This window comes from Hyphomonas oceanitis (assembly GCF_036964545.1).
GTDB classification, from domain to species: Bacteria; Pseudomonadota; Alphaproteobacteria; order Caulobacterales; family Hyphomonadaceae; genus Hyphomonas; species Hyphomonas oceanitis.
In genome coordinates, this window is record NZ_JBALTL010000003.1 from 442,539 (window position 1) to 500,209 (window position 57,671).

A 57,671-nucleotide genomic window follows, 5' to 3' on the forward strand; every position below is an offset into this window, starting at 1 on the left:
AGAGGAAATAGTGAGCTTGCCACGGCGGCGTTCGCCACTGTCGCGGACTGTGCGGGCGGCAGCATCGCGCGAACGGTCGTTGCGATCATCCTTGCCCTTGCCACGTTTGCCACGACTAGCGGCTTCTTCTGCCGTCGGTTCCGGAACGGACGCGTCAGCGGCAGCATCCTGTTTGGAACGGCCGCGGGCTGGCTTGGCGTCGGCTGTCACAGGTGCGTCAGCTGCTGCGGCGGCAGCGGCTTCCTCAGCCTTGCGCGCCTCTTCTTCAGCTTTACGACGGGCTTCGGCTTCTTCGCGCTCACGCGCTTCAGTAGCCTTGCGCTCCTGTTCGGTGCGGAGGCGATCCTGGGCCGCTTCGACCTGAATGTTTTCCTTGGCGCGGTTGGCTTCTTCAGCCTTGCGCGCCAGAAGAACCTTCTGACGCGTCTTCAGTTCCTCGACTGTGATGCCCAGCTTTTTCGCCGTAGCGATCAGGCGCGCTTCAAGCGTGTCTGTTTTCTTGGCGGGTGCGTTGTCTGAAGGCGTGGGGCCTGAGCCGCCTGGGCCAACCGCCCGGCGCTTCTTGGTCTCAACCACAACCTGCTTCGAGCGACCATGGCTAAAGCTTTGCTTCACCGTACCGGCAGATTTGCGGGCCACGGTGAGCGGCTTGCGGCCACCCTGATTATTACCTGTATCGTTCGTTTCGCTCATACGTCCTACATATCACAATTTGAACCGAAGCGCCCATGCGTCCCGGCAAGTTTTCAAGACCGATCCTGATCCTTGAACCAGTTCAATTCGGGGGCTTCGCGAAAGCCGGTCAACCGGCGATAGGCCAGAGTCCACGTCTTCGCAATGGCTCCCTTGCGGACGAGACCGTGTATCACACGCTCCCGGCCAAAAGCCATGCCCAATTCCGCCGAGGTGAGAGCCCCAGCGACGTTCACGCTGCTATATAATGCTTTCGCGAGAAAATACACCTTGTTGCGCCCATCTTCTGCACCATCGGACGCCTCAAGCAGGATTCCGTGGGTTCTGTTGCGCAGTGCGTCCTTCACCTGGTCGTAACCAAGGATCACGCCCCCCGCCTTCTTCGCCATGCCGAGCACACTCTGGCAACGTTTCAGCAGAAGGCCTTCGACCTGATCAACCAGGCCATCGGGCACTTTTACCTGCATTTTGAAACCACGCGCGAAGGCGCCTTTGGTTGCCGCCAGCTCGATTGTCTGGCGATCAGCCTTCACCCAGACACCGCGGCCCGGAAGCTTTGAATTGATGTCAGGTGTGACGACCATGTCGGGCGATAGCACAAAGCGCACCATCTCCGTCTGCGCCAGACGCTCTCGCGTCACGGCGCACTGACGGACGGGGCCCTCCCCATCCGTCGTATCACCTGCAGTGCCGGCTAAGCGCGGATCACTCTTTCGGTGCGGCTTCGTCATCGCCGCCCTCCGCTGCCAGGGCGTCGAGATCAAACTCAAGCTCTTCAAGCGCGGCGTCTGCCGCATCTGCGCCGCCGAGATCGCCAAGGGCGAGCAGGGCGCGTTCTTCTTCGGTCAGGTCAGCCGTCGACGTTTCTTCAGGCTGCTGTGCAGCGATCAGTTGTTCGATGGCGTCCTGTTCGATCCAGCCAGCGATGACGCGGGCCTTCATAATGAACATCTGGGCGTCGTCCTTACGCATTTCGCCCTTCTTCAGGATGCCCTCGACCCAGACAGGCTTGCCATCAGGACCGGGCTCACGGAAGCCGGTGATGTCGTCGGGCACGAGGCCAGCGACGTCTTCAACAGTCTTCACGCCCTCCTGGCCGAGTTTCACGGCGAAGGCTGGCGTCATGCTGTCGAGTTCCATGACTTCGTCTTCAACGCCGAGTTCACGACGCTTGGCGTCGTTTTCAGCGGCGAGGCGATCGAGGAATTCGCGGGCGCGTTCCTGCAGCTCGGCTGCAACGTCCTCGTCGAAGCCTTCGATCTGGATGAAGTCTTCCGGTGCCACGAAGGCGATCTCTTCGACCGTTTCGAAACCTTCGGACGCAAGCAGTTGGGCCAGCGTTTCGTCGGCATCGAGGGCCTTCATGAAGAGGTCGGTCCGCTCCTGGAATTCGCGCTGGTAGCGCTCGGAGTCGGCAGACTCTGTCACGAGGTCGATCTGCCAGCCGGTGAGCTGGGAGGCGAGGCGCACGTTCTGGCCGCGGCGGCCAATGGCCAGCGGGAACTGGTCATCAGCGACGACGACTTCAACGCGGCGTTCCTCTTCGTCCAGCACCACTTTCGACACTTCGGCCGGCTGCAGGGCGTTCACGATGAAGGTCGCGTCGTCATAGTTCCACGGGATGATGTCGATTTTCTCGCCCGAGAGCTCGCCAACGACGGCCTGCACGCGCGCACCGCGCATACCGACACAGGCACCGACCGGATCGATCGAGCTGTCGTTCGAGATAACGCCGATTTTCGCACGGCTGCCCGGGTCGCGGGCGCAGGCACGGATATTGATGACGCCATCATACACTTCAGGTACTTCCTGAGCGAACAGCTTGACCATGAAGTCAGGCGCGGCGCGCGACAGGAAGATCTGCGGGCCCTTCACTTCGCGGCTGACCTTGTAGAGATAGGCGCGGACGCGGTCGTTTGGCTGGAAGTTCTCGCGCGGGATACCGTCATTGCGGCGGATGATGCCCTCTGCGCGGCCCAGGTCGACGATGATGTGGCCATATTCGACGCGCTTGACGATGCCGTTGATGATCTCGCCGACACGGTCCTTGTATTCATTATACTGGCGTTCGCGCTCGGCATCGCGCACCTTCTGCATGATCACCTGTTTGGCGGTCTGCGCGGCGACACGGCCGAAATCGAAGGGCGGGAGCTCTTCCTTCAGTTCGCTGCCGACTTCCAGTTCGGAATCGATGCGCTTGGCTTCCGAGAGGCGCAGTTCCTTGGATTCGTCTTCAAGGTCAGCATCAGCGACGACTGTTTGAATGCGCCAGAGCGTCTGTTCGCCCGTTGTCGCGTCGATCTTCGCGCGGATGTCATGCTCCTGGCCGTACTTGGCCTTGGCGGCCTTTTCGATGGCCTCCTGCATGGCTTCGACGACGATGCGCTGGTCGATCGATTTTTCCTCTGCGACTGCCTTGGCAATCTGCAGGATTTCCAGCCTGTTGGCTGAAACGCCGATTGTGTTCATGTGACGTCTCCCGTCTTCTCGTTTGTATCTGTGTCGTCTTCGGTTTCGTCGATCTCGAATTCCTCAAGACCGTCTTCGTCCATTTGCGGCGGCAGGCTGCCGTCAGCGCGGGCAGCCTCAATCAGCGCGTCGGTGAGGACGAGCGAGGCGCGGCTCATCTCATTTACATGGGCAACCAGTTTGGTCTCATCGTCCAGTTCGATATGCGCGCCGTCTTCGTCTTCACCCGTGATCGTGCCGGTAAAGCGGCGCCGGCCATCAAGCGGGCGTGCCAGTTCGATCCTGACTTCATGTCCCACCCAGCGGCCGAAATCCCCGGGCCGGGTCAGTGGGCGGTCAATGCCGGGCGTCGAGACTTCCAGCACATAGGCTTCCTTGATCGGATCGGCTTCCTCGAACACAGGGCTGAGAGCCCGCGAGAGTTTGGCGCAATCCTCGACACTGGTCGGGGCGCCGCCGGTCCGCTCGGTCATGATCTGCAGGCCCGGACGGCGTCCGCCCATGACGCGCAGGCGCACGATCTCAAGCCCGAGACGCTCGGCCACGGGGGCAGCGATCTCGAGAATACGGCGTTCCTGTTCGGTCAGGGCAATCATTGTATCAGGGCAAATCCGGGCAAAGAAAAACGGCGGCCCCGTTGCCGGAACCGCCGCCGATATTTTTCGACTTGAGGGCTATATAGAGGCGGATGTCCTGTATGTCGAGTGGCTAGTCCACTAACGGCCAGACAACAAAACGGCGGCCCTGTGGTCAGGACCGCCGTTGCAGATCGTCTGTCAGGACGAAATGACGCCTACAGGATCTTCAGATCCACTGCCGAAGTCTTGCCTCGGCGTTCGTCCTTGTAGAGTTCGTAGGAGATTGCCTGATCTTCGGCGAGAGTCCGCAGGCCGGAGCGCTCAACAGCCGAAATGTGGACGAATACGTCGGTGCCGCCATCGTCAGGCTTGATGAAGCCGAAGCCCTTCTGGTCGTTGAACCATTTCACTTTGCCAGTTGCCATTACTTTATTCCTTCGCGTTTAGCTAAAACGTCCAGGCACCCTCATGAACCTGATCCGCCTATCGAAACGGGTAGGAAGAAAGTCATAGCCGCCGGTCTGACGGGGTCTTGATATTCAGACCGACCGAATTCGATGGCGACATGAAACACACAAGTGCGACATTTCGTCAAGTAAATCCAGTTAGGGTTGCACGCGGAAGTCGAACCAGACCGGTTCGCAGTCGCCCAGTCGCTTGGCTTCATATCGTGTCGGCACATGATCGTCAGGCGCCGATCGCCAGTCTGCGGCGCGTTCTGCCTGCCATTCGAAGCCGCCATGCGCTAGGAATCGGCCGAGCGCTTCGTCAGCATAGCTTGCGACATCGGTTGCAAAACGCACTCGGGCGCCGGGCGACAGGATGCGGTGCAATGATTGCAGGAAGCCGGGCTGGACAAGGCGCCGCTTCTGCTGACGCTTCTTGGGCCAAGGGTCAGGAAAAAGGATGAAGACCTGATCCACAGACGCATCGGTGAGGCTATCGATGAGTGTGCGGGCATCATCCATCCAGAGTCGGACGTTGGCGAGGGAGTTGTCCTCAACGCCGACAAGCGCCTTGGCCATGCCTTCGATGAAGGGCTCGCAGCCGATGAAGCCTGTCTCAGGTGCGCGGCGGGCCTGTTCGATCAGGTGCTCTCCACCGCCGAAGCCTATCTCAAGGCAAACGGGCCCCGGCGTTGAAAATAGGGTGTGCGGGTCGAGCAGGCCCGGCGTGCCGACAGGAACGGTGAGGCGCGGCAACAGGCTGTCGATAAGCTCCTGCTGTCGGCCAGACAGCGGGCGGCCACCCTTGCGCCCAAATGTACGGATGGGGCGGGTGGAGGGATCTTGTGTGGGGGAGGTCATGATCCCCGCCTATTGCCCCAGCGTGCCGGGGCAATCAATCCTGTTGTTTGAACTCGAATGCAGAGGCTGCAGCGCGCACAGTGTTGAGCAGGGACTTGCGCAGCGACATGTCTTCTATCTTCTGGAATGCGGCAATGAGCTCAAGCATTTCCGAATTCATCACCGGGGCGTGAATGTCGTCACCATCCTCGGCAAACTGAGCATTCTCATGCTCGACAAAATTTTCCGCACCTTCGTAAAAATACGTTATCGGAACACCGAGTACGGAGGCTATTTCGAAGAGCCTGCCGGCCGAAATACGGTTAACGCCCTTCTCGTATTTTTGGACTTGCTGGAAGGTGAGGCTCAAAAGCTCGCCGAGCTTTTCCTGTGTGAGTTTCAGCTCCCGCCGACGCCAGCGCACCCGCTGGCCTACCACTCGATCAATTCCGCTCGGTAGTTTGTTCTCTGACATATCCCACCCGGAGTGCTTAGCGCTTGTATTTTCATGACACTTTAACGCCGCCAGCTTGCGAAAGCTAGACCTGCGAATAGACAGATGCTCAGCCAGAAGAGAATTATGCCGATGCGGTGTTGGTAAATTGTCTCTTCCGCAGGAACCGGCAAACGGCCGCGACCGTAAGCGGCACTCCAGCCTTCGGGTGCGCTGGCATAGGGCGTTCCGCGCAAAACTTCGCGGCCATAGCCATCAACAATTCCTGACGCCCCACGGCTGGCAACGCGTGCCATGGGCAGGCCGGTCTCGATCGCGCGGTAGCGATTCTGTGCATAATGCTGTGCCGGGCCCATTCCGCCCCCGAACCATGCGTCGTTGGAAATCAGCACCAACCAGTCGGCTCGACCATTCAGGTTCGCGTTGCGCGGGATAGAGGGAAAGAGGCCTTCGTAGCAGATCATGGCAACAAAAGGCGGGACGTTGTCTGCATAGATCACGGCAGGGCCAGGGCCCGGCTTGAAGCCATCCGTTGCCATGCGCTGCATGGCGCCGGGAAGGATACCGGAAATGTAGCGGCCGAATGGAATGACCTCGGCGGCGGCAAGTTCGCCAAAGGGGACAAGCCTGTGCTTGTCATAGAGTGCGAGGGGGCCGGAGCGCGCGGCGCTCTGGTCGATGACGGTCAGGCTGTTGAAATAATCGCGCGCGTCATCACCCGTTATTTCATAGCGCGTGGTCCCAGCTATGAGGACACGTGGCCCGAGGTAGGCATCGATGATGTCGATGGCGTTGGGGTCCTGCAGCAGGTTCACCGGGATAGCGCCTTCCGGCCAGAGGATGATGTCGCCCGGGGCGCCTTCCTCTGTCGTCATCATCTTGATGTATTCGTTGAGGATGGGGTCTGGCCCGACTTCCCATTTCTTGTCCTGTGGCACGCCGGAATCCATCAGCACGATTTGCGTGTCGGACAGCGGCGACGGCTCGGCAATCCGCTGCGCGCCCCATGCCCAGCCAAGGGCAACGAGTATGCCGGCGCCAAAGACAGGCATCATGCGCACGGCGAGGCCGCGCATATCGCGGGTGTCTACCAATGCGGCGGGGGCGGCCATTACGAAGACAGTGAGAAGGGTGAGCCAGTAGACACCGCCGACGGACGCGGCCTGCGAAAGCGCGCCGCCGGGGACCCAGGTAGTGCCAGGCAGGTTCCAGGGGAAGCCGCCGAACAAATGCCCGCGTACAAATTCAGCCAGCGAGAAGAAAAGGGCAAAAACGAAAACCCGCGAGGGCGAGGCTGACCAGAAAGCGCCTGCCATGGCGCCCGCTGCGCCCCAGATCAGGGCCATGCCGGCAGGCAGCAGGATCAGTGGCATCCACAGAAAGATCGCGAATTTTTCGGGCTCGACGAGGAAGGGCGCCGCCGTCCAGTGCATGCTGATCAGGAAGAAGCCGACCCCAAAGGCCCAGGTCCGCAGGAACACGGCCCTGCCCCAGCGCCTGTGACCTCGGGCGCCATCCAGCATCCAGACGAGACCAGTGAAGGAAATAACCAGTACGGCGCTGAAGTGAAAAGGTGCGAAGGCGACCGCCGAGAAAGCGCCCAGCAGGAAGGCTGTGCCGGCGGCGGCCCAGCCCGTCAGGCGCGCGAACGCCTCATGCAGGGGGCCAAGGGCGGTGAACCCGTGGCTGCGCACTCCGTCTTTCATGCTCTACTCCTGGGGAATTGGCTCTGCGCCAGTCTCCGGTGTGCGCAGGCGAAGGCGGCGTATGCGGCGCGCGTCTGCATCCATGACCTCGATTTCGACGCCGCTGGGATGGCGCAGGACCTCACCACGGACAGGTACCTTGCCCGCAAGCGCGAAGACAACCCCGCCAAGCGTGTCGATGTCCGTTTCCATGTCGGCGAGTTCAAGATCAATTCCGGTTTCCTCTGCGAAATCGTCGATTTCGGTGCGTGCATCGGCTTCCCAGACCCGCTGGCTCCGGCGCACGAACATGGGCTCCTCATCGTCGTGTTCGTCTTCGATGTCACCGACGATTTCTTCGACCAGGTCTTCAAGGGACACGAGGCCATCTGTGCCGCCGTATTCATCGACGACAAGACCAAGATGTATCCGCGTTGATTGCATCTTCACAAGCAGATCTGTCAGCTTCATCGAAGGCGGGACATAGAGCACTTCGCGGTGCAGGCGCTCAAGCGGCCGCTTGTTGATTTCGCCGCCTGTGGCGAGTTCCTTCACAACATCCTTGATGTGGACAAAGCCGATCGGATCATCGAGCGACTCCCGGAAGACGGGCAGTCGTGAGTGGGTCACTTCGGCGAAATACTTCAGAAGATCGGGAAACTCAGTGCCGACTTCGACAGCTTTTACTTCCGCGCGCGCCACCATGACGTCTTCAACGCGGAGCTGTTCGAACTCGACAATGCGCAGACGCATGTCGTGGGGTGTGACGGACGGTGTGCCGTCAGCGGAGTCGGAAGCTTGATGTTCGGCATCATGTCCCTTGCGGCCAAAGCCGAACATCTTGCGTAATCGCCCGCTAGGGACAGGATCTGAAGGGTCTGGGTCGCTCATCTAATTAGGTGCTTTAATCTGACTCATAGGGATTGGCTATGCCGAGTGAGGCAAGGGCCGCGATTTCGAGGGCTTCCATGATCTCGGCTTCGTCCGGCTGCATGTGATCATGCCCGAGCAGGTGGAGATAGCCATGGACAAGGAGGTGGGTGAGGTGGTCTGCGAGTGTTTTGCCCTGTGCGGCGGCATCGCGTGTGCTGATGCCATATCCGACGGCAATATCGCCGAGAAGCGGGCGATCCATCGGCAGGGCCGGGAAGGACAGGACGTCGGTCACCTTGTCGATGCCGCGGAAGTCCTTGTTGAGCTGTTGGAGCACAGCGTCGTCTGTCAGGAGAAGCGACACGGTGCCGTCAGCTCGTTCCACGCTGCGCCCGGCATCGAAGGCGCGCTGGCTCAGGGCTTCGAGGTTTCCGAGGGCGTCCCAGCCGTCATCTTCAACGATCAGGTCGATATCGATCATTGTGTGGGTCAGCCCTCTCCGGCGGCCGCGTAGGCATCGATGATGCGGCTGACCAGCCCGTGGCGGACAACGTCTGCAGCCGTGAGGTAATGCGCCTGAATGCCATCGACGCCTTCAAGGATGCGCAGGGCGTGTTTCATCCCCGATGGCTGGCTGCCCGGAAGGTCGACTTGTCCGGGATCGCCCGTCACCACCATGCGGCTGTCGCGGCCAAGGCGGGTCAGCACCATTTTCATCTGGGCGACGGACGTGTTCTGTGCCTCATCGACGATAACGAACGCATTCTTGAGCGTACGGCCGCGCATGAAGGCGAGTGGAGCAACCTCGATTTCACCGCGCGCCATGCGCCGTTCCATTTGCTCCTGTCCCATAAGGTCGCGCAGGGCGTCCCAGATCGGCAGCATGTAGGGGTCGACTTTTTCCTCAAGCGTACCCGGCAGGAAGCCGAGCTTCTCGCCCGCCTCAACGGCCGGGCGGGTTACGATCAGGCGCTGGCGCAGGCCCGTGGTGAGTTCTGCAACGCCTGCCGCGACGGCGAGGAATGTCTTGCCTGTGCCGGCCGGGCCGACGCCAAAGACGAGGGCATTGTCAGCATTTGCAAGCAGTTCGAGGTACTTGGCCTGACCGCGTGTCTGGGGCTTGATTGGCTTTTTAAGGCCGACCAATCCTCCAAATGTCTGGGCAGGGGTGAGGGCTGCTTCGAGGGCGCCTTCGACTTCCATGTCATTGGCCTCCGTGCCGCTGCGGATGCGGCGTTCGAGTTCGGCCAGCGTCGCCTCCGCGATGGAAACCCCTTCTGCGGTGCCGATCAGCAGGATGCCGCCGCCCTGGCTTTCGGCGCGCAGGCCGAAATCGGCCAGCTTGGTCTCAAGTATCTGGAGATGGCGATGGTGCGGGCCGCACAGGTCCCGCAGCCGCTCGGCATTGCGGACTTCGTAGATGCGGCTGATCGGTGCCTCGGGCGAGGCGGGCTTACGGCGCTTGACGGTCACGCGGCGTCCTCTCGGACCGACACGCATTGGCCGGTCAGTGAATTCATGCTGGAATCGATCATGCGCACAGAGGCGATCTGGCCGATCATGCTTTCCGGTCCTTCGAAGTGGACGGCCTGCTGATAGGGCGAGCGGCCATGGATCTGGCCTGGGCGTCGTCCCTTGCCGGTGACAAGTACGTCCATTGTCCGACCGATGCATGAGGCATTGAAGGCCGTTTGCTGGTCACGCAGCAGGGATTGAAGGGCCTGCAAGCGGGCATCCTTCACGTCTTCCGGCACCTGGCCGAACATCTCGGCGGCCGGCGTGCCGGGGCGCTTGGAGTATTTGAATGAATAGGCCGTGGCGAAGCCTGTCTGTCGGATGAGGTCCATCGTTGCTTCGAAATCGTCATCGGTCTCGCCCGGAAAACCGACGATGAAATCGGAGGCGAGGCCTATGTCCGGCCGGGCCGCGCGTACTTTGCGTATGATCTCGTGGAAATCGGCTGCTGTGTGGCCACGGTTCATGGCCTTGAGAATGCGATCGGAGCCGGACTGCACGGGCAGGTGCAGGAAAGGCATCATGGCGGACGTGTCGCCGTGGGCAGCGATCAGGTCGTCATCCATATCGCGCGGGTGGCTTGTTGAGTAACGGATGCGGTCAATGCCGCCGATCTTGGCAATGTGGCGGCAAAGCTGGCCAAGCGTCCAGTCAGCCACGCCTTCAAGGACAGGAGCTGCGCCGTGGAAGGCGTTCACGTTCTGGCCGAGAAGGGTGATTTCGCGAACGCCCTGCGCCGCAAGGCCGCGCGCCTCGGCAACGATATCATCGACACTGCGCGAGAGCTCGGCGCCGCGTGTGTAGGGCACGACACAGAACGTGCAGAACTTGTCGCAGCCTTCCTGCACCGAGAGGAAAGCGGCGGGACCATCCACTTCACGGGCTTTCGGCAGGGCGTCGAACTTTTCGAGCGTCTCGAACTCGGTTTCCAGGCGGTCACCAACGGCGCGGCTGACGCGGGCGATCATTTCCGGCAGCTTGTGATAGGCCTGTGGGCCCAGCACGAGGTCAACTGCCGGCTGGCGGCGGATAAGCTCTTCGCCTTCGGCCTGGGCGACGCAACCTGCTACGGCAATCGTCATCCGGCCGCCGGAGGCCTCTTTCATCTTCTTCAGCTGGCCAAGTTCGGAATAGACCTTTTCGGTCGCCTTTTCGCGGATGTGGCAGGTGTTGAGGACGACAAGGTCGGCGTCTTCGGGCCCATCAACCGGCGCATAGCCGAGGGGGCGCAAGACATCACGCATGCGTTCGGAATCATATACGTTCATCTGGCAGCCATAGGTCCGGATAAAGAGACCTTTGGCGGGCTTTGCGGTGTCGGTTGAATTCATCCGCGGGCTTATGCCTCAAAAGCGCCCGTTCTGCCAGAACCTTGTGCGGCTGTTGGGGAATGGCAGTTGGGCCCGGTTGGCAAAGTGACTAAAGCTTCACATGAGGGCAAACGTGGCTAGGGTGGCGCCAGTTTAATCAAACAGGGAGGCCGGGGAGGCCCATGGAAAATCTGATTCACTCGCTCAACGGGCTGGTATGGGGCATTCCGATGCTGACCCTGCTGCTCGGAACAGGTCTGTATCTGACGATCGGCCTGCGTTTCCTGTCGGTGACGCGGCTACCTTACGCCTTCAAACAGCTGTTCAAGAAGCCTGACAGCAATGACGAAGGTGATGTGACCCCGTTCGGCGCCCTGATGACGGCGCTGTCGTCCACAATCGGCACCGGCAATATTGCCGGCGTTGCCGCGGCCATCGCCATTGGCGGCCCGGGCGCGGTATTCTGGATGTGGATGACGGCCATTGTGGGCACGGCGACCAAGTATTCCGAAGGCGTGCTGGCCGTGAAGTTCCGGGAAATTGATGCAGAGGGGCGCCATGTCGGCGGGCCGATGTATTACATCAAGAACGGTATGGGTTCGAAATGGATCTGGCTGGGCGGCGTGTTTGCCACCCTTGGCGTTCTCGCAAGCTGGGGCACGGGCGCGTCGATCCAGTCGAACTCCATCGCTGATGCCCTCAATTCCACTTATGGCATCACCCCTATCATCTCTGCCGTCGCCCTGTCGGTCGGCGCTGCGGCGGTTATTCTCGGTGGTATCCAGCGGATTGCCAGCGTTGCCAGTAAGCTGGTGCCCATTATGGCCTTATCCTATCTGGCCGGTGGTCTGCTGGTTGTTGCGCTGAATATTGAAGCCGTTCCGGCTGCTTTTGGTCAAATATTCCGGGGTGCATTCGGGTTTGACAGTGCTGGCACCGGTATTTCGATCGGCCTCCTGATGCTGGCGATGCAGAAAGGTGTTGCCCGGGGTATTTTCTCCAACGAAGCAGGCCAGGGGTCTGCGCCGATCGCGCATGCTGCGGCCAAGAACCATGATCCTGTCGATCAGGGCATTATCGCGATGCTGGGTACGATCATCGATACGCTGATCGTTTGCTCGATTACGGCGCTGGTTATCCTGACCTCCGGTGTTCTGGGTGTGGATTGCATGCCGACGGCTGCAACCGCCCATGACATACTGGCCAATGGACAGGCCGCCGGCTGTGATACAGGTGCGCCGCTGACCGTGGCGGCCTTTGATGCCTCCTTGCCGGGGATTGGCCAGCACATCGTTGCCATCGGGCTCACCGTGTTCGGTTTCACGACCATTCTCGGCTGGAGCTATTATGGTGAGCGCTGCTGCGAATACCTGTTCGGCGAAAAGTCGATCCTGCCGTTTCGTATCAGCTGGATTATCGTCGTGTTCTTCGGCGCTGCCGCGCTGATGTTCGAAGGCGAAGTCAAGAACCTTGTGAACCTTTTCTGGCTCGTGGCGGACACTTTGACAGGGATGATGGCTGCGCCGAACCTTGTCGCGCTGGTTGTTCTGAGCCCGATCGTGTTCAAGCTGACGAAGGATTATTTCGCGGCGAAGAAGAATGCGGCTGACGAGGATTCTGCAATCCCGCCAGCAGAATAGGCCGAATCTTCGAGGCAAGTCAGGCCCCGCTCCCGTTCGCCGGGGGCGGGGCTTTTTCTTGCGCGGCATGTCCAAACTCTCGCCTCAGGTGAATAGGAGGGTTCCGTGAGAGGAGGATTTCTGGCTTAATATGCCATGACGTGTGGGGACACAGACGATGATACGCAAATTCGCTCTTAGCCTGTTGGCCGCCATGACCTGCCTGTCAGGTCTTGCCATCGCTCAGCCGCGCATCGCGTTGGTGATCGGCAATTCCGACTATCGCCAGTCAGGCTGGGACCTGCCCAATCCGGTCAAGGATGCCGATCTGATTTCGCAGACATTGCAGCAGATCGGCTTTGAAGTGGTGGAAGTGAAGAATGCCACGGAAGACGAAATGGAAGTCGCCTTCCAGGATTATGGCGAGCGCCTGAAAGCGGCCGGGACCGACGCGATCGGTGTGTTTTATTATGCGGGTCATGGGGTTCAGTCGGAGGGGCTGAACTATCTGGTCCCTGTCGACGCCAATGCGCGCACTGAGCAGGACCTCTGGCGGCAGGCGCCACGCCTCGGCGATGCCCTGCAATACATAAACAGCGCGGGCAATTCGGTGAATTTCGTCATCCTCGACGCCTGCCGCAATAACCCGCTGCCCAGCGCGACCAGGGACCTCTCAGGCGGCCTCGCGCCTGTCGGACGCGCACGAGGACTGTTGATCGCCTATGCGACGGAGCCGGGCTTTACAGCCTTTGATGGGGAAAACCAGCATAGCCCCTTTACCGAAGCTCTGGCGGCCGTGCTGCCGACGGATGGGCTGATTGCGGAACAGGTTTTCAAGCGTGTTGCCGACCGTGTGAGCACGGCAACGGAGGGCGCCCAGACCCCGTTCTACAATAGCGGCCTGACGGGCGAGGACATCTGTTTTGCCCAATGCATGGCAGGTACCGGCATCTCCAGCGCCGAGCAGACCGTGTTCGACCTCGCTCAAAGCCCCTGCGAATACGCCGCTTTCCTTGACCAGTATCCAGCAAGTCCACTGGCTGCGCTCGCCCGTGAGCGGGCCGCAACCTGCAATGCAACCGACGGAAGCGATGGACGGGACTTGGCTGAAAGTACGCCCGGTGCGCCGGTTTACACGCCCACAGTCGTTGCCAGCGGATCTGACATAAGCGCGTCGCTCGCCTGTATCGCGGATCATGCCAAGGCGGACATGTGCAAGCCGGATGACTGGAGCAGCGTCTACGAGGACTGTAAGACCTATGAACATGCCCTGCTGGATGATGGCGGGCTGTCGCGAACGGTGAGTGAGGGCATGTGTACGGCCAAGGGCTGGCCGGCGATCATGAAGCGTTACACATGGGAAGCGCAGAACGAGGCGGCTTTCGCCCAGAAATATGCGGCACAGCCAAATGACTTCCGCTCATCCATCACCTGCCTTGATGCCTATGCCCGCACCGATCGCTGTACTGACCGGCGCTGGAGCGAAATATACGGAACGTGCCGCACATATGACCATGAGCGGCTGAATGACGGGGTTCTGCAGGCGGCGGTAAAAGCGGGGCAATGTTCCGGGAAAGACTGGGGAACGCTGCAGATCCGGTTGGGCGCCGTGAGTGGCTTGCTCGAGCAGAAGTCGGTCGTTCCCTATGTGCAGGAGCAGATGAAGTCGAAACTGCCTTATCAGCAGGAACAGCAGCAGCAGGCCCCGCTGCCAGAGCTGGATATGGGGAAATCTTATATCCAGAAAAAGAAAAACTGAGGCACGGCGGCGCGCCCCGGCGTGCCCGAAAGAATGCCCGTAAAAACCCCGGATAGTCTACGAAATAGTCCGAACCTTGGCCCAGAATGAGAAAAACCCCGGCCATAAGGCCGGGGCAATCCCACTCTACGCATCATAAAAGACCCGTCGGTCTTACATGAAGCCTTTGAATTTGTCCTTGAAGCGCGACACGCGGCCACCGCGGTCGAGCATCTTGCCGTCGCCGCCAGTCCACGCCGGATGCGACTTGGAGTCAATATCCAGAACCAGCTTGTCGCCTTCGGCGCCATAGGTGGAACGGGTCTGATATTCGGTGCCATCGGTCATCACAACGGTAACGAAGTGATAATCGGGATGCCCTTCTTTTTTCATAGCCTGGGCCTCTCTATGTAGCCTGGTGTAACGGGTTGAATTCGCACGAGGTGCGCTGGCATGTCTCAGCCATTTTTCGAAGCCCGGCGTGTAACTGAAACAGGACCGCCCTGCAAGGGGGGGCTTGCATTTGAATCCGAAGCGCCCGGCGCAGAAAGACTTCCCCATGGCTGACTCAGAGACCCGCCTCGTTGAGGATCGGCGTACCACGTTGCCTGACGGGGGCGAAGCGCTGGGTCGGCCGAAGGCGCGCAGCCTGAAGCCCCTGACCCTGCTGCTGCCCTATTTCCGGAAACACTGGATCACGGTCATGATTGCCGGGGTTTTCCTGATCCTGGCGGCGGCCTCGAGCCTGTTGATCCCCGTTCTGCTGGGCCGGGCGGCGGATGCAGGCCAATCCGCCGAAGGCAACGTCCAGAAACTACTGGAGCTGATCAACAAGGCGTTTTTCTGGGTGTTCCTCGCAGCGATTGGCTCCGGGATGCTTGGGGCCGTGCGGTTCTACTTTGTGTCGCGCTTCGGCGAGCGGGTGGCGGCGGACCTGCGCCGGGACCTCTATGCCCACCTCCTGAAGCTGTCGCCAGCCTACCATTCCAAGATGCGCTCAGGCGAAGCCGTGTCGCGCCTGACGGCGGACATCACCCTGATCGAGACCTTCCTTGGCACATCGGCCTCGATGGCGGCCCGGACGCTGCTGACCACGACAGGCGCGCTGGTGATGATGATGGTGGTGAACTGGAAGCTTGGCCTGACTTTGCTGGCCATGCTGCCGGTGGCGATCCTGCCAGTGCTCGGGATTGGCCGGATCATACGGAAAATGTCGAACCGGGCGCAGTCGCGCCTCTCCGATGCCGGTGCTGAGGCAGCCGAGGCGCTGGACGCGATCGAGCTGGTTCAGGCCTATGGGCGCGAGGACGGGCGCCTTGCCTCGTTCACGACGGCTGTGGAGGCAACCTTCGCGGCGGCCATGAAGCGGATCGGGGCGCGGGCCCTGATGATCGTGATGGTTTCTGTCCTGCTGTTTGGCGGCTTTGTGGGGGTGCTCTGGCTTGGAGCGCGCGGCGTGGCGACGGGAGAGATGACGTTCGGCAATCTCGCGTCGATGGTCATGTATGCGCTTTATGCGGGATCCGGCATCGGCATGCTGGCGGAAGTCTATGGGGAAGTGATGCGCGCGGCGGGCGCGGCCGACCGGGCCGCCGAAGTGCTGAACACCGATATCGAGATTGCGGCGCCGGACCATCCCGTGGCGCTGCCAGCGAACGTGACCGGCGCGCTTACTTTCGATCATGTGACATTCCGCTATGGGGAGGAGACACTCTCGGCGCTCGAGGATTTCTCGCTGACCGTGAAGCCGGGTGAGTTTGTTGCGCTGGTGGGCCCGAGCGGGGCCGGCAAAACGAGTGTGTTCCGCCTCGCGCTGCGCCTGTTCGATCCGCAAAAGGGGAAAGTGTCGCTGGATGGTGTGGCGTCGGTGTCGGCTGACCCGAGCGACTGGCGCCACCAGTTTGCCTATGCGCCGCAGGAATCGGCGCTGTTTACCGGCACGGCGGGCGAGAACATTGCCTTTGGCACAGACAATCCGGATGCGGCGCTGCTGGAGCATGCCGCGCGGATGGCCGAGGCGATGGACTTCCTGAATGCCAAGGAAGGCCTCGCGACAGACCTTGGCCAGAAGGGGCGGAGCCTCTCAGGCGGCCAGCGCCAGCGCGTGGCCCTGGCGCGGGCCTTGGTGCGGGATGCGCCTGTCCTGTTGCTGGACGAGGCGACAAGCGCGCTCGATTCCGAGAGCGAGGCGGCTGTGCGCCGCGCGATTGCCAATGCTGCCGAGGGCCGCACGACGCTTGTCATCGCGCACCGCCTGTCGACGGTGCGCCGCGCCGACAGGATCGTGGTGATGGAGCAGGGCCGGATCGTGGAAGAGGGCACGCATGACGAACTGGTTGCCAAGGGCGGGCTCTATGCGCGCCTCGCGGAACTGCAGTTCGCCAGCGAGCAGGCCTGAAGCCGGTTCAGGCACTGCACCGGTTCCGGTTCTAACAATACTTGGACGACATCGTCGTTTCGTACCGCTCAATTGGTGGCATGCCTGCCATAGCCCTTCGCTCATTTAGATGTTCGGCATCAAATGACGGTCGAGCTTTCCACTGGCCTTTGGCAACACAACTGCCCTGTGTGCCGAACTGCTGCAATGAGCCCTCTTTGATGGCGATCCGGTCTGTCAGCATCGCCACATTTTGTGGGTCCGTTTCCCCGTGCACCATACGAGCACGCAGGTCTGCAAGAACCTGTTGCTGCCAGGTTTCGTTGCCCGAGTGCTGAATCAGCAAGAAGGCTGCAGCATCAGCGGTCTCGCCATAGGTTCTGATGGTGAACCAGCCGACGTGCTGCATGGCCTTTCGGAGCCAAGCATCATTGTTTGCTGAAATGGTGTCGGCGTATGCCCTGAACTTTTCGTAGGGTATGCCAAGGATGATGATGTCGTCGGTTTGTTGCCCGATTGCTGGAACGAGAAGCTGGGCAACATACGCGTCGATAAAGGCGCGCTCATACAAGTCACATTGGAATGGCAAAGCGCCATCGCAGTCCGCGTGCACTTTGAAATAATATTCCCAAGCCGTATCAAGTTCGCCATCCATTTGAGACGGTACTCTCAATGCCTCCAGTGCACTGGCGTAGGCGTCCGCAGGTTCGCTAGTCATTGGGACCGTCGCCGCGCAGGCTGTGAGCCAAGCTATGGCCATTGATATAGCCAGTATCTGCGCACACTTCATATCGACCCCTTCCTATCTGGTGGCGTGTGCCTGTGCCTGACATTCGCGAGCGAGCAGGCTTAGCCTTTACGCATCTTTTTGACCTTGCCATCAATGGTGAAGGCAAAGGCGAGCGACAGGATCAGCGGGACCCAGATCGGCAGTTCGCCGAGGCCGGGTGTTTGCAGGGCCGCCGCGAGGTGATCGTCAACGCACCACCATAATAGCCATAACCACATACAGATACTCCTTCTTCCGTACGCCCTTAGGGTATGGGATCTATTCCGGGAATTATAGGGGTGGAAGGCTTTATGCGCCGCCCCTGCCTTCGCAGGGGACACGGGAACCTGGGTTCGTGGAGTTACCAGTTGAGCCGTTCGTAGAGATCGGCCCCGTCCGGGTTATCTTCTTCGATCTGCCGCAGCTTCCAGTCGCGCTTCCATTTCTTCATCTGCCATTCGCGTTGTTTGGCAGCGTCGCGGCTTTCAAACTCTGCATACCAGACCAGCTTCTTGCAGGCATGGTCCCGGCTCCAGCCCGGCAGTAGTCCATGGCGATGTTCGTGTGCGCGCCGGGATATGTCGTCCGTATGGCCGATATAGAGCGCTCCCGTCGTGGGGTTCATCACCATGTAGACATAGAACGCCACCCGGCCCTCCAAATCACACGTGCACTATTCACCGTGTCCCCTGCGAAGGCAGGGGCGGCTTCCCTTTAGTTTATTCAGCCGCCTGTAAAACCGGGTTCTCGGACTTGGCCGTTGCGCGTTCCGGTTCAAAGGCCAGTACGCCATCGTCAACGCGGCCATAGCGCAGGTTCATCATGTCGGCTGTGTAGCTCTGGTGGAGCTTCCAGGGGGCTTCCTTGTGCTGGCGGGGGAACTTGTCCATCACGCGCTGGAAATAGCCGGACGAGAAATCGACGAACGGGTCGGTCTCATCGGGGAAGGCATCCAGTTTTGCCGTGACCGAGGCATAGTTGTTGCGGTCCATATAGTTGATCAGGCGGCAGACATATTCCGATGTCAGGTCAGCCTTCAGCGTCCACGACGCATTGGTATAGCCAAACGTGATCGCCAAGTTTGGCACGTTGGAGACCATGACGCCCTTGTAGTTGAGCAGGGAACCCGGCGCGGCTTTCACGCCATCGACGCTGACATCAATGCCGTTCATGTATTGAAGATTGAGGCCCGTGGCGGTCACGATAATGTCTGCCTCCAGCGTTTCGCCGGATTTGAGCTCAATGCCATTCTCGGTGAAGCGGGCGATGTGGTCGGTGGCGACGGAAACCTTGCCGGCCTTCAGGGCTGTGAAGAGATCAGAATCCGGCACGAGGCAGAGGCGCTGTTCCCATGGATTATAGGACGGCGTGAAATGTTTCTCGACGTCATAGTCCGGCCCCAGCTCTTCGCGGACCATGCCGAGCAGGCGTTCGCGGGCTTTTTCCGGATGGGCGCGGGTCTGGCGGAAGAAGAATTGCTGGAACAGCACGTTGCGCCAGCGGATGAGGCCATAGGCCCAGCTATCGGGCAGGAATTTGCGCAGCTTGTTGGCGAACGTGTCGACGGCGGGGCGCGACACGACATAGGTGGGTGAGCGCTGCAGCATGGTGACATGGGCGGCCTTGTCGGTCATCGCCGGAAGCAGCGTCATGGCGGTCGCGCCGGAGCCGATGATGACGACCTTCTTGCCGGAATAGTCCAGGTCTTCCGGCCAGTGCTGCGGATGGACGACCTGGCCCTTGAAGCTGGCTTCACCCGGGAATTCCGGCTTGTAGCCCTGATCGTAATTGTAATAGCCGCCGCATAGGAAGAGGAAGCCGCAGGTGATCTGCTCGCGCGCGCCTGACGCGGTTTCCAGGGTCACATGCCAGAATTGATCGGCGCTGGACCAGTCGGCTGCGACGACCTTGGTGTCGAACTGGATCTGGTCAGTGATGCCGTATTCGTCAGCGGTCTGGCGGACATATTTGCGGATCGACGGGCCGTCGGCAATGGCCTTGGATTCCGTCCACGGTTTGAAATTGTAGCCCAGCGTGTGCATGTCGCTGTCCGAGCGGATGCCGGGATAGCGGAACAGATCCCACGTGCCGCCAATGGCGCTGCGCTGTTCGATAATCCGATAGGATTTATCCGGGCAGCGCTTGGTCAGGTGTACGGCGGCGCCAATGCCGGAAAGGCCGGCGCCGATGATGAGAATGTCTGTATCTGTCTGGGTCATGCCCGGAATGATACAATGACAGTGTCGATGCCACAAGAATAGATGACGCGAGTGTCACCTATATTCGCGTGCTATTTGATGGCGGCGGCCTTGCCGAAGGCGTCGGCGTGACGGATCTGCTTGCGCACAGCGGGGAGGATGTCCTCGTTGCCCGCGACGATCGAGCCGGTTTTGAGCACGTCGCCGCCGTCGATTTCCTCAACATAACCGCCCGCTTCGCGCACGAGGACGATGCCGGCTGCGATGTCCCATGGTTTGAGGTCGCGCTCCCAGAAGCCGTCAAAGCGGCCAGCGGCAACCCATGCGAGGTCCAGCGCGGCGGAGCCATAGCGGCGAATACCGGCGCAAACGGGCGTCATGGCAGCAATCTCGCGGGCAAAGCCGATATGGGCGGCTTCGGACTTGCCGATCCACGGCGTGCCGGTGGCGACGACGCTTTCGCTGAGCTTGCGGCGAGCGGCCACGCGCAGCTTGCGCTGTTCGAGCCAGGCGCCGCGGCCGGTTTCGGCCCAGAATATCTCGTTCTTGGCAACGTCGAACACGACGCCGCACAGCAGCTGGCCTTCACGCTCAAGCGCGATGGAGACCGAATAGTGCGGCTGGCCGTGCAGAAAGTTCAGCGTGCCGTCGAGCGGGTCGACAATGAAGCGGTTGGACTTGTCCGTGCCTTCGATGATGCCGCGCTCTTCCATGACGAAGCCATAGCCGGGGCGGGCCTTGGAGAGCTGGGCGTAGATGATCTCTTCGGCGCGGTGGTCTGCATTGGAGACGAAGTCGCCCGGGCCCTTCTTGGAAACCTGAAGGTTCTCGACCTCGCCGAAATCACGCGCAAGCGCCCGGCCAGCGGCGCGAGCAGCAGTGATCATGACGGAACCGACGGCGGAGGGTTTTGACATAGGAGGTCCTGACTAGTCTGCGCGGCGCAGATAGGTGCTGTCGGCGGTCTGCACGACGATCCGCTCCCCGACGCCCACGAAAGGCGGGACGAGGACGCGGATGCCGCCTTCGCACATGGCAGGCTTGAAGCTGTTGGCGGCCGTCTGGCCTTTGACGACCGGTTCGGTCTCGAGGATTTCGATGATGACCTGCTCTGGCAGCGCAACGCCGATCGGGCGCTCGCCGTAGAATTCGATCGTGACCATCATGCCGTCCTGCAGGAACGCGCCCTGGTCGCCGATGAAGTCCCGCTCGATCATGATCTGTTCGTAGGTTTCGGTATCCATGAACGTGAACGCATTGTCGTCAGCGAACAGGTACTGGAAGTCTTTCTGCTCGAGGCGGACGCGCTCGACCGTCTCACTGGAGCGGAAGCGCGTGTTGGACTTGGAGCCGTTGAACAGGTTGCGCAGTTCAACCTGGTTGAAGGCGCCGCCCTTGCCGGGCTTGACGGCCATGGTCTTGATCGCGCGCCATACGGTGCCTTCATACTCGATCACGTTGCCTGGCTTGATTTCATTACCATTGATCTTGGCCATTGAAGTCGTCCTAATTGGGGTTTGGCGCGGCGTAAGCCTTTGCCGCGCGAGGGTCAAGCGGCGGGGTGTTAACGCGAATGCAGGCTGTCCAGCAAGGCGTTGAAGGCAAATACAGCTGCGGCGGCGCCCTCCGGATGGTTCCAGACGCCGGATGAGACGGCGAGGAAGTCGGCGCCGGCGGTGACAAGCGGGGCGGCATTATCGACCGTGATGCCACCAATCGCGACGCAGGGCAGTTCCATTGTCTCCTGCCAGAACTCGAGGAGCTCCAGCTCTGCGGGCACCGTGCCAGCCTTGGTCTCGGTGGGATAGAAGGCGCCAAAGGCGACATAATCAGCGCCCTGTTCACCGGCGGCCATCGCCGCGTGACGACTGTTCTTGGCGGTCGCACCGAGGATCATGTCGCTGCCGACGATCTCGCGGGCCTTTTTGATGGGCATGTCTTCCGGGCCGACATGGACGCCGTCGGCGCCAAGCTCAACGGCCAGTTCCGGGCTGTCATTGATGATGATGGCGGTGCCATAGGCTTGCGCCATGGCCATCACGGTCTCGGTTACTTCGCGCGTGGCGGCCACATCGATGAGGCCGCCGTCGCCTTTGAGGCGAATCTGGAGGCTGGCGACATCGCCTGCTTCGAGCGCGCCTTCGAGAATGGCAGCGAACTCCGCCACATCGCTGATGCGGGGTGGGGTGATGAGATAGAGACGGGTGCGCTCGCGCGGAGGGATCTTTTCAGCCATGGGCGGGCTCTCTAGCCCAAGCGGGGCAGGGAAGGAAGGCGGCTTTACCGGTTACTTCGGCCCGATGCGCTTTGTACTCGCCGGATTGCGGGCGAGCGCCGCGCCCTTGCGCATCGGGCGGGGCTCGAGCTCGCCCTTGCAGTTCGGGCAGACGCCGTCGAGCGGACCATCGGTGCATTCATCGCAGAAGGTACACTCGAACGAGCAGATGAAGGCGCCGACTTCATCTGGTGGAAGGTCTGCGTCGCAGCGTTCACAATTGGGGCGCATCTCGAGCATGGCAGGCCTATTTCTTCTTTTTCATCGGCTTGCCGGACTGGGCGGCGTCGATCAGCTTTTTCTCGTAGGCTTCTGGCGTCCAGTCGCGGCCGAGGAAATCATGAACCAGTTCGGCGGCAGGTTTTGACGAGCCGGGCGCCAGGACATTGTCGCGATAGCGGGCGGCGGTGTCCGGGTCGCGCAGGCCGTTCTTTTCGAACTCGGTGAACATGTCCGTCGAGATCGCGAGCGACCATTGATAGGTGTAGTATATCGCCGAATAGCCATCGAGATGGCCGAAGCTGGCATAGCGGTGGACATCCGGAAGAGCCTCGAACGGGCTGAGGGCGGACTGTCGCTCATTCCAGATTTCGTCGAAATCGACTTCATCCGGCGGCCGGTTGTAATAGTTGAGCGATACGCCCGCATAGATGAGCTGGCGCAGCGTGCCGAGGCCTGTGCCGAAGTCACGGGCGGCGTTCATTTTTGCGACCAGTTCACGCGGGATGGTTTCACCATCTGCATTCACGGCGAACTTGGCAAGCGTGTCATAATCCCAGACCCAGTTCTCCAGCATCTGCGACGGAGCCTCGATGAAATCCCATTCGAGATTGCCCATGGTGAGGTTGGCAAAGTCTGGTTGTCCGGAGAACATGCCGTGGATGAGGTGACCGAACTCGTGGAGGAAGGTCTCGACCTGACGGTGTTCCATCAGGCCGGTCGTGTGATCGCCTGCCGGAAAGTTGCACATCAGTGCGCCGACCGGCACGCCGTCCGAGGTCGGGCCGAAGCGGATCGGGAAGGCGGCGGCGTGCTTGTACTTGCCGTCGCGGGGATGCATGTCGAGGAAGAAGCGACCGATCAGCTCGCCGTTCCGGTACATCTCGTGGGCGGTGACACTTTCGTCCCAGAGGGGGGCATTGGCCCAGTCGCGTATCTCGACGCCGAACAGGTCCTGCACCAGCGAGAAGATCCCGCTGCGAACATTGTCATAGGCGAAATACTGGCGGACTTCCTGGCTGTCGAGCGCATAGTCCGATTGGCGGATCTGCTCGGCGAGGTAGCTGCTGCTCCATTCAGGTACGCTGTCGGCATCGGGCTGCGTCTCAACGAGCTTGGCGAGAAGGCGCTGGTATTCGATGCCGGCGGCATCCGTTGCGGCGGTTTCGACACGCGACAGGAAGGCTTCGGCGACTTCCGGCGAACCGGTCATCTTGTCTTCGGTGACATAGGCGGCCCAGTTCGGATAGCCGAGCAGGGTGGCGAGCTCGTAGCGCTTCTCGAGGAGTTTGCGGAGCGGGGCGACGTTTTCAGGATAAGCGCGGTCGCTGTCGACCTGGCGCAGTTGCTTGCGCAGCGCTTCATTCGGCGAATAGCTGTAGATGGGGCCGGTATCGGGATAGTCGGTGGTGATCGTGATCTGACCGTTTTCGTCGGGCTGGTGCGCGTCGATATAGTCCTGCGGCATGCCCATCAGGGCATCGACGGATTCCAGAACGACCTTGCCCTGGATCTCGCGGAGGTTCTTGCTGAATTCAGTGCTGATCTCAGCCAGTTCGGCATTGATGGCGCGGACTTTGTCACGCGTCTGCTCATCCTTGTCGATGCCTGAGCGGCGATAGTCGCGCAGTGTCCGCGCGAGCAGGAATTGTTCACGCTCATTCAGCGCTTCGGTATCAATGGAAGACAGGCGTTCGTAGACGGGCCGCGACAGGGAGAGGCGCGTCAGGACATCGGACGTGCGTTGCTGGCAGGTGTCGCCCGCTTCCCGTATGGCCGGGTCGGGATTGGCTTCAGCCATGACCGATGCTTCGCCATAGCCGACCGACATGGCGAGGTTTGTCAGCGTGTCGAGGAAATAGATATCTGAGGCGCCCGCGACGCTGTCACGGCCCTCAAGGTCTGCGATCATCTTGTTGGCAAGGTCGAGGGCATTGTTGCAGCGAACGGTGAAAATATCGGCGCTGGCAGGGGCCAGAACGAGATCGGCCATCATCGTCTTGGCGTCGGCGGCGAGCAGGTTTTCAGCTGGGGCGTCAGGCGCTGGTGCTTCGGCCTTCTTGGCGGGTGAGCAGGCGGCGGCGGCCATCAGGAGGGCTGCGGCGGAAGCGGCGATCTTCAGGTGTTTCATCTGGCGGTGTCCCTCGTCATGCGGCGAAGATTGTCCCGTGGGGCGTCGCCTCGCTAAGGTGGCAACTTGTCTTGCCGGAGTGCTGGTGTCCAGCCCGGGGGGTGAAACAAAAAAGGCGGCCCGGAGGCCGCCCTTTTCAAAGCTATCCAGCGAAGGTTCAGCCGGCTTTTGACGCCTGAAAAATACCGTCAATCGTGGCGGCGAGCGTGCGATCAAAGTCTGCATCGCTTTGCTTGGCCGAGAGACCTTCGGTGAGGGCGCGGGAGAAGCTGGCAATCATGCCGGTGTTTGACGAGAGCTTGTCGTTTGCCTCTTCGCGGCTGTAGCCGCCTGAGAGCGCAACGACGCGCATCACGCGTGGGTGCTGGCAGAGCGATTGATACTGGTTGGCTTTCTCGGGAAGGGAGAGCTTGAGCATGACCTGCTTGTCAGCGGCGAGCGCATCGAGCTGCTTGGTGATTTCGGCAAGCAGGATGTCTTCAGCTTCGGCCTTGTCGGCGATCGTGATCGTGACTTCAGGCTCGATGATCGGCATCAGGCCGTGGCCGAGGATCTGGCGGCCAACATCAAACTGCTGCGCGACGACGGCGGCGATACCGACCGGGTTTGCGGCGTTGATGACCGAGCGCATCTTGGTGCCAAAAATGCCCTTTGTGACGGCATGCTCGAGCAGGTGGTCGAGCTCCGGCATCGGCTTCATGAGCTGGACGCCGTCGGCTTCGTCGGCGAGGCCCTTGTCGACTTTCAGGAAGGGAACAACGCTGCGCTCGTTCCAGAGATATTCAGCTGTTGGCACGCCGTCGATTTCGCCATCCATCGTGCGTTCGAACAGGATCGCGCCCATGACCTTCTCACCTGTGAAGGCGGGGGACTTGATGATGCGGGCGCGCATCTCGTGGATCTTGCCGAACATTTCTTCGTCATTGGCGTATTCGCTCTCCTCGACGCCATAGAGGCGTAGAGCCTTTGGCGTGGAGCCGCCCGACTGATCGAGCGCGGCGATAAAGCCGTCCTTGTGGGCGGCCTGTTCGGCCATCTGTGTCTTATCCATGTTCAATACCGCGTCAAAACTCATTGTCTGGGGACCTGCTTGGTTGTTTGCAGGCAGTTGCTTTCAAGTACCGTGCCCAAATGTGGCGTCAACAGGACCGGCTGTGCATCTGTCTGAACCGGGGAAATCGCTGCATTTGCGGGGATTTCGGCGCTTTTGGCACAAGGCGGGGCAGGCAACGCGCTGCAAATCGGAATGGACACCGACCAATTCCGGCACAGTCCGATTTCGGGGAAATCGAACGGCGCTGAAATGTGATCGCTATCATTTGGAGGGCCCTGCGCGATTTGCCGCAGGGTGTGCCAATCAGGCTCAGCCTTTCAGGGCATCCACACCGGGGAGGGGCTTGCCTTCCATCCATTCCAGGAAGGCGCCACCAGCGGTCGATACGAACGTGAAATCGTCTGCGACACCCGCATGGTTGAGCGCTGCGACCGTGTCGCCGCCGCCGGCAACGGCGACCAGCTTGCCGGCGGCGGCGAGCTTGGCGGCCGTCTGGGCAGCTGCGACGGTGGCCGTATCGAACGGGGTCATCTCGAAAGCACCGAGCGGGCCGTTCCAGACGAGCGTCTTGGCGGTTTCCATGGCGGCGCCGAGGGCCGCGACGGTTTGCGGTCCGGCGTCGAGGATCATTTCGTCGGCGGCAACGTCATCCAGGCCGCAGGTGCGGTTGGCGGCATTGGCGGCGAACTCTTTTGCCACGACGAGGTCTACGGGCAGGAGGATCTCACAGTCATTGGCCTTGGCGATGGTTTCGATTTCGCGGGCCGTGTCGGCGAGATCATGCTCGCAGAGCGACTTGCCGACCGACAGGCCGCGCGCCGCGAGGAACGTGTTGGCCATGCCGCCGCCGATGGCGAGCATGTCGACCTGGGTCACGAGGTTTTTGAGGAGGTCGATCTTGGAAGAGACCTTGGCGCCGCCAACAACGGCCAGCACGGGCTTCTCCGGATTGCCGAGCGCCTTGTCGAGCGCATCAAGTTCGCGCTCCATAGCTGCGCCAGCATAGGCGGGCATGATCTCGGCGAGCACGGCGGTCGAGACATGGCGGCGGTGGGCGGCGGAGAAGGCGTCGTTGACGTAGATGTCACCGAGCGCGGCGATTTCCTTTGCCAGGTCCATGTCACCCTTTTCCTCACCGGGGAGGAAGCGGGTGTTTTCCAGCAGGATCACGCCGGCCGGTGGCAGGTCGGCAATCGCCGCCTTCACATGGTCGCCCCGACAGTCAGCGACGAAGCTGACATTGGAGCCGAGCACCTTGGAAAAGGCGCCGGCGATGGGCGCAAGGCTCATCTCGGCCACGCGCTGGCCCTTCGGGCGACCAAAGTGTGCAAGCAGCACAACCTTGGCGCCGTGGGTGCGCAGCGTCTGGACCGTTTCCACGGCAGAACGCAGGCGGGTCTCATCGGTGACAAGGCCCTTGTCCATCGGCACGTTGAAATCAACGCGCACGAGGGCGGTCTTGCCAGTGAGGTCGCCGGCGTCGGCGATGCGTTTGAAGGTCATCGCCTGCAGGCTCCTAAAGGAATTTCGCCATCACGAGCGCGGTGTCGCTCATGCGGGTCGCGAAACCCCATTCATTGTCATACCAGGTGAGGATCGAGACGAAATTGCCGTCCATGACCTTGGTCTGGTCGAGGTGGAAGATCGACGAGCGGTTGTCGTGGATGAAGTCGCACGAGACGTTCGGCTGGTCGGTGAAGCCGAGAACGCCTTTCATCGGGCCCTCATTGGCCGCAGCGATGATCGCATTGTTGATCTCTTCCGGCGTCGTCTTGCGCTTGGCGACAAATTTCAGGTCGACAACAGAGACGTTCGGGGTCGGCACGCGGACCGAAATACCGTCCAGCTTGCCTTTCAGCTCCGGCAGCACGAGGCCGACGGCCTTGGCGGCGCCGGTGGAGGTCGGGATCATCGAGAGCGCTGCAGCGCGGCCCCGATAGAGATCCTTGTGCATCTGGTCGAGCGACGGCTGGTCGTTGGTGTAGGAGTGGATCGTGGTCATCATGCCTTTTTCGATGCCGACCAGGTCGTTGAGGACCTTGGCGACAGGGGAGAGGCAGTTCGTGGTGCACGACGCGTTGGAGACGACCATGTCATCCTTGGTCAGCGTGTCGTGGTTCACGCCGAAGACGATGGTCTTGTCGGCATTGGTCGCTGGTGCGGACACGAGAACGCGCTTGGCGCCTGCAGCAAGGTGGGCAGAGGCCTTTTCCTTGTCGGCGAAGATGCCGGTGCATTCCATCGCGATGTCGATGTCGAGTTCGCGGTGTGGCAGGTCTTTCGGATCGCGGATGGCGGTCACGAGGATCGGCTTGCCATTGATGACGATCTTGTCGCCGTCGACCTGAACGTCTGCCGGGAAGCGGCCGTGGACGGAGTCGAAGCGCAGAAGGTGAGCGTTCGTAGCAACGGGGCCGAGGTCGTTGATGGCGACGACTTCAATGTCCTTGCGGTCATGCTCGATGATGGAGCGGAGGACGAGACGTCCGATGCGACCGAAGCCATTGATTGCAACACGTATTGCCATTTTAATTTTTCTCCTCAGGCGGGATATAAGCTGCGACTTTGCAGGCCCTTTACGATGCTGAGGCCCGCCCGTCCACCCGGATGACCTGCGGTATCGAGCCGCAAAACCAGGTATTCCGGGGCGTCTTTCAGCCAGAGCCGGTATTGGGAGGCGCGGCTTGCAAGTTCCGTGCAAAATTTGCATGGACTTGCACGGAGGCGCCTGTAATGCCTGAAGGCCTGCTTTGAGAGGTTCGAGGGTGACGGGAGACGTTCCAGACGCGAATATTCCGACTCTGGTGCCGGCAAGCCCTGCCGGCCGAACGCTGGGCGACTGGGTGCTGTTCTGGTTGCTCAGCCTGATCTGGGCCAGTGCTTACCTTTTCACGCGCATAGCGGTCGACAAGGGCCATGCTGACGCGGGCCTGCCACCGGAATGGGTGATCTCGGCGCGCCTGACCATTGGGGCCGTGGCCTTGTGGTGTGTGATGCTGGCGACGCGCCAGCGCCCGCCGCCTTTCTCTGACCGTCGCCGCTGGGGCGCCATTATCGGGATGGGGCTGGTTGGCTCGGTCGTGCCCTTCTTCCTCATCACGACGGCGCAGGAAGTGGTCAATTCAAGCCTTGCCGCGCTCTATACATCGGCCGTTCCGATTTTCGTGGCGATTGGCGCGCATTTCATGTTTCGCGACGAGCGGATGACGGCTGGCTCCCTGCTGGGCGTGCTAATCGGCTTTGCCGGTGTGGCCTGCCTGTTCGGGCCCGAGGCCATGAAGGGGCTCGGTTCGGCCACGGCGCTGGCGCAACTGATGCTGATGGGCGCAACAATGGCCTACGCGATGTCGAGCCTGATTGCACGAGGCGCGCCGGTCATGCGGGCGATACCGTTTGCAACGGCTTTCGTGACGGTCGCGGCGGTTGTCTCGTGGCCGCTGGTGTTCCTTGTTGATCCGGGTGAGGTGAATGCGGGCTGGTCGAACTGGCTCGCCGTGGCGGGGCTGGGGCTCGGGCCGACCGCGTTCGCACAGGCGCTTTACATGCTGTTGATCGCGCGCACGTCGGCGACGTTTCTGTCTCTGACAGGATATTCCATTCCGGTCGTGGCGGCCATTCTGGGCTACTTGCTGTTCGGCGAGACGCAGAGCTGGAATGCCCTTGCGGGCTTCGCGCTCATCCTCGGCGGCGTCTGGCTTGCCCGCAATGGCGGTGGCGGGCGGCGCGCGACCTAGAGGCCGAGGCTTTCGAGGATCGTCTCTGTATCTGCGCCAAGACAGGGCGGATCAATCCGGGTGCTGGCGGGGCTGTCAGAGAATTTGACCGGATGCTTCATTGAGCGATAGGCGCCTGCGACGGCGTGGATGCGCTCCTCGAAGAAGCCGACCTGTTGCAGGTGCGGGTCTGTCAGCACCGCTTCCATCGTGTTGTAGCGCATGGCCGGGATGTTCGCGGCGTCCAGCAGGACGAGCCATTCATCGGTTGTCTTGGTGGCGGCCACTTCCTCGATGAGGGCATAGAGTTCGGTCACATGCTCGGTGCGGGCGGCATAGGTCGAGAAGCGCGGGTCCTGGAAAACATCCGGGCGGCCACCGATGGTGAAGAACTGTTCCCATTGCTGATCGGAATAGGGGACGAGGCCGATATAGCCGTCCCTGGTGGGGTAGGGCTTGCGGTTGGCATTGATCGAGCGGGTGTAGGCGAGGCGGCCATTGCCCGGAATGAAGGTCTCTCCGTAGAGGTTTTCCACCATGTTGAAGAAGGTAAAGCTCTCGAGCATTGGCACCTGAACGAACTGGCCCCTTCCCGTACGTTCCCGGTGAAACAGCGCGGCAAGCGTTGCATAGGTCGCGAACAATCCGACCGTCTTGTCGGCGACGAGGGAGGGGGCGTATTCAGGCGCGCCGCCGGAGCGCATGGCATTGAGTGCGGCAAAGCCGGAAGCACCCTGGATCAGGTCGTCATAGGCCTGTCGGTGCTCATATTCGCCGCCGACACCGAAGCCCGCGCAGTGGACGTAGATGATGTCCGGATTGATCGCCTTGACGGCCTCATAGCCGAAGCCGAGACGGTCCATGCCTGCGAGGCGGACATTGTGGAAGAAGACGTCGGCGTCTTTCAGAAGTGCCGTGAGGGCGGCCTTTCCGGCGTCTGTCTGGGCGTCGAGGACGATGGAGCGTTTGTTGCGATTTAGCGCGGTGTAGATGGGGCCGAGGTCGCCTGTGGGGGAGGCGCCGGCATAGCGCATCATGTCGCCCGCCTTGCCCTTCTGGCCCGCTTCGACCTTGACCACGTCGGCGCCGAGATCACCGAAGATCAGCGTGGCGAACGGGCCAAGGACGACCGAGCTCATGTCGACAATCTTGATGCCTGAGAGGGGACCTTTTGGGACTTCATGGGTCATTGCGGGGAACTCTTGGGGTATTCCCGGACCGTTCCGGGGTTATTCCGGGTGACCGTAAGGGGGCGCGCGGGGGGCAACAAGGCCGAACGCAGGGTCAGGGCGCGAGGGCGAGGCGGGCGGCTTCAAGATGCGCGAGCTTTGCTTCGAAGGCGGACCAGTCATCCTCGGCGGCGATCGGCTCCCAGAGGGATTCGACATCCTCTATCAGCAGGGTGACGGGGGCGGCGGCCTGGAAATAGGGGAGGGCGAGCCGGGCCGGATGGGTGGCCTCGCGCGCGGCAATCAAATCGCGGACAGGGGCGAAGCTTTCCGTCTGATAGAGCGCAGCCTGGGGCGAGGCTTTCATGCGGGCCGCGCTGGCCTCGCCGGCATAGAGATCGAAGAAGGTCTGGGGCCAGGCGGCGCCGCTGGTCGTCATCCAGCCATAGAAGGTCTGGAGGTAGGTGAGGTCGGTGCGCAGGTCGCCGGAGCCGTTCAGCCCAAGCAGGTGGTGGGTGTGGGCGGCGAAGGATTGCTGGTAGGCGGCTTCATAGGGCGCAAGGCCCCTGGCGAGGTCTTCGGCGTCTGCAAGTGGCAGGAGCGCGGAGGCGAGCTGTTGCAGCGCCCATGCGCCTTGCGTTGGCTGGCGGCCGAAACTGTAGAGACCGTTCTGGTCGAAATAGGCGGCGGTGAAGTTGGGGTCTGACACGGGCAGGAAGCGCCACGGGCCGAAATCGAAGGTCTCGCCGGTGACGTTGAAATTGTCGGTGTTCATGACGCCGTGCACGAAGCCGGCGGCCATCCACTGGCCGATCATGGCGGCGGTGGCGCGCGTGATGGCGGTGAGGAGGTTCACGGCCTTTGTGGCCATCTCCGGTGCGTCGGCGTCCGGGTGGAACTCGGCAATGCAATAGTCGACGAGGCGGGCGAGGCCTTCGCTGTCGTCGAGATAGGCGCAGCGCTGGAATGTGCCGAAGCGGATATGGCTTTCCGAGAGGCGCACGAGAACGCTGCCCCGGGTGGGCGATGGCTCGTCATTGCGCGCGAGTTGTTCGCCGGTTTCGACCAGGCTGAAGGCCTTGGATGTGTGGACGCCGAGCGCTTCCAGATAGGTTGCGGCGAGGATCTCGCGCACGCCGCCCTTGAGCGTCAGGCGGCCGTCGCCCTGGCGTGACCAGGGCGTCTGGCCGGACCCCTTGGTGCCGAGATCGAAGAGGTCCCCGGCGGCATTCCGCACCTGTGCGTAGAGGAATCCGCGCCCATCTCCCAACTGGGGGTTGTAGGTTCCGAACTGGTGACCGTGATAGCGCATCGCCAATGGGCGCTGCAGATTGCCGGGCAGGGGCTCGAATCGGGCGAAGTGGTTTACCCATGCGGCATCATCGAGATCGCCCAGACCGACGGTTTCCGACCAGCGACGGTTGCGAAAGCGCAACACATGATCGGGAAAATGTGCCGGTTCTACCGCATCTGCGAAATGATCTGCCAGCGCAAGAAAGGGAACGGAGGGAGGTGGTTCGCGCAACATCCATTCATTTTTGGCATGATTTCAGGCTCTTGCGCAACAGGTTTGCTGTAATGCATGGCTGAATTGCAATATTGCGGTGCAGCATAGGTCGGCCCTATCGCCGCGGAAAGATGAAGCTAAGGTTAGAGGCCAGTGAGGGAGGTATCCGGGAAACATAACCCGGAGCACATCACAGGTATAAACGGAGGAAACCAAATGAAATTTACCACACGATTGGTGCTGGGGGCGTCTGCCCTTGCGCTCATGACGGCCCTGCCCGCCTTTGCGCAAGAAGAAGCAGATGAAGGCACACGGAAATTAAGCACGGTTACGGTGACCGGTTCGTTCATCCAGGGCACGCCGGAAGACGCCGCCCTGCCGGTCGACGTGCTGACAGCCGGCGACCTGAAACTCGAAGGCCAGCCTTCGATCACGGAACTGATCCGCAACCTCGGCCCGTCTTCGGGCGTGGACGGACAAACCAACCAGTTCTCGTCGAACGGCCTTGAGGGCACATCCAACATCAACCTGCGCGGCCTTGGCCCGGCACGGACACTGGTGTTGATCAACGGCCACCGCCAGACTTACCATCCCTATTCGATCGGTGAGCAGGCACAGTTGTTCGTTGATACGAACAATATTCCGGCCGCCGCCATCGGGCGGATCGAAGTGCTGAAGGATGGTGCTGCGGCGCTTTACGGTTCTGACGCCATTGCCGGCGTTGTGAACTTCATCACCAACCGCGATCTCGACGGCTTCGAAGTCGGCGGCTCGTTCTCGAGCTTTGACGGGTCGGACGGTGACTATGACCTTTCGGCCGCCTATGGCCTGCAAGGCTCGAACTTCAGCTGGGTGACATCGGTTGGCTACAACAAGCGCAGCGAAGTTCTGCTTAACGAGAAAGACTGGGCCGTCCTGCCTTATGCGGAAAACCCCGTGGGGGGCTGGTCTGCGCTGTCGAACCCAGGCCGTTATGTTCCACTCAGTGCCGGTGGAGTTCCCTTGGCCGCGAATGTGAATGACAATGGCTGCGATGAGGTCGGCGGCACTTATGCCACGGCGCTTAACTCGTGCCAGTTCAACTTCACCCAATTCGACAATCTTGTGGAGGAAGAGGAGCGGTATCAGATCTTCTCCGAATACAACCGTCGTTTGGGGAATGGCGCCGAACTGCATTTCGAATTGCTCTATGCCCACACGGACGTGCCAAGCTGGAAGACATCACCTTCCTACCCGCCACAAGTCTTGACGAATCAGGTCCTGCTCGGAAACCATCCGGGCTTCCAGCAGTACGTGGCCGATAATCCGGGGGCGTTTCCGACGGGCACGGCCGCAGCATTGTTTATCGGGCGGTCCTTTGGTTATGGCGGATTCCCTGGCACAGGCGGCGCACAAGAAGGCTATCGCACCAGCGATACCTGGCGCGGTTCGGGCTCCTATGTCGGCGACTTCGACAATGGTGTTCATTATGACGCCGCGCTCAGCTACTCGACCACGGAAGCCGAACGCCTGACGAATGACACATATATTGTGGGTCTTACTTCAGCCTTGCGTGGATTTGGTGTGTGTACGGATCCAAATACCGGTTTCGACCCGGCCACCGGAACACGGCCCTATGCGCCGGGCTATACTGGCGCGCTCACTGCCGGGGCAGGGGGATGCGAATACTACAACCCGTTCTCGAATGCCATTCCAGCAAGTGCTGTGACGGGCGAGCCAAACCCGAATTACGTGCCGGGCCTCGAAAACACAGCTACGCTGGCAGACTGGATGACGGATCCTAGCCTGACAGTTGCCACAACAGACCTCATGGTCTTCGATGGCGTTCTTTCCGGTCAGAGCAATGTGCAGGCTGCTGGCGGCAGCGTCGGTTGGGCTGCAGGTGTTCAGGTTCGCCGCGAAAGCTATAAAGTCGAACCCTCGCCGCTGACAGACCTGACCGTCACGCCCGGACCCGGTGGAACGGGCCCTTACTCGTTCCTTGCCGGCACGGTACCGGCAGACGAAGACCAGACCATCTTTGCTGTCTTCGGCGAACTTCAGGTGCCACTCTATGACACCCTGAACATGCAGTTTGCCGTTCGCTACGAAGACTACGGCGGTGACATCGGCTCGACCTTCGACCCGAAAGTGGCGGCCAAATGGGACGTGACGGACAATTTCGCCCTGCGCGGTTCGGCCCAGACCTCGTTCAAGGGGCCAACGCTGAACCAGCTGGGTGGCGTGGGTACGACGCTGCAGTTCATCTCGGCTGCATCGGCGTTCAAGGCAGTTGATACGTTTGGCAATGCGGCCCTCAAGCCGGAATCAGCGTTCAGCTTCAACTTTGGCGGCATCTATGAAGTGAACAACTTCTTCGCCTCGCTCGACTATTACAATTTCGACTTCTCGGATCCGGTCATCGTGGAAGAGCAGTCGAACATTGTGAACGCGGCGGTTGCAGCCATCAATGCTGGCGATTTCGAGAACCCGATCCTGACACGTATCACGTTCAACGATCCGGCCGCTGTGCCTGCAGCAAGCCAGATCTCGCGTGTCCGGACGAATATCACCAACGGTCCGGATATCCAGACATCCGGTGTCGACCTGCGCCTGCAGCATAGCTGGGACATGTCGAACAATGCCGAGCTCTCGGTGGGTGCCGATGGCACGTACATCATCGAGTACAAGGTAGACCCTTACTTCGTTGAAGGTCTGCCAATCGGCGGCGGTGATTATGTCGGTCAGTTCAACCGGGGCAACTTCATCCGGTCCATGCCGCAGTGGAAAGCGAACCTGTTTGCGAACTATGCACTCGGCGAGCACAACTTCCGCGTCGTGATGCGTCACATCGACAGCTACAAGGACGAACGTGCCGCGGCTGCCCGTGGCGGCGTTGGCGAGAAGATCGACAGCCAGACGACATTCGATCTGTTCTATAACCTGCAGACTGAAATGATCGGTGGTTTCGAGCTTGGCCTGTCAGTGGTCAACGTGACGGACGAAGACCCGCCATTCGCGGCCTTCGATGTCAACTACGATCCTTATACGCACAACCCGTTCGGTCGTACGTTCAAGATCAGCCTGACCAAGCGGTTCGGCGGTTCGGGCAACTAAGCCGGACCAACATCTCCAGAATAAAAAAGGGCGGCCCAAGGGCCGCCCTTTCCATTTGGACTTATGAGCGCCGAAGCGATCAGTAGGAGTAGGTCAGCTCGACGCCAACGAGACGGCCCTTCTTGAGCGGCGAGAATGTGCCGCCGGCAGGGTAGTCCTGGTAAGGCAGGTTGACGCCGGTCGAGTTCGTGCCTGGGAATGGCAGCTGCGTGTCGTTGCCAACCTGAACTTCGTCGAGCAGGTTCTTGCCGTAGAGCGAAGCCGAGAGGCCGTCGATTGGCGTTTCCCATGTCAGGTTCACATCGACCATTTCGGCGGCCTGGACCCAGCCATAGTTGCTGTCGGTGTAGGCGATCTTGTCACGGTACTGGTAGTTGGCCGTAACCACGATCGCGCCGTTGGAGCGAAGATCGAAGTCCTTGATGATGCCGAAGCCGTACGTCAAGTCAGGCACACGTGGCATGTCGAGATTGAGGTCCTTGCTGTCGATCACGCCGTCGCCGGTAAGGTCGAAGAACACGTCGTCATATTTCGCGTCCATCATGCCGACATTGAACGTGCCGAGCAGGGAGTCCGTGAAGGCAAGGCGGCCGTCAACTTCGATACCGAAGATCGAGCCGTCAGCCGTGTTGATGATGTTCTGCACGGAACCCGAGTCACCCGCCGTGTTCACTTCACGCTGTATGTTCTTGATGTCGGTGAAGAAGGTCGCGCCGTTCACCTGGATGCGGCCGTCATCGCTCTGGGCCTTGAAGCCGAGTTCGTAGGAGTTGACTTCTTCTTCGTCAAAACCAAGGTCGCCGGTCGCGTTTACGAACTGCTGGAAGATCGGCAGGTCGGTGATGCGGAAGTTATAGCCGCCCGAACGGAAGCCCTTGGTGTACAGAGCATATGACTGGACATTGTCGGACCAGAAGTATTGCAGGCCGAGTTTTGGTGTCCAGTTTGACCAATCGTTGGAGTCGCTGAAGCCATTATCTTCAGTTCCGCCCAGCAGCGCGTTTGTGCCGTTCACATCACATGTTCCGTCAACGACGCTACATGGGAAGCGCGGCCGGATGTAGATGACATCAGCCGACTTCTCTTCGGTCGAGTAACGCAGGCCAACGGTGGCCACCAGCTTGTCGGTGATCGAGTAGTCGACGTTTGCGAACGCACCGAAGACCGTGTGCTCCATGCTGCCGCCGCCGTAGAAGCCCCATGGGATGGAGGCCGGAAGTGTGGCCGGACGTGTGTCCGGAAGGTTGCGGATCTCGGTATAGTCAAGCGTCTGCTCGAAATAGTAGAGACCTGTGGTGACGTCTGCTTTGCCGAACGTGCCGGCGTAGCGCAGTTCGTCCGAGAACTGTTCCTGCGCGATTTCGGCATCGGAGTGGAACTGCGTCTTGGCGCTCGCATCAATGTCGCCGCTAGAGACGCCGTCATATTTGCGATAGCCGAAGATGTTCGTGATCACGCCATTGCCGAAGTTGACATCGAGATCGGTCTTGAGCGAACCGAGCGTCGTTTGGCTTTCGGCGAGGCCTGGATTGTCGATCGCGAAGTCGAACGAGTAGCGATCATAATTGGCCCGGTTCTGGCCGGATGGGCCGTCGCCGCGCGAGTCCGAATATTCGAGCTTGCCGAGGAAGGTCAGCGAGTCGGTCGGCATGTATTCCAGGGCGCCGCGATAGGTCGTGGCCTGAAGTTCGCCATGATTGTCGCCATTGTACAGGTTCTTGAAATAGCCTGCGTCGGAATTGTAGGCGATGCCGAACTTACCGTTCAGCTTGCCTTCGATCAGCGGGCCCGAAATGGTGCCCTGGATGGTCGAGTTGGCGCCGCCGCGATCACCGTCGACCGGGCCGTCTACATTGGCGCGGACTTTGTAGTGGAATTCGTCGGTTGGGTTGCCAGTGTTGACGACAACAGCGCCGCCGGTCGTGTTGCGACCGAAGAGAAGGCCTTGCGGGCCGCGCAGCACTTCGATGCTGTCGATATCGAACAGGTCGACGACAACGCCGCTGTTGATGCCGAGATAGACGCCGTCAATGAAGACGCCGACGGCTGGGTCGATCGAAGGGATGGACGAGTTCACGCCAAGGCCGCGAATAGCGAAGTTGGCTGTACCGCGGGATGTGCCCACGTCGTCAAGCGAGACGTTCGGCGCCGAGTAGCTCAGGCTTTCGAGCGTGGTGACGTTCAGCGCATCCAGCGTGTCGCTGTTGAAGGCCGAAACGGCAACCGGCACGTCCTGGACGTTTTCAACATTCGCTTTTTTGGTGGCTGTAACGGTGACGGTGCCAAGGACGCGGGAAACGGCGTTTTCGCGTGTTGATTCGGCGTCCTGATCCTGTGCAACGGCCGCACCGGCGGCAAATACAATTGCAGATGCTGACAGGGCCAGCATGTTTCTGAATTTCATTCTGTGTTTCCTCTAGATTATATTTACTGCAACCCGAGGACTCTGGGAGGTGGGCGCAAGCACTGCATATGACGCCGCGAGACCCTCACAAAAGGTGTATACACCGCTGCCATGCAATTTATTGGATGACCGTCTCAAATATGCAACGGTGAGTTTAGAAATTCTAATGAATGGGCGGGTTAAACTGCTCCCAAAGCCCTGCCAGCGACATGGCCGGCATCGCGTATGGCCAGACGAACCGTGTCCGACAGGGCCGTCATGTTCATGAAACCATGCACCATGCCCGCATGTTCGCGCACGGTTACAGGCACGCCGAAACTGGCCATTTTGTCAGCATAGGCAAGGCCTTCATCCTTCAGCGGATCCCAGCCACAGAGCACGAAATGCGCTGGCGGCAGGCCTTTGAAGGCGTCCGGACCGGCAAAAAGGGGCGAAACACGCACGTCCATTCGCTGGCTCTCGTCCGTAATGTAGCTGTCCCGGAAATACTCGAACAGGTTGGCGGATATGAAGAAGCCGCCCTCCTGAAAGCTCATTTTCTTGGTGCGGATGTCAACGAATTGAACGAGCGGGTAGAGCAGGAGCTGGAATGCGGGCTTCGGGCCGCCGGTACGGTTCATTTCCTGCGCCAGATAGGCAGATAGATTGCCGCCCGCGCTGTCGCCACTGACAGCGAGACGGTCCGGATCAAGCCCAAGCTGTTCGGCATGGGTGATGATCCAGTTCCACGCGGCGAGCGCATCCTCATGTGCAGCAGGAAATGTGTGTTCGGGGGCGAGCCGGTAGTCGATGGCGATCACCCGGCTGCGGGCACCTTCAGCGAGCCGTTTGCAGACCATGTCATGGCTGTCGAGATCTCCCAGCATGAAGCCGCCGCCATGGAAGAAGACAATCCCGGGGCCCGGGGGGAGGCCAGCGCCGAGCGGGGTATAGAGGCGGGCCTTGAGCGTGCCGGCGGCGCCTTCGACCTTCACGTGGGAAATATCGGCCATTTCCGGAGCATCGCGCTCGATCGCGCGACTGGCGACGTGGAATTGCTGGCGCAGCTTGTCGGTCGAGCTCTTCCAGTCAAGGTGAGTCAGATCCGGCATCTGGAACCGGTCAAGGAATTGGCGGAAGGATTCGTCGAGCGTCATGGCGGCAAGATGGGTCTGAAACGGGGTCTTGTGAAGGCAGAATTGGCGGGGAGGAGAGCGTTTCCTGAAAATCGTGGAAGCGTGTTCCGGTGACGTGCCCAACCGCCGGTCTGGACAGCCTTAATAATGGGTCAGACCGGCGAGGTCTGCATTGCCTTCAGCCAGTTGCCGGACCAGATCCGCGAAGACGCGTCCCTTGGTATCCTGGGGGAGGGTCTTCAGCGCCGTCATGGCTGTCGCGCCGAGTTCACACATGTCGAGCTTGCGCCTGAGTTCATCCGGATTTCCGCTTGTCTGGGCAGCCATCAGAAGCGGCATGACCTGTGGGTCTGACAGCATGGACATGGCAACGCCCTCGAGCGCCGCCTTGTCAGCGTGCGTAACGGGCCCATGGCTGACCGGGTTGCGCGCCGCATCGTCGGCGGCCAGAAGGAGACCGGCCATCAGTTCGAAACCGTAATCCTGGAGCGGTGCCTCAAGACGCGCAAAATTCTGTTCAAGCGCAGCAGGGTTGCGCAGGGCGCTTTCATCCAGATCGGCATACTGGTTGCCGTCACACCATATGTTGCCGGCCCGTGAGGCCGCTTTCAGGCGATCCCGCGTCATGACCAGGATGTCGTCGACATGGCGTGTGTCTGCGTGGGAGAGGTCGCTGGCCCGTTCCTTCAGAAGCGCGGCGCCATGCGACAGAACGATATTGGCTTCATTGATGCCTTTCGGTCCGCGGGACTTGCCCAGGCGCGACTGGAGGCTGGCCGAGGCAGACGGATCAATACGGGCAAGTGTCTCGAAATAGTATGTCGCAGGCTTTGAGGAGAAGCTGCCAAGTGCAACCGGCGCTCCAGTTTCGGCGATAGCGACAATGTCCTGTGGCGCATCGCCCTTGCCGGGAGAGTGGGGAAAGTTGAGCACGGCGAGGAATGCGCCGCCCACGACTGCGACGACGACGCCTGCGAACATGGCGTTGCTGCTGATCGCAGGGCCTTTGCCGCCGCGGGCATCGAACGTCATAGGGCGTCCCTCCACAAGTGAAGGGCACCTTAGCTTGAAATGCCTGACAGGGCTTTAAGACGCGGGCGGACTAAAGCTGGACGACACCGTCTGCCAGTGGCTCCGAATAGATGCGGGAGACCAGGTCGGCGCGTCGGTCGATCACCAGGCGCTGGTTCACATAGCCCTTGTCGGTGATTTCACCTGCGTCGATCGATGGCGGCTCGGTCAGCACGAGAAGCCGTTTGAGGCGGCGTGAGGAGCCTGGCTCGCCGGCATTGAAGGCCCTGGCCTTGTGCGCGATCTCATCCGTAAACGTCTTCATGGCGCGCGCCTTGTCGCCTCCCGCTATCTTCACATACTGTTCCATGACGGCCTGGGAGGGCCAGACCATCACGGCAGCATAGTCCTTGTCCTGACCGGCGATGACGGCGTCGAAGATGAGCGGGGAGCAGGCTGCGACGAAGTCCGGGCGCAATGTGCCAACGCTGACCCATGTGCCGGAAGAGAGCTTGAAGTCTTCGCCGACGCGGCCGTCAAAGACGAGGCCTTTCTCGGGATGGTTCTCGTCCACGAAGGTGACGGCGTCGCCAAGGCAATAATAACCTTCCTCGTCGAACACTTCGGCATTCTTCGCGGGGCTGTTGAGGTAGCCGGGCATGACCGAGGGGCCCTTGACGCGTACTTCCAGCTTGGCGCCATTGGGCACAAGCTTGAGCGTCATGCCGGGAAGCGGCAGGCCAATCAGGCCGACACGTTCGGCTTCCCAGTGGACCACCGTGATGCCCTGCGTTTCGGTGGCACCGTACATGGTGATGATGGGGATGCGCCGACCGGTGGCCTTGATGGCGAGGGCCTGCAAGCGATCATAGAGATCGTCCGACAGCGTTGCGCCGCCATAGCCGATAGACCGCATGTTCTTGAAGAAGGCGGCGAGCAGCGTGTCGTCCGCCTCCATGGCGTCGGCCAGCATCGCAAGCGCGATAGGCGCCGTGCCGAAGGAGGAGGGCGAGCAATCGCGAATGTTGTCAATCGTGCGCTGGAAGAGGGCAGGGGTCGGCTTGCCGTCGTCGATCCAGAAGGTGGCGCCATTCCAGATCGCGCCGTTGAAGTTCACATTGGAGCCGGAGATGTGGTTCCAGGGCAGCCAGTCGAGCACGTTCGGGATCAGGTCCGGATCATATTCAGGGTCGCGCGCATCGTCGCGGAGGCCTTCCTGTCCGCCAATCATGGCGCACATGGCGCCTTGCGTGGTCGGCACGGGTTTCGGCATGCCGGTGGAGCCGGAGGTGAAGAGGTATTTCGCGATGGATCCGTCGTCGAGTTTGGCCATGGCGCTGGCGACGGCATCCGTTGGCTCGGTCGCGACGAGGTCGTCATAGTTGCGCACGCTATTCTCGCCCGCCGGTTCGGCGGAGAAGATGTGGCAAGCATCGGCATTGAGCGCGCTGATGGCTTTGCGGAAGGGCTCGTATTGTTCGGCGAAGATGACTGCAGGCTTTACGGCGGCGAAGCAGTGCTTCAGCTTCTCATAGTCGGTGGACATCAGCGAATAGGGGACTGAGATCGGTGCGGCAGGCGCGCCGATTTTTTGCGCCGCCAGGATGACCATGGCGGCGCGCGTCGAGTTGCCCGACAGGATCATGACCGGCGCGTCGGGGCCTGCGCCCATGTCTAGGAAGGCCTGGGCAAGGCTGTCAGTGATCGACTTGGCTTCGCCATAGGTGAGCGTCTGCCATTCGCCGGTGGCCGGGTTTTTTTCTCTCAGGAAGGGGCGATCGGGGTGTTCTACGGCGCGCTCGTCGAGGCAATGCGGCACCGTTTTGGGGCGGTCGCCAGGGGCCTGGCGCGGCGTGACATAGATGGTGCCGCCCTCAGCGCGGGTCATCTCGATGTCCGGCGCCTTCATCGGCAACAGGCGAAATGGCGGTAGGGTCTGACCTTCGGCCATGGCTGCGTACTCCCTCGGATATGGTTGTCATGTTTTTTGCCAGTGTATTTGAAACGGGCGTATTGGCTAGCGGCCACTATGCGCTGGCGCGGGCAAACGGGCCGATGACGTGGGGTTAGTTTGCGCTGAATGGCCTGTCGCCGCTACGTCAGGGCCTAGCATTCCTGACAGGGTGTGACGCGCTCAGGCTTCAGCCTCGACGGCATCGACAACGATCTGGAGGCCCTGTTTCATCAGGTCCGCGTCCAGCGCTTCAGCCATGACCCGGATAAGCGGTTCCGTGCCGGACTTGCGCACCACCATGCGACCACGCGCGCCCATCAGCGCGTCAGCCTCGGCAAGGGCGGCCTTCACGCGATCACTGCCCATCGGATTGGTTCCCGAATAGCGGATATTGACCAGTTCCTGCGGGGCGGGGGTAAACACCCGTCCGAGTTCCGACATTTTCTGCCCGCTCTCGGCGAGGATGGAGAGCACATGCAGGCCCGCCAGCAGGCCGTCGCCCGTTGTGGAGACATCCGAGAGGATAATGTGACCCGAGGGTTCACCGCCGAAATTGAAGCCATGAGCGCGCATGTGTTCGCCGACATATCGGTCACCGACTTTGGTGCGGGCGAGGGTGAGGCCTAGCGACTGCATGTACTGGTCGAGGCCCATGTTCGACATGACGGTAGAGACCATGCCGCCGCCTTTGAGGCGCCCGGTCGCGTGCAGCTCGCGCACGATCAGGGCCATGATCTGGTCGCCATCAATCTCGTTGCCGGTCTCATCCACGACGATGATGCGGTCAGCGTCGCCGTCGAGGGCAAGGCCGATATCGGCGCGCGCGTCGAGGACAGCGGCTTTCAGGGCCGCGGTGTCAGTCGATCCGCACCCGGCATTGATGTTCACGCCGTCGGGCCCCGCGCCGATGACCCGTAGGTCCGCGCCGCAATGGAGCAGGGCTTCCGGCGCAACCTCGAAGCCTGCGCCATGGGCGCAGTCGAGCACGACCTTGATGCCCTGCATCTTGCTGCAGGAACTCACGGTGGCGAGGCAGCTGCGGACATAATCGTCGCCGACGCCAGCCATGCGCTGCGGCGTCGAGATCATGTCTGGCGCGGCGAAGGTGCCGTCAAAGGCCGTTGCCATGGCGGCTTCGAGCGCTTCTTCAGTCGTGTCGTCGAATTTCAGGCCGTCTGGGCTGAAAAGCTTGATGCCATTGTCTTCGTATTTGTTGTGCGAGGCTGATACCATCAGGCCGAACCGTGCACCTGAGACGCGGGTTGTCATGGCGACAGCTGGCGTCGGCACGATGCCGGCGAGCTGGGGTGTCAGGCCCATGCTGGTGAGGCCCGCGACCAGGGCGGCTTCGATCATCTCGCCAGAGCGGCGTGTGTCGCGGCCTATGACGACCGTGCCATTTCCATCGGGCGCAAAGGTGCGCGCCGTTGCGATGGCGAGCCGGAGCGCGGTTTCCGCCGTCATCGGCTTCTGGTTCACGCGGCCGCGAATGCCGTCGGTTCCGAAATATTGACGTGCCATGCGCTTTCTTCTCCCTGCACGTTTCTTGGCAGAATTAAGCGGCTTGATCGAGAGCCCGCTTCAGCAGGGTGTCACATCGCCATAGACAATGAAGTGCGGATTATCATACCCGCGCTCGCGTTTGCCATAGAGGAGGGGCGCGCCATCTTCCGTCAGCACGCGGCCGCCAGCGGCCTCGACCACCGCCTGGCCTGCAGCTGTGTCCCACTCCATCGTGCGGCCCATGCGGGGATAGAGGTCAGCTTCGCCGGCCGCAATCAGGCAGAATTTCAGGGACGAACCGGCGCTGAGCGTCTCGCTGACATTGTGCTTGTCCAGCCAGACGTCGGTTTCGGGCGTGCGGTGTGATTTCGATGCGATGGCGGTGACGCCTGCTGCGGGGCAGGGGCGGATGCGCAGCGGCGTGCGCTCTGTCGGCACGGCGCCGCCCGGCTTGGCCGTCGCCTGCCAGCCGGAATTATGGCTCTCGGCGACAAAGAGACGATCGCGGGCAGGGGCATAGACGACGCCCATGACCGGGCGCCCATGCTCAATGATCGCAATGTTCACAGTGAATTCGCCATTCTTGCTGACGAACTCACGTGTGCCGTCGAGCGGATCAACGAGGGCGAAGCGCGGGCCATGGTCCGGCACATTACCTTCACTCGCAGCCTCCTCTGCTACCACCAGAAGATCAGGATCGGCTTTGGCAAGTTCGGCCAGGATCAGTGTCTCGGCTTTCTGATCGGCTTCGGTCACGGGCGAGGCATCGCCCTTTTGGGCGACGTCAAAATCGCTCTCATAGATGTCCATGATCAGCTTGCCGGCGTCGAGCGCGATACGCGCCAACTGGTCGGGTGAAATGGTCAAAATGAACGCTCCGTTGATTTAATCCGGTTTCTCCCTGTCAGCCCTGCCGGATAGAGGCAAGCCCCAATGAGCGCCCGTTGACGATGCGGGTCAGGGTCGGGCAATGTTTGACGCGGACTGCTACGGTAGGTGTAAATGATTTCGCGTCGTCAAATGCTGATTCTGGGAGGGGCTGCCGCGATTACCTGGCCTGGGCGTGCGCAGGAAAAGCCCAAGGCGCCCCATTATGCCCTCATCATCGGCAATGCGGCCTATTCTGACGGGATTGGGCCGCTGGAAAATTCCGTGAGCGATGCTCTACTTGTGGCTGACGCGATCCGCAATTGCCGTTTCGAACTGGTAACCGGCGATGTGGTCCGTGACGCCGATCGCTCGACCATGCTGAGCAGCCTTCGGGAATATGTGAACCTGATGGAGGAGGCTGGCCCGGATGCGCTCGGGTTCCTCTACTATGCCGGACATGGCGCAGCGCATGAAGACAGGGGGAATTTCCTGATCCCTGTGCAGGAGGCAGCGCAGCTTGATGATGCGCTGTGGGACGATTCCATTTCGCTGGAATCGGTGATGGACCGGCTCTCCAGACTTGATGCGCCGAGTGTTGTGGCGATTGATGCGTGCCGGAATGTATTGCGGTTGCCCGCCGCGCAGCGGGCCTTGGGGGGAGGGGAATCCTTCCGCGGCCTGCGCCGCTCTGCCGGGGGAGCGGGGGAGCGCAACATGTTCCTGTCATTTGCAACCTGGGAAGGCGAAACGGCCAGTGATGGCTTTGCCGATGAGAAGAATGGGCCCTATGCGATATCGCTTGCAACGCGCCTTACGGCGCCGCCTGTTACAGTGCGGGACATGTTTGAACAGGTTCGCGTCGATGTACTCGACAGGACATTTCAGGTTCAGGAGCCGATGAACCTGAGCCGGCTGCAAAGGCGCTCGATTGACATCAGTATCGGCTCTGAAGATCAGGTCTATGATCCCGAACTTGCGTGGAAATGGCATCCGAATCTGCGCCATGCGCTGGTCGTGTCCAATGCGTATTCGGGCATGAAGGGCCATGGGCGGCCCGGCGCGGACGCGGATGGCCGCACGATAGCGCGCGCATTGGACGCGAGCGGCTACAAGACAAGCCAGGTCCGGAATGCGGGCCTGTCAGATGTCAGCATCGCATTGAAGGATTTCAGTGCGAGCCTGGACAAGGCGGGGCCGGCCAGTGTCGGTGTTCTCTATATTTCCGGCTATGCGACCATGGTTGATGGGGAGGCGTATCTCATTCCCGACGGCTGGTTGCCGGAAACCGAGGCGGATGTGCGCTATGGGTCGATCCCGTTTGGCGATCTGGTGTCACAGCTTGAGGGGAGTGCGGCGCAGGGGCTGGTTGTTGTGTTCGACTGTGAACCATTTGTCCTGCCGGGGAAGGATGCGGATAGCATGTCGGCCTTCAAGCGATATCTTGGCGAAAAGAAAGTCGCCGTTGTCTATGGTCCGGGCGCCAGCGGATCGCAGTTTGCAGATGCATTTGCCAAAGAGATCCGTTCCGCTGACCGGGTCAGTATCGACACCGTCATGGCGCGTGTGTCGGCGGACATGGAAAAACGGCCTGGCGCGGGCCAGGCCGTCTGGTTTGGAACGCCATCGGCGCTGCCGGTCTTTTTCCGGGCGAATGCCGATATCGAGCCTGCCTAAGCGGGCCTGCGGCCTTAGCCGCGTTTCATTACGTCCATGAGTTCGACTTCGAACTGCAGGGCTGCGTTTGGCGGGATCGGGCCACCGGGCGTGCCGGCAGCGCCGTAGCCGAGGTCAGCCGGGATGTAGACCATCCAGCGGTCGCCAGGCTTCATCATCGCAAGCGCCTCAACCCAGCCCGGGATGAGCTGGTTGGACGGGAAGACTTCCGGTGCGCCGCGCTCATACGAGCTGTCGAACTGTTCGCCGTTTTCGGCGAGGCGGCCGTCATAATAAACGGCAACCATTTCGCCGTTTTCCGGCGATGGGCCTGACGGATCGCCGCTGGCGAGTACGATATATTCAAGGCCTGACTTGGTTTTCTTGACTTCGGGCAGGCTGGAATCCCATGGCATGTATTTCTTCCAGGCGGCGGTATCGGCCGTTTTGGGCTCCATCACTTCAAGAAGGTTGACGCGGAAGACAAGGTCGTCGCCGGCCTTGATGACATTGCCGCGCGCCGTGTTGCCATAGGCAAGCTTGTTCGGGATGAAGAAGAGGTAGTCATCGCCTTCGCTCATCAGCTGCAGGCCCTGGGTCCAGCCCGGAATGACCTGGTTCAGCTTGAAGGAGGCTGGCTGGCCGCGGTCAAAGGAGCTGTCGAATTTTTCACCTGCCGCTGTGCGGCCGTCATAATTGACGCGCACCATGTCGGTCGGCACGGGCGACTTGCCGTCCTTCGGGCCTTCGTTCAGCACGATATATTGCAGGCCACCTTCGGCGGACTTCACGTCCTTTCCGTTGGCATCCCATGGCAGGTATTTCTCGAATGGCGCGTTCACGTCGGTGATTTCCTTGGACTGGCTGCAGGCAGCGATCATGAAGAGGGCAGCGCAGGCTGCAGCGAATGTGCGGATCATCTCGGGTCAGGCTCCGTCTGGTTCAGTTTCGGCGCGGGTCTAGGGGGCTTTTCGGCCCAAGTCACCTTAACGCTACAGGGGACGCGGCGGGTAACCCTCGGCTGTGAGGGCGTCGATTACGTCCTGCGTATGCTGGCTGTCGCGGGTTTCGATGAGAATATCGAACTCGGCGCCCTTGGCGGGCACGTCCAGCGCGAGGCGGTTGTGAGCGACTTCCATGATATTTGCGCCATTGTCGCCGATGATCTTGGAGACCAGTGCGAGCAGGCCCGGCCGGTCGTCGCCTATGATGCGGATGGAGGCGAGGCGTTTCTCGCGCACGAGGGCGCGGGTGAGCACGGATGCCAGGAGGCGCGTGTCGATATTGCCGCCGCAAAGGACAAGGCCGACCTTCTTGCCCTTGAACTTGCCGGGGTGGGCGAGGAGAGCCGCGAGGCCTGCAGCGCCAGCGCCTTCCGCGACCGTCTTTTCGACGTTCACATAGAGCGTGATGGCCTGCTCAAGGTGCTCTTCCTCGACAAGGAGGATCTCGTCGACGAGGTCGCGCACGACCTGCAGCGGCAGGCGGCCGACATCGCGTACAGCAATGCCTTCGGCAATCGTGGCGCCGCCGACATGGACGTCCCGGCCTTCGATTTCGCAGAGCATGGCCGGATACATGGAGGCCTGCACACCGATGATGCTGATGTTAGGGTTGATGCCTTTGGCAGCGATGGCCATGCCGGAGATCAGTCCGCCACCGCCGATCGGGACGATCAGTGTCTCGAGTTCGGGAACCTCGGCCAGCATTTCCAGCGCGACAGTGCCCTGCCCAGCCATGACGTGAGGGTCATCAAAGGGGTGGATAAAGGTCAGGCCCCTGCGCTGGCAGATATTATAGGCTTCGGCCTTGGCTTCATCGAAGTTCAGGCCGTGGAGAACGATCTCCGCGCCGTGGCTGCGGGTCTGCTCGACCTTGCTGAAGGGCGTGGTGCGCGGCATCACGATCGTTGCCGGAATGCCGAGGCGCCGGGAATGATAGGCCACGCCCTGGGAATGGTTGCCGGCGGAAGCGGCGATGACGCCTGCCTTGCGCTGGGCATCTGACAGGTGGGTGAGACGGTTCAGGGCGCCGCGCTCCTTGAAGGCGGCGGTGAACTGGAGGTTCTCGAACTTCACCCAGACTTCGGCCCCGGTAATGGCCGACAGCGTCCGCGAATAGTGCATTGGCGTATGCACTATCTGGCCTTCGAGGACGCGCGCGGCGGCTTCGATATCAGACAGGGTCACGGGCAGGGTGGAGGTCAGTGTATCAGGCATTTCAGGGGTCCCGGTTGAAGTCGGCGCACCCTATTCTCCCAACCCCATAAGGGCAAGGCGGGGAAATGCAGGTCGTTCTGTGGGTATTCCCGGACCATTCCCGGACCAGTCCGGGGACAATCAGGGGACTTGAGGGACCGTTTTGAGTCCATTCAGCGGGGTTTCAGGGGGCTTCGCCGGCGATTAGCCGCTCAAGGGCATTTGCCAGCTTGGTCTCGTCATAGGGCTTCTGCAGGACATGGCAGGCGCTGAAGCGTTCGGCGAGGCCCCGGCGGCCATAGCCGGAGACGAACAGGATGGGTACGTCGGCGGCGATCAGATAGTCGGCGATCGGGTCGCTGGGTGTGCCGTTCAGGTTGAGATCAAGCAGGGCGATATCCGGCTTCTGTCCGTCTTTCAGCTTGTCCATCGCCTCGTCGAGGCTGGTGGCGCTGCCAGCAAGGCCATATCCGAGATGGATAACGATGTCTTCGAGATCACAGAGGAGAATGGTTTCGTCCTCGACAATGAATATTCGGGTGGCGATCATTGTCACTTTCCGTTGTCAAGCCACCCTTCCATTTTACAAACAAGGCCGTCGGGCTTGTAATCCAGTGATAGGTCGCCGTTAATTTCCTGTGCGAGGATCCGGGTCAACATCGTCGTCCCGAAACCCCTGCGGGTTGGCTTTGTCACAGCCGGCCCGCCGGACTCCCGCCAGGTCAGATCGAAATGTGAGCCGTTCGTGTTGTTAAACGTCCAGCCGACATGGACGGTTCCTTCATCATTGGAGAGCGCGCCATACTTGGCGGCATTGGTGGCCAGCTCATGCAGCGCCATGGAAAGGGCCTGCGCCTGTTTGGCGGTGACGCGGGCATGTGGGCCGTCCAGCGTGATGCGGGAGGCCCCGTCTGGTTCATAGCCAAAAGGTATCAGGGCATTTGAAAGTACGGCTTCGATGTTTGAGCCGGCCCAGTTGCGTTCCACCAGCAGGTTCTGGACTTCGGACATGGCATGCATGCGCGCCAGAAGGTCGTCACGTGCCTCCTGCATCGACTTGGAATCGACGAGGGACATGCGGGTGACTGCCTGCATTGTGGCGAGCGAGTTCTTTACCCGGTGGTCCAGTTCACGCATCAGGACACGGTTTTCCTGCTCTCTTTGGTGCTTCTCGGTGATGTCGACCGCGTTCTGCATCACGTATTCGACCTCTCCGGCAGCATTGCGCAGGGGTATTTGCGTACAGATCCAGACAATTTCGCGCATGCCGCCGCCATCAACCGGGATGGCGTAGGGTTCGGTCATCAAGACGTTTTCGCTGCCAGCAAAGGCCTGTTCGAATGCCGCCCTGAAGAGGGCTGTGCGGGCTTCCGTTTCAGGAAAGGCCTCAAACACATTGCGCCCCTGTATCTCCGACAGGGTACAGCCTGTGGTCGCCAGATAGGCGGCGTTCGCGTAAACATAGTCGAGATCCCTGTTCAGGATCATCAGAGGGCTCGGCGACAGCTCGAAGGCTTGCTGGAAGTCGAACGAGCCTGGAACGGGCCGGTCAATGCGATTGGTTTCGGTCGGCGGCTTCGGTCTGATCTTGTACATTGATTGGCCTGTTGAAGCCCCGGACGGGGCGAGCGGACGGCACTCTAACCATTTTAAAAGAATCTGGAATAACCAATGTTATGATTCCCGGGCTCTGCATGCTGATAATCAGCTTATATGCAGCCCTTCGCTGCCCAGGACCGCGTCATGCTCGGCCACCATATGTCCTGGCGCGATTTCGACCAGTTGCGGCTGGTATTGTTCGGCATCGGGATCGTCCACGCGCTTTGACTTCAGGAAGCGAAGCGGGGCCCGGCTATCCAGCGGGCTCGGCAGGTCTCCGGTCAGCTTGATGCGCTCGCGGGTGCGTTCGAGTTTCGGGTCAGCGGCCGGGACGGCGGCGATCAGCGCCTTCGTGTACGGATGGCGGGCATCCTCATAGATGGCGGTCCGGCCGGCCAGTTCCACAACCCGACCGAGATAGAGCACCATGACGCGGTGGCTGATCTCGCGCACGACCGAGAGGTCATGGCTGATGAAGATCATCGCGAGGCCGAATTCCTTCTGGAGTTCAATCAGCAGGTCGACAACCTGTGCCTGTACGGACACATCGAGCGCCGAGACGGCCTCGTCGCAGATAACGAGTTTTGGCTTCAGGATCATCGCGCGGGCAATGCCGACGCGCTGGTTCTGGCCGCCGGATAGTTCGTGCGGGTAGCGGTTGATAAGGGCTGGGTCGAGGCCGACGCGGGGCATGATGGCCTGGACGCGCGCGTCTCGTTCGGCGCGGGTGAGGCGCGGTTCATGCACCTGAAGGGGTTCGGCAATCGACGCGCCGATGGTCATGCGCGGGTCGAGGCTGGCGAGCGGATCCTGGAAAACGATCTGCAGGTCATCGCGCAGGCCGTCCATTTCGGATTTGCCGGCTTTGGTAATGTCCTTGCCGAGCCAGGCGACCTTGCCGTCGGTCGGCGGGATCAGACGCAGGACGCCGCGCGCGAGCGTGGACTTGCCGCAGCCGGATTCCCCGACGACGCCCAGCGTTTCGCCAGGGCGCAAATCGAACGAGACGCCGTTGACTGCCTTGAGCGGCTTTGTCTTGCCAAAAAGACCGCCCTTCACCCGGATGGGGAAGTGAATCTTCATGTCATCGACTTCGAGAACGGGTTTGATTGATGCGTCCGGCGCAGGGCCGAGCGTGGGGCGGCCGCGCCGATCCGGCTGGTCGATCCGGGGCACGGCTTCGAGGAGCATCTTGGTATAGGCGTGCTGGGGATTGTAGAAAATCTCGTCGACCGTGCCGCGCTCGACGATCTCGCCATGGCGCATGACGATCACGCGATCGCACATGCGGGCGACGACGCCCATGTCATGCGTGATGAGGGCGATGCCGGTGCCCGTATCGCGCTTGAGGTCATTCATCAGGTCCAGGACCTGGGCCTGAACGGTCACATCGAGCGCCGTTGTTGGCTCGTCGGCCAGCAGCAGGCGTGGATTGCAGAGCATGGCGATGGCGATCATGACGCGCTGGCGCATGCCGCCGGAAAGCTCGTGCGGGAACTGGTCCATGCGGCGGGCAGCTTCCGGAATGCGGACATTCTCCAGCCATTCGACGCAGCGCTTGTCGGCTTCCTCGCCCTTGATGCCCTTATGCAGGGACAGGACTTCGCGCATCTGCGCGCCGACGGTCATGTGGGGGGTCAGGCTGGTCAGCGGATCCTGGAAGATCATGGACATCTGTGCGCCGCGGATCTTGCGCAGGGCCTCAATCGGGGCGTCCAGCATATTGGTGCCGTTGAAATCGATATGGCCGGTCGCCGTGCCGTTTCCGGCCAGAAGACCGAGCGCGGCAAGCGCTGTCTGACTCTTGCCGGACCCGCTTTCGCCGACAATGCCGAGGCATTCGCCCTCAGCGACGTCAAAGCTGATACCGCGCACCGCGTGCACAAGGCCGTCGGGCGTGTCGAAATCGACCACAAGGTCATTCACGGAAAGTATGCTCATGCCCGCAATCTCTACATCGGGTGAGGACATGTGCAATGATTTCAATGCACAAAAAAACCGCGCCCTTGCGAGGCGCGGTTCAGTATGACGGTCGCTGCTTCCGGGAGGAACAGCGGTCCGTCCGGCGCTAGAACTTGTAGCCAAGCCCGACGCCGATAACGAGCGGATCGATATCGACATCGGCCTTCACCTTGGCGCCCAGCGCTGTCGTGAAATCGACGGTGACGTCGGTGTTGATCCAGATCTTCTTGATGTCCGCATTGAAGGCCCAGCCACCTGGCTCGCCGTCGAGATCATAGTCGAACCCGGCCTGCAGGGCGGGGCCGAAGCTGGAATCATAGCTGATGCCGTCGGCCACTTTGCCTTTATCCTCGTCGAAGAAGAAGGTCGCGTTCACGCCGGCGCCGACATAGGGCTTGAAGCGGCCCATTTCAGTGAAATGGTACTGAGCGGTCAGCGTGGGCGGCAGGAGCCAGACGTCGCCAAGATCGATCGTGGCATTGGTGAGCGCGCCGGGAACGGTGACGTTGACGGCTTTCACATCATGCGGCGTGACGCCAAGGATCAGTTCGGCGGCGAGATGCTTCGTGAAGAAGTAGGTGATGTCGAATTCCGGCACGTACTGGTCGCCGATATCGACATCGCCGGGCAGGGTGGCCGCGCCGACCTTGAGTGTGCCGCTTTCGTCCGGAAGGACGCCGATGACGCGGGCGCGCAGCATCCAGGGATTGTCCTGGGCCTCTGCGGCCGGGCTGGTTCCGGCCCAGGCGGCGCTGGCCATGAGGGCGGCGAGAAGGAGATGTTTCATTGGTCTATACCCCGAAAAGTGACTGCGATGAGCGGGAGGTAGGCCTTTGTTTTTACTTTGGTAATTGTCCGTTTTGACGCGCGGTCGCGCGCCGCGCGACATGAGCGCCCGGATAGGTAGAAGTCCCGATTGCGGGGCCCGCCGGGGCGTGGGACCAAGACGGATTGCGCCGCGTTGATGGATGGGGTGCGGCGTGATGGCGGGGCATTTCCCGTTGCGGCAGGCTTGAACTTGTGCGCGCGAGCGGGGAACATGCTGGCATACTCATGCCGATCCCGGCCCTCACAGGATAGTTTTCATGCCCGTCATCAATTTCCTTACGCCCTGCATCTTTGATTCCGGTGCGCTGAAGCAGCTGGAAGTCACCGCGAAGAAGCTTGGCATCACACGGGCCTTCATCGTGACCGATCCGGGCATCAAGGCGGCGGGCATCCTGGACAAGGTCGTGGCCGCTCTGGGCACTGCGCCTGCGGGCATCTTTGCCGAGACGGTCGCCAACCCGACCGAAACGCAGGCCAAGATCGCGACGCAGGCCTACAAGGATAGCGGCGCGGATGGCATCATTGCCGTGGGCGGTGGCTCCTCGATGGACCATGCCAAGGCGATCGGCCTGATGGCTTCGCACCCGGAGCCGCTCGAGAATTATGCGGCCATTATTGGCGGGGCCAAGAAGATCGGCAAGATTCCGCCGCTGATTGCCATTCCGACCACGGCGGGCACGGGCTCGGAAGTCTCGATCGGCATGATCACGACGATGGAGAATGGCCGCAAGGAGACGTTTGCATCCCCGAACCTCATTCCGTCGACGGCGATCTGCGACCCGGACCTGACGCTCGGCCTGCCGGCCTATATGACAGCTGCGACCGGCATGGACGCGGTGACGCACTGTATCGAGGCTGTGCTGACGCCAACCGTGAACCCGCCGGCTGAAGGCATTGGCTATGACGGCGTCGTGCGGGCGCTCGGCGGTGGCTGGCTTGAGAAGGCCGTCAAGGATGGCGGCGACCCGGAAGCGCGCTGGCACATGATGATGGCGAGTTATGAGGGCGCGCTGGCCTTCGTGAAGGGCCTTGGCGGCGTGCATGCGCTCAGCCATGCGGCGGGCCGCCTGCATGAGAAGAAGCTGCACCATGGCACGCTGAACGCGATCTTCCTGCCGCATATCCTGCGCTTCCATGAAGGCGCTGCCGACGAGAAATATGTCCGCTTGCGCGCCGCCATGGGCCTGAAGCAAAAGGCGGACCTCGGTGATGCGATCCAGGACCTGAACGATGCGATCGGTATTCCGAAGACATTGTCGGATATCGGCCTGACGGCTGCGGACGGCCCGGGCATCGTGGAATATGCCCTCAAGGATCTCGCGCATTTCGGCAATCCACGCACGATGAGCGCGGATGATTATGCCAAGGTCTACGAAATCGCGCTTTAGGGCCTGATAAAGTGAGGGGCGCGTCCGACAATCACTGGTCGGGCGGCCCACGACTGCAATCAGCGCCCATAGCGAATTCGCTTCCCGCATGAACGCGAATCCCTGCATGAAGCGCGCATGATTGCAGAGATACAGCATTATGCGGGCGGACTGGGCGTAGCAGCGAGTGCCATGGCCATTGGCGCAGGCTGGGTCGTGGCGATCGCATCGCCCAATTGCAGCTTCGACAAGCTCGATGGCAGCCGGGCCGACCGGCATGTGCGCGAATTGCTACACGCGACCGCCGTCCCGATTGCCGGGATCATGCTGGCGGCGATGGCCTTTTTCGCGATCGCAACCAGTTGGGCGGCGACCGTGACAGCGGCGCTGGCGGCCTTCGGCTTCTTCTCGACGCGGCTGATGCTGGCGCCGAAAGAGGGCAAGAACCCGAAGGGCGTGCGGACAAGCCGCAAGGATCAGCGCGCCGTATCGGTCAGCCTGTCACTGATGTTCATGCTGATTGCCGTGATTGCCGGTATTCTCGGCCTGATCGGGATTTAGGCGTAGACCAGCCAGAGACAGCCCATTTCGTGGAGCGTCCGGAAATTGTCGACCGAGCGCGTGGCGGCCTTTCGGGCAATCTCGCCAGCTGATTTGCGATTGGTCGCCAGCATCAGGGCACAGATCGCAAGGCCTGGGATGAAGGCCCACCAGACGAAAGCAAGCGTGGCGAGGAAGCCGAGCAGGCAAATCATGTAGGCGATCGCGTCGAGCACGCGGAAACGCGTATACATGTTGCGGCCAAAAGCGTTCAGAAGCTCGGGCGTTTTGTGCAGCTGCTCAGCATCAATGGCGTAGCGCTGGCCGGGCACGTGCTCGAATACGAGGGTGCGTGTCATGCGGCCGGCGCGATGGGGATTGGGCTCACACTTGAGAAACATGGCGTCTCGTCCTCGCTGTAGCTCCCGTTAAAGCATCCGCTTCTTAACTCTCTTGTGACCAGGCGCGTGCAAATTTTACGCAAATTAAATTTCTCTCGCGCGGAACTATCATCACGCGCATCTGGCGAATCTGATTGCTACGCCAGAAACTTGTACTTATGTTGCGATGCAGCATGAAAGGTTTGTAACGCTATGCTTTACTCACTTGTCGAAATGAACCGGGTGGCGATGGCGCCGATGAGACTGGCCGCCAAGGCTGGCCGGGCGGCGCTTCTTTCCCCGCTCAATCCACTCGGCAAGACGGAATACGGCAAATCGCTCGCAGCCTTTGCCGACGTTTTCGAGAGTTCGACGCGGTATTATGGAAAGCCGGAATGGCAGATTAATACCGTTCGCGTGAACAGCGCGCCGATCAAGGTGACGCCGACCGTCTCGTGGCGTTCGCCGTGGTGCAATCTGGTCCACTTCAAGAAAGACCCGGAACAGCTGGCTGCCGTACGCAAACCGGGCGCACCGCCGCTGCCCCGCATGATCATCACCGCGCCGCTCTCGGGCCACTATGCGACCCTGCTGCGCGGCACGGTTGAGGCCTTCCTGCCCAATCACGACGTCTACATCACCGACTGGGCCGATGCGCGCATGGCGCCGGTCTGGCTCGGCCGGTTCGATCTTGACGATTATATCGACCATATCCGTGACATGATTACCCATGTCGGCCCGGGCGCCCATGTGCTCGGCGTCTGCCAGCCGGGACCACCTGTGCTGGCCGCCATTTCCATGATGGCTGAAGACAATGATCCGGCCCGCCCGGCTTCGATGACGTTCATGGGCTCGCCCATTGATGCGCGCCGCAGCCCGACCGTGCCGAACGAACTGGCTGAAGAGCGCTCGTTCGCGTGGTTTGAAGAGAACATGATCCACACCGTGCCTGGCCCTTATCCGGGTGTCATGCGGCGGGTCTATCCGGGCTTCGTGCAGCTGGTTTCGTTCATGAACATGAACTGGGACCGCCACGTCGATGCGCAATGGCACTTCTTCAACCATCTCGTCGATGGCGACGGAGACGAAGCCGGCAAGCACCGCGAATTCTATGACGAATATCTCTCCGTGCTCGACCTGACCGAGGAATTCTACCTGCAGACCATCCAGCGCGTTTTCCAGGAGCACCATCTGGCGCGCGGCATCTACATGTATCGCGGCGAGCGGCTGGTGAAGCCGCAGGCGATCCGCGATGTGGCGTTGATGACGGTCGAGGGCGAGAAGGACGATATTTCCGGCATTGGGCAGACGCAGGCCGCGCATGATCTTTGCACGAAGATCCCCGACGATATGAAGGCGGACTATATCCAGCCGGGCGTCGGCCATTATGGCGTGTTCAACGGCAACCGGTTCCGCACGGAAATTGCGCCGCGCGTCAGCCAGTTCACGCGTCGCTTCATGGATGTGCAAGCCGAAGTCGCCGCGCGCGAGACGGCCGCCGTCAGCTGATCCGGCTACGCAATTCCTTCAACTCCTGTTAGACTGAAACGGCGCCCGAACGGGGCGCCGTTTTGTCTAAGGGAGTATCGAAATGCCCCAGATCAAAGCCTTCAGCCTCGCCCTCGCCGCGGCAGCCCTCATTACGCCTGCCGCTAGTGCGCAGCTGGCGGGATATGAAATTGTGGCGCAGGTGACCGCTTACGACGCGACCGTGTCCAAGCAACTCATCGTCAATTGTCCGAAGGACAAAAAGGTAACGGGTGGCGGCTGGGCCGCGCTCGACAAGACCGACGCCATTCTGGAGGGGCAGGCAACCACCAGCCAGCCCGCCTATGACGGCAGCCACTGGATGGTCAATGCCAAGAACCAAAGCAGCTTCTCACCGAAGTGGAAGCTGAAGGTCTGGGCGATCTGCGCCAAGGCAGACTAGGCCGCGCGATCAGGCCGGGCAGGGCGTCGCTTCGAAACCAAGCAGCTCGATCTCGGGGCTGAGATAGCCTTCCTTGACCGGCTCGCTGCGTGACAGCGCGGTCGAGAGATATTTCTTGTTGTCGTCACAGAACACGGTTGCCACGCGGGCATCCGGGCCAAGCCGCTCGGCAGCCTTCAGAGCGCCGATCAGGTTTGCGCCGGACGAGATGCCGACACCGAGGCCGAGTTCGCTGGCCAGCGCCTGCGCCATCAGGATGGCGTCGCCATCGGAGACGGCGATGACGTCATCCAGCTGCGCAAAGTCGACAATGGCCGGGATGAAATCATCCGAGATTCCCTGGATGCGGTGGCTGCCGACCTTGTGGCCGGTGGAGAGCGTTGGCGATTCCAGTGGCTCAAGCGGATGGATCTTGACGCCGGGCAGGCTGGCGCGCAGCGCGCGGCCGACGCCCATCACCGTGCCGCCGGTGCCGACACCGGCGACGAAGGCATCCGGCGCAAGGCCGAGCAGGGCCATCTGTTTCAGCAGTTCCGGGCCGGTCGTGTCGCAATGGCCGCCCGTATTGTCGCAATTGGAGAACTGGCAAGGCAGGAAGACGCCGTCCTGGCTTGCAGCGAGGGCGCGCGTGGCTTCGATGGCGCCGATGAAGCCACCTTCCTCGCGGCTGATGAGGTGGAGGTCAGCGCCAAGGCTGCGGAGCAGGCTCTTGCGTTCGTCGCTCATCCAGTCGGGCATGTAGATGTCGACCTTGTGGCCGAGGGCGCGGCCAAGCGCGGTGATCGCGATACCGGCATTGCCGCTGGTGGCTTCCGCGATCCGGTCTCCCGGGCGCAGCGCGCCGGAGCGCATGGCGCGGCTGAGGATCGAAAAGGCCATGCGGTCCTTGATCGAGCCGGTGAGATTATAGTGTTCCGCCTTGGCGTGGATGACGCGCTCAACACCGCGATAGCGCAGGTGGATTGACAGGAGGGGCGTGCGACCGATCAGGTTCGACAGGGCGCGCAGGCGAGGATGATCAACCGGGTTCGCCGTGCGGATTGCGTTTTGGGATGTCGCGGTAGCAAGGGCGAGTGGCATGGATATCTCCTCATTTCAGTGAGTGAGAGTCCCACAGATGCGATCAAATATCATCGCAGTCTTACAATTATAATGATGGAATATGGGTGGATATTTCGGTATATAGGCCAAATGGAAGAAAAATTTGATGATACAGACCGTGTTCTGCTGCGGGCACTTCAGGCGGATGGCACGCTTTCGCTCGAATCGCTTGCCGGGCGGGCGGATATTTCGACCAATACGTGCTGGCGTCGTGTGAAGCGCCTCGAGGAAACCGGGCTGATTGCGCGACGCGTGGCCCTGCTGGATGCTGAAAAGCTCGGGCTTGGCCAGACGATATTCGTTGCGATCCGGACAAATGACCATTCGGCTGGCTGGCTGAAGCGCTTTGCCGATGCGGTGCGCATGATCCCGGAAGTGGTCGAGTTTTACCGGATGGCGGGCGAGGTCGACTATTTGCTGAAAGTGCAGGCCCGCAGCGTTCACGACTATGACCGCGTCTACAAGGACCTGATCGCGCGGGTGAATATTTCCGATGTCAGCGCGACGTTCGCCATGGAATGCATGAAG

The 57,671-nt window shown here is 61.0% G+C and carries 52 protein-coding genes (2 of these 52 cut by a window edge); 11 read left to right on the forward strand and 41 right to left on the reverse strand.

Features of this window, described 5'->3' with window-relative positions; translation table 11 throughout:
• From infB to miaB, 12 genes are all read right to left on the reverse strand, one after another.
• Window positions 1-693, reverse strand: the 5' end (the start) of a protein-coding gene (gene infB, locus V7651_RS11390) for a translation initiation factor IF-2 (protein ID WP_335590091.1). The gene continues 1,878 nt to the left of window position 1, outside the view; 693 of the gene's 2,571 nt are visible here — the first part of the coding sequence; the start codon lies at window positions 691-693; the stop codon falls past the left edge of the window.
• A 53-nt stretch (window positions 694-746) separates the two neighbouring features.
• Window positions 747-1,424 carry an RNA-binding protein gene (locus V7651_RS11395; RefSeq protein WP_035539795.1) on the reverse strand — a complete coding sequence of 226 codons (678 nt, stop codon included), beginning with the start codon at window positions 1,422-1,424 and terminating at the stop codon, window positions 747-749.
• Window positions 1,399-3,162 carry a transcription termination factor NusA gene (gene nusA, locus V7651_RS11400; RefSeq protein ID WP_035539794.1) on the reverse strand — a complete coding sequence of 588 codons (1,764 nt, stop codon included), beginning with the start codon at window positions 3,160-3,162 and terminating at the stop codon, window positions 1,399-1,401. The genes V7651_RS11395 and nusA overlap by 26 nt, the downstream gene beginning before the upstream one ends.
• Window positions 3,159-3,758 (reverse strand): ribosome maturation factor RimP, encoded by a 600-nt coding sequence (rimP, locus tag V7651_RS11405; RefSeq protein WP_335613259.1) that lies wholly within the window; start codon window positions 3,756-3,758, stop codon window positions 3,159-3,161. The genes nusA and rimP overlap by 4 nt, the downstream gene beginning before the upstream one ends.
• Before the next feature lie 197 nt (window positions 3,759-3,955).
• Window positions 3,956-4,165 carry a cold-shock protein gene (locus V7651_RS11410; RefSeq protein WP_034736399.1) on the reverse strand — a complete coding sequence of 70 codons (210 nt, stop codon included), beginning with the start codon at window positions 4,163-4,165 and terminating at the stop codon, window positions 3,956-3,958.
• A 180-nt stretch (window positions 4,166-4,345) separates the two neighbouring features.
• The gene (gene trmB / locus V7651_RS11415) at window positions 4,346-5,047 is read right to left on the reverse strand and encodes a tRNA (guanosine(46)-N7)-methyltransferase TrmB (RefSeq protein ID WP_335613260.1); all 702 of its coding nucleotides are present in this window, start codon (window positions 5,045-5,047) and stop codon (window positions 4,346-4,348) included.
• A 34-nt stretch (window positions 5,048-5,081) separates the two neighbouring features.
• Window positions 5,082-5,501, reverse strand: coding sequence for a helix-turn-helix domain-containing protein (locus V7651_RS11420; RefSeq protein WP_035539786.1), 420 nt, complete (start codon window positions 5,499-5,501; stop codon window positions 5,082-5,084).
• Window positions 5,502-5,542: 41 nt separating this feature from the next.
• On the reverse strand, window positions 5,543-7,186 hold the full coding sequence (gene lnt, locus V7651_RS11425) for an apolipoprotein N-acyltransferase (protein WP_335613261.1): 1,644 nt from the start codon (window positions 7,184-7,186) through the stop codon (window positions 5,543-5,545).
• Between the two features lie 3 nt (window positions 7,187-7,189).
• On the reverse strand, window positions 7,190-8,056 hold the full coding sequence (locus tag V7651_RS11430) for a transporter associated domain-containing protein (RefSeq protein WP_335613262.1): 867 nt from the start codon (window positions 8,054-8,056) through the stop codon (window positions 7,190-7,192).
• A 13-nt stretch (window positions 8,057-8,069) separates the two neighbouring features.
• Window positions 8,070-8,519 (reverse strand): rRNA maturation RNase YbeY, encoded by a 450-nt coding sequence (ybeY, locus tag V7651_RS11435; protein ID WP_035539781.1) that lies wholly within the window; start codon window positions 8,517-8,519, stop codon window positions 8,070-8,072.
• 8 nt (window positions 8,520-8,527) lie between these two features.
• Window positions 8,528-9,469, reverse strand: a complete 942-nt coding sequence (locus tag V7651_RS11440; RefSeq protein WP_035539884.1) for a PhoH family protein — start codon at window positions 9,467-9,469, stop codon at window positions 8,528-8,530.
• A 38-nt stretch (window positions 9,470-9,507) separates the two neighbouring features.
• Window positions 9,508-10,884 carry a tRNA (N6-isopentenyl adenosine(37)-C2)-methylthiotransferase MiaB gene (gene miaB, locus V7651_RS11445; RefSeq protein WP_335613263.1) on the reverse strand — a complete coding sequence of 459 codons (1,377 nt, stop codon included), beginning with the start codon at window positions 10,882-10,884 and terminating at the stop codon, window positions 9,508-9,510.
• A 161-nt stretch (window positions 10,885-11,045) separates the two neighbouring features.
• Here miaB and V7651_RS11450 point away from each other — a divergent pair, with 161 nt between their 5' ends.
• Both V7651_RS11450 and V7651_RS11455 read left to right on the forward strand, forming a co-directional pair.
• A complete protein-coding gene (locus V7651_RS11450; RefSeq protein ID WP_035539777.1) occupies window positions 11,046-12,503 on the forward strand; it encodes an alanine/glycine:cation symporter family protein in 1,458 nt (485 codons plus the stop codon).
• Window positions 12,504-12,660: 157 nt separating this feature from the next.
• A complete protein-coding gene (locus tag V7651_RS11455; RefSeq protein WP_335613264.1) occupies window positions 12,661-14,241 on the forward strand; it encodes a caspase family protein in 1,581 nt (526 codons plus the stop codon).
• A gap of 153 nt (window positions 14,242-14,394) precedes the next feature.
• On the opposite strand, the gene rpmE is transcribed toward V7651_RS11455, so the two are convergent.
• Window positions 14,395-14,613, reverse strand: coding sequence for a 50S ribosomal protein L31 (rpmE, locus tag V7651_RS11460; RefSeq protein ID WP_034736379.1), 219 nt, complete (start codon window positions 14,611-14,613; stop codon window positions 14,395-14,397).
• 166 nt (window positions 14,614-14,779) lie between these two features.
• Between rpmE and V7651_RS11465 the strand changes: the two genes are divergently transcribed.
• Complete coding sequence (locus V7651_RS11465) at window positions 14,780-16,618, forward strand: ABC transporter transmembrane domain-containing protein (RefSeq protein WP_335590085.1); 1,839 nt, start codon at window positions 14,780-14,782, stop codon at window positions 16,616-16,618.
• A 31-nt stretch (window positions 16,619-16,649) separates the two neighbouring features.
• Here V7651_RS11465 and V7651_RS11470 read toward each other — a convergent pair whose 3' ends face one another.
• From V7651_RS11470 to gap, 12 genes are all read right to left on the reverse strand, one after another.
• Window positions 16,650-17,315 carry a DUF6624 domain-containing protein gene (locus V7651_RS11470; protein ID WP_335613265.1) on the reverse strand — a complete coding sequence of 222 codons (666 nt, stop codon included), beginning with the start codon at window positions 17,313-17,315 and terminating at the stop codon, window positions 16,650-16,652.
• 131 nt (window positions 17,316-17,446) lie between these two features.
• Window positions 17,447-17,605, reverse strand: coding sequence for a hypothetical protein (locus V7651_RS11475; protein ID WP_335613266.1), 159 nt, complete (start codon window positions 17,603-17,605; stop codon window positions 17,447-17,449).
• 122 nt (window positions 17,606-17,727) lie between these two features.
• Window positions 17,728-18,015 (reverse strand): GIY-YIG nuclease family protein, encoded by a 288-nt coding sequence (locus tag V7651_RS11480; protein ID WP_335613267.1) that lies wholly within the window; start codon window positions 18,013-18,015, stop codon window positions 17,728-17,730.
• A gap of 70 nt (window positions 18,016-18,085) precedes the next feature.
• Entirely contained in the window at window positions 18,086-19,585 is a 1,500-nt protein-coding gene (locus tag V7651_RS11485) for a flavin-containing monooxygenase (protein ID WP_335613268.1), read from the reverse strand.
• 71 nt (window positions 19,586-19,656) lie between these two features.
• The gene (locus V7651_RS11490; RefSeq protein WP_335590080.1) at window positions 19,657-20,481 is read right to left on the reverse strand and encodes an inositol monophosphatase family protein; all 825 of its coding nucleotides are present in this window, start codon (window positions 20,479-20,481) and stop codon (window positions 19,657-19,659) included.
• Window positions 20,482-20,493: 12 nt separating this feature from the next.
• Entirely contained in the window at window positions 20,494-21,060 is a 567-nt protein-coding gene (gene efp / locus V7651_RS11495) for an elongation factor P (RefSeq protein WP_035538945.1), read from the reverse strand.
• Between the two features lie 68 nt (window positions 21,061-21,128).
• Window positions 21,129-21,800 carry a thiamine phosphate synthase gene (gene thiE, locus V7651_RS11500; RefSeq protein WP_335613269.1) on the reverse strand — a complete coding sequence of 224 codons (672 nt, stop codon included), beginning with the start codon at window positions 21,798-21,800 and terminating at the stop codon, window positions 21,129-21,131.
• A 51-nt stretch (window positions 21,801-21,851) separates the two neighbouring features.
• On the reverse strand, window positions 21,852-22,079 hold the full coding sequence (locus tag V7651_RS11505; RefSeq protein ID WP_335613270.1) for a DUF1272 domain-containing protein: 228 nt from the start codon (window positions 22,077-22,079) through the stop codon (window positions 21,852-21,854).
• Between the two features lie 7 nt (window positions 22,080-22,086).
• A complete protein-coding gene (locus V7651_RS11510; RefSeq protein WP_335613271.1) occupies window positions 22,087-24,189 on the reverse strand; it encodes a M3 family metallopeptidase in 2,103 nt (700 codons plus the stop codon).
• A 157-nt stretch (window positions 24,190-24,346) separates the two neighbouring features.
• A complete protein-coding gene (locus tag V7651_RS11515; protein ID WP_335613272.1) occupies window positions 24,347-25,240 on the reverse strand; it encodes a fructose bisphosphate aldolase in 894 nt (297 codons plus the stop codon).
• A gap of 312 nt (window positions 25,241-25,552) precedes the next feature.
• Window positions 25,553-26,746 (reverse strand): phosphoglycerate kinase, encoded by a 1,194-nt coding sequence (locus V7651_RS11520; protein WP_335613273.1) that lies wholly within the window; start codon window positions 26,744-26,746, stop codon window positions 25,553-25,555.
• 13 nt (window positions 26,747-26,759) lie between these two features.
• On the reverse strand, window positions 26,760-27,770 hold the full coding sequence (gene gap / locus V7651_RS11525) for a type I glyceraldehyde-3-phosphate dehydrogenase (RefSeq protein ID WP_335590074.1): 1,011 nt from the start codon (window positions 27,768-27,770) through the stop codon (window positions 26,760-26,762).
• Between the two features lie 238 nt (window positions 27,771-28,008).
• Here gap and V7651_RS11530 point away from each other — a divergent pair, with 238 nt between their 5' ends.
• A complete protein-coding gene (locus V7651_RS11530) occupies window positions 28,009-28,977 on the forward strand; it encodes a DMT family transporter (RefSeq protein ID WP_162174838.1) in 969 nt (322 codons plus the stop codon).
• Here the strand turns inward: V7651_RS11530 and V7651_RS11535 are convergent.
• Entirely contained in the window at window positions 28,974-30,146 is a 1,173-nt protein-coding gene (locus tag V7651_RS11535) for a CaiB/BaiF CoA transferase family protein (protein WP_335613274.1), read from the reverse strand. The two genes, V7651_RS11530 and V7651_RS11535, sit on opposite strands and share 4 nt — an antisense overlap.
• A 94-nt stretch (window positions 30,147-30,240) precedes the next feature.
• The gene (locus V7651_RS11540; protein WP_335613275.1) at window positions 30,241-31,653 is read right to left on the reverse strand and encodes a protein adenylyltransferase SelO family protein; all 1,413 of its coding nucleotides are present in this window, start codon (window positions 31,651-31,653) and stop codon (window positions 30,241-30,243) included.
• Window positions 31,654-31,848: 195 nt separating this feature from the next.
• Between V7651_RS11540 and V7651_RS11545 the strand changes: the two genes are divergently transcribed.
• On the forward strand, window positions 31,849-34,728 hold the full coding sequence (locus V7651_RS11545) for a TonB-dependent receptor plug domain-containing protein (protein ID WP_335613276.1): 2,880 nt from the start codon (window positions 31,849-31,851) through the stop codon (window positions 34,726-34,728).
• 79 nt (window positions 34,729-34,807) lie between these two features.
• On the opposite strand, the gene V7651_RS11550 is transcribed toward V7651_RS11545, so the two are convergent.
• From V7651_RS11550 to cysQ, 6 genes are all read right to left on the reverse strand, one after another.
• On the reverse strand, window positions 34,808-37,132 hold the full coding sequence (locus tag V7651_RS11550; RefSeq protein WP_335613277.1) for a TonB-dependent receptor: 2,325 nt from the start codon (window positions 37,130-37,132) through the stop codon (window positions 34,808-34,810).
• A 179-nt stretch (window positions 37,133-37,311) separates the two neighbouring features.
• Entirely contained in the window at window positions 37,312-38,268 is a 957-nt protein-coding gene (locus V7651_RS11555; protein WP_035538921.1) for an alpha/beta hydrolase, read from the reverse strand.
• A gap of 120 nt (window positions 38,269-38,388) precedes the next feature.
• Window positions 38,389-39,279 carry a hypothetical protein gene (locus V7651_RS11560; protein ID WP_335613278.1) on the reverse strand — a complete coding sequence of 297 codons (891 nt, stop codon included), beginning with the start codon at window positions 39,277-39,279 and terminating at the stop codon, window positions 38,389-38,391.
• Window positions 39,280-39,349: 70 nt separating this feature from the next.
• A complete protein-coding gene (locus V7651_RS11565; protein ID WP_335613279.1) occupies window positions 39,350-41,209 on the reverse strand; it encodes an AMP-binding protein in 1,860 nt (619 codons plus the stop codon).
• A gap of 183 nt (window positions 41,210-41,392) precedes the next feature.
• Window positions 41,393-42,733, reverse strand: coding sequence for a phosphoglucosamine mutase (gene glmM, locus V7651_RS11570; protein ID WP_335613280.1), 1,341 nt, complete (start codon window positions 42,731-42,733; stop codon window positions 41,393-41,395).
• 60 nt (window positions 42,734-42,793) lie between these two features.
• Entirely contained in the window at window positions 42,794-43,582 is a 789-nt protein-coding gene (gene cysQ, locus V7651_RS11575) for a 3'(2'),5'-bisphosphate nucleotidase CysQ (protein WP_335613281.1), read from the reverse strand.
• A gap of 153 nt (window positions 43,583-43,735) precedes the next feature.
• Between cysQ and V7651_RS11580 the strand changes: the two genes are divergently transcribed.
• Window positions 43,736-45,259: a caspase family protein gene (locus V7651_RS11580; protein WP_335613282.1), complete on the forward strand. Its 1,524-nt coding sequence runs from the start codon at window positions 43,736-43,738 to the stop codon at window positions 45,257-45,259.
• Between the two features lie 14 nt (window positions 45,260-45,273).
• Here V7651_RS11580 and V7651_RS11585 read toward each other — a convergent pair whose 3' ends face one another.
• The 6 genes from V7651_RS11585 to V7651_RS11610 form a co-directional block, all read right to left on the reverse strand.
• Window positions 45,274-46,158, reverse strand: a complete 885-nt coding sequence (locus V7651_RS11585; RefSeq protein ID WP_335613283.1) for an FKBP-type peptidyl-prolyl cis-trans isomerase — start codon at window positions 46,156-46,158, stop codon at window positions 45,274-45,276.
• 72 nt (window positions 46,159-46,230) lie between these two features.
• Window positions 46,231-47,433, reverse strand: coding sequence for a threonine ammonia-lyase (locus V7651_RS11590; protein WP_418887143.1), 1,203 nt, complete (start codon window positions 47,431-47,433; stop codon window positions 46,231-46,233).
• Window positions 47,434-47,620: 187 nt separating this feature from the next.
• The gene (locus tag V7651_RS11595; RefSeq protein WP_335613284.1) at window positions 47,621-47,986 is read right to left on the reverse strand and encodes a response regulator; all 366 of its coding nucleotides are present in this window, start codon (window positions 47,984-47,986) and stop codon (window positions 47,621-47,623) included.
• A 2-nt stretch (window positions 47,987-47,988) separates the two neighbouring features.
• Window positions 47,989-49,032, reverse strand: a complete 1,044-nt coding sequence (locus V7651_RS11600; protein WP_335613285.1) for a sensor histidine kinase — start codon at window positions 49,030-49,032, stop codon at window positions 47,989-47,991.
• Between the two features lie 108 nt (window positions 49,033-49,140).
• Complete coding sequence (locus V7651_RS11605) at window positions 49,141-50,976, reverse strand: ABC transporter ATP-binding protein (RefSeq protein ID WP_335613286.1); 1,836 nt, start codon at window positions 50,974-50,976, stop codon at window positions 49,141-49,143.
• Window positions 50,977-51,103: 127 nt separating this feature from the next.
• Entirely contained in the window at window positions 51,104-51,784 is a 681-nt protein-coding gene (locus tag V7651_RS11610) for an OmpW/AlkL family protein (RefSeq protein ID WP_035538904.1), read from the reverse strand.
• A gap of 298 nt (window positions 51,785-52,082) precedes the next feature.
• On the opposite strand from V7651_RS11610, the gene V7651_RS11615 reads away from it, so the two are divergent.
• Both V7651_RS11615 and V7651_RS11620 read left to right on the forward strand, forming a co-directional pair.
• Window positions 52,083-53,213 carry an iron-containing alcohol dehydrogenase gene (locus V7651_RS11615; RefSeq protein WP_335613287.1) on the forward strand — a complete coding sequence of 377 codons (1,131 nt, stop codon included), beginning with the start codon at window positions 52,083-52,085 and terminating at the stop codon, window positions 53,211-53,213.
• Window positions 53,214-53,330: 117 nt separating this feature from the next.
• Window positions 53,331-53,753 (forward strand): hypothetical protein, encoded by a 423-nt coding sequence (locus V7651_RS11620; RefSeq protein WP_035538901.1) that lies wholly within the window; start codon window positions 53,331-53,333, stop codon window positions 53,751-53,753.
• Here V7651_RS11620 and V7651_RS11625 read toward each other — a convergent pair.
• The gene (locus V7651_RS11625) at window positions 53,750-54,133 is read right to left on the reverse strand and encodes a hypothetical protein (protein ID WP_335613288.1); all 384 of its coding nucleotides are present in this window, start codon (window positions 54,131-54,133) and stop codon (window positions 53,750-53,752) included. The genes V7651_RS11620 and V7651_RS11625 overlap by 4 nt on opposite strands.
• Window positions 54,134-54,325: 192 nt before the next feature.
• On the opposite strand from V7651_RS11625, the gene V7651_RS11630 reads away from it, so the two are divergent.
• Both V7651_RS11630 and V7651_RS11635 read left to right on the forward strand, forming a co-directional pair.
• Entirely contained in the window at window positions 54,326-55,621 is a 1,296-nt protein-coding gene (locus tag V7651_RS11630) for a polyhydroxyalkanoate depolymerase (RefSeq protein WP_335613289.1), read from the forward strand.
• An 82-nt stretch (window positions 55,622-55,703) separates the two neighbouring features.
• A complete protein-coding gene (locus V7651_RS11635) occupies window positions 55,704-56,042 on the forward strand; it encodes a hypothetical protein (RefSeq protein ID WP_035538896.1) in 339 nt (112 codons plus the stop codon).
• Window positions 56,043-56,051: 9 nt separating this feature from the next.
• Here the strand turns inward: V7651_RS11635 and V7651_RS11640 are convergent, their stop codons facing one another.
• Entirely contained in the window at window positions 56,052-57,122 is a 1,071-nt protein-coding gene (locus V7651_RS11640; protein WP_335613290.1) for a PLP-dependent cysteine synthase family protein, read from the reverse strand.
• Between the two features lie 111 nt (window positions 57,123-57,233).
• Between V7651_RS11640 and V7651_RS11645 the strand changes: the two genes are divergently transcribed.
• Window positions 57,234-57,671, forward strand: partial view of an Lrp/AsnC family transcriptional regulator gene (locus V7651_RS11645; RefSeq protein ID WP_335613291.1) — the 5' portion only. It continues 24 nt past the right edge of the window; the window shows 438 of its 462 coding nt (coding positions 1-438); the start codon lies at window positions 57,234-57,236; its stop codon lies off the right edge, out of view.

Coding starts and splice junctions, on each gene's coding strand:
- V7651_RS11560 (WP_335613278.1), bottom strand. CDS start 39,279: ATGACGTTCGATGCCCGCGGCGGCAAAGGCCCTGCGATCAGCAGCAAC.
- V7651_RS11535 (WP_335613274.1), bottom strand. CDS start 30,146: ATGACCCATGAAGTCCCAAAAGGTCCCCTCTCAGGCATCAAGATTGTC.
- V7651_RS11625 (WP_335613288.1), bottom strand. CDS start 54,133: ATGTTTCTCAAGTGTGAGCCCAATCCCCATCGCGCCGGCCGCATGACA.
- gap (WP_335590074.1), bottom strand. CDS start 27,770: ATGGCAATACGTGTTGCAATCAATGGCTTCGGTCGCATCGGACGTCTC.
- V7651_RS11580 (WP_335613282.1), top strand. CDS start 43,736: ATGCTGATTCTGGGAGGGGCTGCCGCGATTACCTGGCCTGGGCGTGCG.
- rimP (WP_335613259.1), bottom strand. CDS start 3,758: ATGATTGCCCTGACCGAACAGGAACGCCGTATTCTCGAGATCGCTGCC.
- V7651_RS11455 (WP_335613264.1), top strand. CDS start 12,661: ATGATACGCAAATTCGCTCTTAGCCTGTTGGCCGCCATGACCTGCCTG.
- V7651_RS11605 (WP_335613286.1), bottom strand. CDS start 50,976: ATGAGCATACTTTCCGTGAATGACCTTGTGGTCGATTTCGACACGCCC.
- V7651_RS11520 (WP_335613273.1), bottom strand. CDS start 26,746: ATGACCTTCAAACGCATCGCCGACGCCGGCGACCTCACTGGCAAGACC.
- V7651_RS11490 (WP_335590080.1), bottom strand. CDS start 20,481: ATGTCAAAACCCTCCGCCGTCGGTTCCGTCATGATCACTGCTGCTCGC.
- V7651_RS11410 (WP_034736399.1), bottom strand. CDS start 4,165: ATGGCAACTGGCAAAGTGAAATGGTTCAACGACCAGAAGGGCTTCGGC.
- V7651_RS11635 (WP_035538896.1), top strand. CDS start 55,704: ATGCCCCAGATCAAAGCCTTCAGCCTCGCCCTCGCCGCGGCAGCCCTC.
- V7651_RS11600 (WP_335613285.1), bottom strand. CDS start 49,032: ATGTACAAGATCAGACCGAAGCCGCCGACCGAAACCAATCGCATTGAC.
- V7651_RS11555 (WP_035538921.1), bottom strand. CDS start 38,268: ATGACGCTCGACGAATCCTTCCGCCAATTCCTTGACCGGTTCCAGATG.
- thiE (WP_335613269.1), bottom strand. CDS start 21,800: ATGGCTGAAAAGATCCCTCCGCGCGAGCGCACCCGTCTCTATCTCATC.
- V7651_RS11640 (WP_335613290.1), bottom strand. CDS start 57,122: ATGCCACTCGCCCTTGCTACCGCGACATCCCAAAACGCAATCCGCACG.
- V7651_RS11420 (WP_035539786.1), bottom strand. CDS start 5,501: ATGTCAGAGAACAAACTACCGAGCGGAATTGATCGAGTGGTAGGCCAG.
- V7651_RS11620 (WP_035538901.1), top strand. CDS start 53,331: ATGATTGCAGAGATACAGCATTATGCGGGCGGACTGGGCGTAGCAGCG.
- V7651_RS11485 (WP_335613268.1), bottom strand. CDS start 19,585: ATGACCCAGACAGATACAGACATTCTCATCATCGGCGCCGGCCTTTCC.
- V7651_RS11565 (WP_335613279.1), bottom strand. CDS start 41,209: ATGGCCGAAGGTCAGACCCTACCGCCATTTCGCCTGTTGCCGATGAAG.
- V7651_RS11545 (WP_335613276.1), top strand. CDS start 31,849: ATGAAATTTACCACACGATTGGTGCTGGGGGCGTCTGCCCTTGCGCTC.
- rpmE (WP_034736379.1), bottom strand. CDS start 14,613: ATGAAAAAAGAAGGGCATCCCGATTATCACTTCGTTACCGTTGTGATG.
- V7651_RS11610 (WP_035538904.1), bottom strand. CDS start 51,784: ATGAAACATCTCCTTCTCGCCGCCCTCATGGCCAGCGCCGCCTGGGCC.
- ybeY (WP_035539781.1), bottom strand. CDS start 8,519: ATGATCGATATCGACCTGATCGTTGAAGATGACGGCTGGGACGCCCTC.
- V7651_RS11395 (WP_035539795.1), bottom strand. CDS start 1,424: ATGACGAAGCCGCACCGAAAGAGTGATCCGCGCTTAGCCGGCACTGCA.
- nusA (WP_035539794.1), bottom strand. CDS start 3,162: ATGAACACAATCGGCGTTTCAGCCAACAGGCTGGAAATCCTGCAGATT.
- efp (WP_035538945.1), bottom strand. CDS start 21,060: ATGGCCAAGATCAATGGTAATGAAATCAAGCCAGGCAACGTGATCGAG.
- V7651_RS11595 (WP_335613284.1), bottom strand. CDS start 47,986: ATGATCGCCACCCGAATATTCATTGTCGAGGACGAAACCATTCTCCTC.
- V7651_RS11470 (WP_335613265.1), bottom strand. CDS start 17,315: ATGACTAGCGAACCTGCGGACGCCTACGCCAGTGCACTGGAGGCATTG.
- V7651_RS11430 (WP_335613262.1), bottom strand. CDS start 8,056: ATGAGCGACCCAGACCCTTCAGATCCTGTCCCTAGCGGGCGATTACGC.
- V7651_RS11510 (WP_335613271.1), bottom strand. CDS start 24,189: ATGAAACACCTGAAGATCGCCGCTTCCGCCGCAGCCCTCCTGATGGCC.
- V7651_RS11450 (WP_035539777.1), top strand. CDS start 11,046: ATGGAAAATCTGATTCACTCGCTCAACGGGCTGGTATGGGGCATTCCG.
- V7651_RS11615 (WP_335613287.1), top strand. CDS start 52,083: ATGCCCGTCATCAATTTCCTTACGCCCTGCATCTTTGATTCCGGTGCG.
- V7651_RS11505 (WP_335613270.1), bottom strand. CDS start 22,079: ATGCTCGAGATGCGCCCCAATTGTGAACGCTGCGACGCAGACCTTCCA.
- lnt (WP_335613261.1), bottom strand. CDS start 7,186: ATGAAAGACGGAGTGCGCAGCCACGGGTTCACCGCCCTTGGCCCCCTG.
- V7651_RS11475 (WP_335613266.1), bottom strand. CDS start 17,605: ATGTGGTTATGGCTATTATGGTGGTGCGTTGACGATCACCTCGCGGCG.
- V7651_RS11585 (WP_335613283.1), bottom strand. CDS start 46,158: ATGATCCGCACATTCGCTGCAGCCTGCGCTGCCCTCTTCATGATCGCT.
- V7651_RS11465 (WP_335590085.1), top strand. CDS start 14,780: ATGGCTGACTCAGAGACCCGCCTCGTTGAGGATCGGCGTACCACGTTG.
- glmM (WP_335613280.1), bottom strand. CDS start 42,733: ATGGCACGTCAATATTTCGGAACCGACGGCATTCGCGGCCGCGTGAAC.
- V7651_RS11515 (WP_335613272.1), bottom strand. CDS start 25,240: ATGGATAAGACACAGATGGCCGAACAGGCCGCCCACAAGGACGGCTTT.
- miaB (WP_335613263.1), bottom strand. CDS start 10,884: ATGAATTCAACCGACACCGCAAAGCCCGCCAAAGGTCTCTTTATCCGG.
- V7651_RS11550 (WP_335613277.1), bottom strand. CDS start 37,132: ATGAAATTCAGAAACATGCTGGCCCTGTCAGCATCTGCAATTGTATTT.
- trmB (WP_335613260.1), bottom strand. CDS start 5,047: ATGACCTCCCCCACACAAGATCCCTCCACCCGCCCCATCCGTACATTT.
- V7651_RS11540 (WP_335613275.1), bottom strand. CDS start 31,653: ATGTTGCGCGAACCACCTCCCTCCGTTCCCTTTCTTGCGCTGGCAGAT.
- V7651_RS11630 (WP_335613289.1), top strand. CDS start 54,326: ATGCTTTACTCACTTGTCGAAATGAACCGGGTGGCGATGGCGCCGATG.